Origin of the sequence: Pseudoalteromonas sp. Z1A2 (assembly GCF_011378755.1) — a bacterium.
In the GTDB taxonomy this organism is placed as follows: Bacteria; Pseudomonadota; Gammaproteobacteria; order Enterobacterales; family Alteromonadaceae; genus Pseudoalteromonas; species Pseudoalteromonas distincta.
Genome location: NZ_WTKX01000031.1, coordinates 1 through 45,283 on the forward strand (window position 1 = coordinate 1; position 45,283 = coordinate 45,283).

The window sequence follows — 45,283 nt, forward strand, 5'->3', positions numbered from 1 at the left end:
ATGAAGTAAATTTAAATCCAGAGAAAAAAGAAGCAATGCGGGCGGCATAAAATTTAATTTGATGCGACAACTAACTTGAAAAACTCCGTTGGCAACGCCAGAAGTAAGTAATTTATTCACAAAGAGGTTAAGAGGCGCTGCGCTTTTAGAGGTAGTAATAAAGCTAAGCTAAACTAATAAACCCGAGTTTATGTCTTCTCATTTACTTCTCTTTCGCTTCTCTTTGTATAATAGATCTTTAAGTGGTTCATTGACCAAGAAATTAAATAACTAGAAGCGTTTAGCTCTAAGAAGGTTAAATACGGTCTTTAAGCTTAAAATGAGAGGTGGTATTTTCAAGTAAAGCTATCCCTAATCTTTAAATCTAAACTTCGAGTTTATTTATCCGTTGTAGACGTTGAGCTTGCTCGCGTGAGAAGCGACAGCTTCTATTCCCCCCTCAAAAATATAATTTATAAGATTTTATTTGTTGGCAACGCCAGAAATAAGTAATTTATTCACAAAGAGGTTAAGAGGCGCTGCGCTTTTAGAGGTAGTAATAAAGCAAAACTAATAAACCCGGGTTTATGTCTTCTCATTTACTTCTCTTTCGCTTCTCTTTGTATAATAGATCTTTAAGTGGTTCATTGACCAAGAAACTAAATAACTAGAAGCGTTTAGCTCTAAGAAGGTTAAATACGGTCTTTAAGCTTAAAATGAGAGGTGGTATTTTCAAGTAAAACTAGCTCTAATTTTTAAATCTAAACTCCGAGCTTATTTATCCGTTGTAGACGCTGAGCTTGCTCGCGTGAAAAGCGCCAGCTTCTGATGGCTATATCTAATCACTATATCTAATCACTATATCTAAGCCCACTTAACCCTTTTCTAAAGCTGCTCTTTATTATTACCTATGTTATTTTAAACACCTTGTTTAAAAGGATATTGCAGTATGTTTAAAACCCTATTTATTACGTTGTTTTTTATTTTTAGCGCCATTTTTATTGCAAGTGTGCAAGCCAACGAAGCTAATAACTCACTTGTAGTAGGTGCGCAGCAATATGCTAAATATTTACCGCAGTTAAAAAATAAACGTGTAGGGCTAGTAGTCAATCAAACATCAAGCGTAGGGGAAACTCACTTAGTAGATACTCTACTGACTAAAAACATAAACATAACTAAAATTTTTGCACCTGAGCATGGCTTTCGTGGCGATCACGATGCGGGCGCCCATGTGAAAAATGCTGTTGATGGTAAAACTGGTATTCCGCTTATTTCTATTTACGGTAAAAATAAAAAACCAAGCCAAGCTGCTTTAGCCGATGTTGATGTCATTATTTTTGACATTCAAGATGTGGGAGTGCGTTTTTATACCTACATAAGCTCTATGCACTACATGATGGAAGCCGCTGCAGAGCAGGGGATAGAATTTTTAGTACTCGATAGGCCCAACCCAAATATTGCCTACGTTGATGGGCCAATATTAGAGTCAGAATTTAAATCGTTTGTAGGCATGCACCCAATTCCTGTTTTACACGGCATGACCGTTGGCGAACTTGCCAAAATGATCAAGGGCGAGGGCTGGATCAATAAAGCGCCCGATTTAAAGTTGACTGTGATCCCTGTTGGTCATTACACTCGCAAAAGTACTTACAGCTTGCCTGTAAAACCCAGCCCTAACTTACCTAACGATCAAGCCATTGCGCTTTACCCATCACTTTGCTTTTTTGAAGCAACGCCTATTAGCATTGGTAGAGGCACCGACTTTGCATTTCAAGTAATTGGCTATATGCCAGTAGCATTAGGTGATTTTAATTTTACACCGCACGCAATTAAAGGCGCTGCTTTAAACCCTAAATTTAAAAACCAAACCGTGCAAGGGCTCGATTTAAGACAAGCAAATATCACAGGTTTAAATTTAACTTACTTAATAAATGCGTACACGGAGCTTAGTAAAAACAACATCTCGTTTTTTGAGCGCGCTGACTTTATGGATAAACTAGCGGGTACTAATAAATTGCGCTTAGCTATTGAAGCAGGGCAATCAGAAGCGCAAATAAAACAAAGCTGGCAGGCGGGGCTTGCGCAATTTAAAGCGCAAAGAGCGCCTTACTTGTTATATAAATAAGGGCTAAGCATGTTTATTGCTGTAAAAAATCAAAGGTGTGGTTATATCAAACAAGCTTTTATAGCGGCATTGAGCTTTATTATTCTGGGTTGTAGTACACCACCTGAGCCTATTAGCTCGGTGCTACCACTTACAAAGAGCCAACTTGTAGAGCTGCCTAATGCACAAGTGGTTGTAACGTTTCCTGAGGTAAATCCAAGTAGCCGGTTTTATGTAAATAATCGAGGGACGTTTAAAGCTTACAAAGGGCGCGGGCAATTATTAATACAAAACCACAACGCACAAAGCGCCGATATTTACATAAATAATCAAAAGCTCGACGTTAACCAACTTAGCGCCAACACCTTATACAATTACAGTTTGGCAAAAAATACTCACAATGGTGTTAATACTTTTAAAGTTGAAAATATTCTCCCTGTTGGCGCAAGCTTAACACTGCGTTTTGCATTTTCTACTTTAAGTGATGAACCAAAAAAGCATATAGATTTTACTGAAGTAGACACATTAATTGAACGCGATGTAAAAGCAGGTTTTCCTGGGGCTGTATTGGCCGTTGTTAAAAACGGCGAGCTAATAAAGTTAACCGCCTATGGCGATGCAAAACAATATCAGCAAAGTGACTTAATGCTACTTCGCCCAGAACCAATGCAAACTAATACCTTGTTTGATTTGGCCTCAAACACCAAATTATTTGCCACCAACTTTGCACTTATGAAACTAGTAAGCGAAGGGCTATTAAATATTAATAAACCCGTGCAAAGCTACCTAAGCGAGTATAAAGGTGAAGGGCGAGCAAAGCGCACAGTAAAAGACTTACTTACACACAGCGCCGGATACCCGCCAGTATTTGACTTCCATCGTAAAGATGGCAGCTATGGCGACGCGTTTTATTCGCAAAACAGTAAAACCACTAAGCAGCTATTACTTACCAGCGTGCCTTTTAGTAGTAAATCATCTGGGCAGCATGTTTACTCAGATATTGATTACATGATTTTAGGCGTACTCATTGAGCGCATTACAGGGCAATCCCTTGACGAATACCTAGAGCAGCAAGTGTATGCGCCACTAAAATTAACTAACACGTTATTTAATCCACTTAAAAAAGGCTTTAAGCCGCAGCAATTTGCAGCCACTGAGCTTAGCGGCAACACACGAGACGGGCGTATTAAGTTTGATAATGTTCGCACCGATGTTTTACAAGGACAAGTGCATGACGAGCGCGCTTACTATTCACTTGATGGCGTAGCAGGGCATGCGGGGCTATTTAGTAACGCTCACGACTTAGTCGTGCTTTGCCAGCTATTATTAAATAATGGTGGCTACGGCGACCAACAATTATTTAGTGCAAGCGCTTTAGCGCAATTTTTAACGCCGCAATCAAGCGATGAAACCTATGGGCTTGGCTTTAGGCTTGCCGGTAATAACCAAACAAGGCGTTGGCACTTTGGTCCTTATGCAAGCGCGCAGGCTTATGGCCACACAGGTTGGACGGGGACAGTAACCGTAATAGATCCCGCTTACGACTTGGCTATTGTTTTACTTACTAATGCTCGCCATAGCGCAATTAAAGGCTCGCTAAAACGTTACGAATTTACAGGCAAACAATTTGAAACCGCGCAGTACGGATCGGTGGTGTCGCTTATTTACGAAGCGTTACTAAATCAATAAGCTATCGTATAGGTTAAAACGTACTAACTGTGCCACCTTAAGTGATTTATTTACAGGTGACTTGAGTAAGCCAATCCATTAAGCTAAGCGGTCTATAAAACTAAGCCGGTTTATGTTGTTAGGCTTAACAAAGAAGCGTTAAAACGCGTACAAAGCGAGGTTTACTCGCTAATAACTAAGGTTAACTTTTTATGCATTGGTATTCTATTTTACCGCCGCTAATTGCGATTGCTATCGTGTTTTGGCGAAAAGAAGTGATTATGGCACTACTTGTTGCCGTTGCTTCTTCTGAGTTTTTACTCGCCTTTCAGGGCGAAGGTAATAGCCTGTTTGACACTTTTTTAAATACCATTGAACGTATTATTTCGGTTGCCAGCTCGCCAGGTAATACACGCATACTAATATTTAGTATTTTAATTGGTGCATTGCTTGCCTACATTCGCGAATCTGGCGGCGTTGCAGCAACTGTTAATATGCTAATGAACAAAGGCATTGCAAAAAGTAAGCGCCAAGTGGGCTTTTTAACCATGTTTACCGGTATTGCGGTGTTTATAGAATCTAACTTGAGCGTACTTACCTCGGGTATTTTATCGCGTGGCTTGTTCGACAAATTTAAAATGAGCCGAGCGCGTCTAGCGTATATTATTGACAGCACCAGTGCGCCAGTGTGTATTTTAATACTACTTAACGGCTGGGGTGCATTTGTACTTGGTTTGTTAGGTAACTACGAGCTAGGTGAGTCGGCTGTATCGGTATTGTGGGGCAGCGTAGGGTATAACTTTTACGCCATAATTACCCTTGCCATTGTTTTTTATACAATCGCGTTCGATAAAGTGCACGGCCCAATGAAAGAAGCCGAAGAAAAACTAGAGCTTCAAACAACCGACGTAAAAGATGAAATAAAAGCCTCTAAAGCGCGTTACATGTTAATCCCGCTTATTACGCTAATTACCAGCATGGTTGGCTTTATGTATTACACCGGTAATGGTGTACTTGCCGAGGGCAGCGGTTCTAAATCAGTATTATACGCAACGGTTTTAGCCATTGTTGTGGCTTACTTTTTAATGATTGGTTCGCGTAAATTTACGCACCATCAATTAGTTGATACAGGCTTTAAAGGTATGGGCGAATTAATGCCATTGGTCGCCATTGTACTGCTTTCGCTTACACTTGGCGCAAGCTTAAAAGAGTTGGGTACTGGTGTATTTGTAGCATCGCTTGTTGGCGACTACCTACCTATTTACTTAATAGTACCGGTGCTGTTTTTAACCGGCGCAGTTATGTCGTTTACTACGGGTACATCGTGGGGCACGTTTGCCATATTAATCCCAATTGGCGTGCCACTTATTCAAGCGCTAGGTTTACCGCCATCGCTTGTGGTAGGTGCTATTTTAGGTGGTGGTATATTTGGCGATCACTGCTCGCCTATATCCGACACCAGCGCTGTATCGGCTATTGCATCGGGGTGTGACTTACTCACCCACGTTAAAACGCAGCTACCATATGCCTTATTTGGTGGCGGCCTTACGTTTATAGCGTACTTAATAACAAGCATTATTGTTTTATAAAATACGATTGCTTAAATAGTCAAAAGCCTGCTTATTGCAGGCTTTTTTGTTTTTAAATTAAGACCGAGCCGAGTAATACCAAGCTTAACGACGCTCTAGATATTAAATAAACTATTTAAATATAGACTTAAGTACCCGTATTTATATTTTTTAGGTTATTGTATAGCATGAGCTTTAAGCTTTTTGGTAGCTATAAATTCTTACTTTTTAACTCATATAAGGCTGTAAATCCACACTATGTTTGCAATTGATAATATCATTCTCGTTAGTGCCATTTTAATTTTACTAGGAGTGATCTCGAGCAAGTTATCTGCACGCGTTGGCTTACCGGTGCTGGTGCTATTTTTACTTGTAGGTATGCTCGCAGGTGAAGACGGTATTGCAGGTATTTCATTCGACAACGCAGAGGCCGCACATGCTCTGGGTACCCTCGCGCTTGCCATCATTCTATTTGATGGCGGCTTACAAACGCCTACCAGTTCAATTAAACAAGTGTGGAAACCCGCGTCTGCTTTAGCAACCGTTGGGGTGTTATTTACTGCTGTAATTACAGGCCTTGTGGCCACTTATATTTTAGACCTGCCCATATTACAAGGTGTTTTACTGGGCGCCATTGTTGGTTCTACAGATGCTGCAGCAGTGTTTGCACTTTTACGAAGTGCAGGTATTCACTTAAATAAAAAGCTTAAATCTACCCTTGAAATAGAAAGCGCATCGAACGATCCAATGGCTATTTTTCTAACGGTTGGTTTGCTCGAAATGCTCGTTAATGACATGCCAGTAGGGTTGGGCTTACTGCAGTTATTTGCTCAACAAATGGGTGTTGGCGCTATTTGTGGTCTTTTAATTGGCAAAGTATCGGTTTGGTTTATTAATCGAATTAAACTAAATGCATCGGGTTTGTATTTAGTGATGGTAACAGCATTTGGACTGCTTTCTTTTGGCCTTTCTGCAACGCTTGGCGGTAGTGGATTTTTAGCTGTATTTATAACGGGTGTTATTTTAGGTAACAGCAAATTTGTATATAAACGCGGTATTTTTCTGTTTCATGACGGCTTAGCATGGCTTGGGCAAATAACCATGTTTGTTGTGTTAGGGCTCCTTATTAACCCATCGTCGTTGGTTGATGTATGGTTAGAAGGGTTGCTTATTGCACTGGCACTTATTTTTGTTGCTCGCCCATTAGCGGTAGCGCCTATTTTAAAACTGTTTGGTTTTAACAATCGCGAAACTTTGTTTGTATCTTGGGTTGGCCTTAGAGGCTCAGTACCCATTATTTTAGCTATATTCCCATTACTATTTGGTCTTTCAGGGGCTGAGCTTATTTTTAATGTTGTTTTTTTCGTAGTGTTAATTTCAGCCACGTTACAGGGCTCAACAATGCCGTGGATGGCTAAAAAACTAAATTTAGTAGAGCCGCCACCTGATTTGGCTGCTGCAACGCTCGAAATCACAGCACTAAACGATATTGATATAGAAATTGTAGAGTACACTTTAAGTGACGTTTCTCGGGTTTCTGGGCGCAGCTTGTCACATGCTGCACTTCCTGAAAGTGTGGTTGTTGCTATGATCACACGGGGTCCGTCAATCATCCCGCCTCGAGGCTCAACTAAGTTAAAACCAAACGATCACTTATTTGTTGTTTTAAAACCAGATAACAGACCTTTTGTTGATTTAGTTTTTACAGCAACCGATAAAACAAACCATCAAGATAACCACTTAGCCCACAACGAACTTAAAGTGAAAGGGGTAACGTTGGTAGGCGATATATTTTACTCTTACCATATGCACATAGACGCTCCAGAGGGCATAAGCTTGGAAGAAGTGATTAACCAAAAGCTTTCAGGAGAAGTCAGTAAAGGGGCTATTGTTGTTATTGGTAATGTGCAAATACGCGTTATAACAATGGTACATACACGCATAGTCACCATTGGCTTAAAGTATTTAAACAATCCAGAAAAGCGACTTTTAAAGCAGTAATCATTAACAGTGATTTGTTTAGCTGTACTAGCTCAGACTTGATCTGACAGTTACCCATTTTTCTAATGGTGACTGTTAGTTTAGATTTGAGCTAATACAATCTACATCAAAGATGAATACAACAAAATTACTAAAGAGCAATATCGTGATTTTATAGAGCTTTCCTCACTATTAGATTACATGGGCGATAGTTAACTATCTCTGTGCAGCGCGTAGCGCCTCTGTGTTCTCGGTGGTAATATTTATCTAAATTACCACCAACCTTAACTGAGCCAAACCAACCTAAGCCCCACATTGCCTAACCCCAGCACCCGCATGTTTAAGCGCAATAATTTGCCCTTTGCCGTTATGCGCCATGGCGAGCATATCACCGGTATTTATATTACTTTCTACCGCGTGTTTACCTTTTAAATCTCTCAATAATGACTGCTTAATTTGTACTAGTACCTCGTCATTACAGCTGGCTATGTACCAGTCGTTATCTACCTTTACGAGCGTGCCGTATTCTATGTGGCGTTGTTGGTGGCGGCGTAAATCGTTAGCTAATTGGCTATCGAGTGCGTGTTTTTGCTCTGTAAAGGTGCTTGCGTAGCTACCTGCTTGATTTATTTCGTGTGTTTTAATAATTGAATAGTCGTGAATGTCTATAGTGTTAAATACGCTATTAAGCACGGTTTTAGGCTCAGTATTTATTACGTTGTTATTATCAAACACAATAAAGGCGAACACACCGAGTGCGCAGGCAAGGCTGGTTAGCTGTAGCGTAAAACTAAACCTTGTGGGCTTTTTAGGCTTTGTGTGCGTGGCTGTATTAAGTAGCGCTTTTTGTTGATCGCTTGTAAGTGTTATGCGCTCTTTTCGCTCTTTGTAGTGTTGTGTGAGCTTTTGATCAAACGGCTCATCAGGCTTGTTCATTGTTTGCTCCTAATAAACGTTTAAGGTGTTGCTTGGCGTAGCGCAGCCTTGTTTTAATGGTCTCAAGGCTGCTTTGCGTTATAAGTTCTATGTCGGCAAGCGAAAAGCCTTCTTGTTGCAAGGTTACGGCTTCGCGCTGTACAAAGCTAAGTTGTTTTAGGGCGGCGTCGAACGCGTCGTAACTTATGTTTGAGCTGCCTATAGTTAAGCCACTTTCGCTTTTATCATTTTGTGCTGCTAAATGCGTGTTTTCGTCAAGCTCTACAAAGTGCTTTTGCCTGCGGTATTCGTCAATGAGTGTGTTGCGGGCAAGTTTAAATAACCACGCTTTGGGTGTGGTTTGTCCTTGGTAAAGGTGGCGTTTTTCGATTACTTTTAGCCATGTTTGTTGGCTTACGTCGTATGCTAAATGCGTATTAGATTGCGTAACAAGGTAGTGGTATAAGTCGTTACTGTAGAGGGCTATAAGCTGCTCTAAGTAACGATTGTCGCCACTTTTTGCGTAACTTGCCATGCAGTCCTTGCTTGGCGTTTCAAATAACCATGACTTAATACTTAGTAGCATAGGCGTTTAGTCCGTTAAATAGAGTTATCTAATTTAAAATCGAGCTGTACAGTTTGACCTGTTTGTAATTGTGCCACACCTTCAATTACTTTGGGGCGATATTTCCAGCGTTTAATGGCTCTTATTGCTTCGCGGTCAAAGGTACGTTTTGGCTCGGCGTTAATAACTACTGGGTCGATTACTTCACCGGTGGGCGAAATACTAAAGCTTAGTTGTACCCAACCTTCAATACCATCGCGCGCGGCTGTAGTTGGGTATTTAGGGTTTATGCGCACTATGGGTGTTGCATCCCCTGTAGGGCGATTAATGGTATTGTTAATGTCGCCACCAAAATCGTCAATTGTAACTGGCGTAAGGTCGCTAATTGCCAACACAGGATCGGCTGATGTATTAAGCGGTGGAGCTTTTTGCGGCACTTTAGGCATTGGCGGTGGCGGCTGTATTTTTTGTATATGCCTGACTTTTGAATCCTCAGGTGCCTGAAAAATCTCTACTATAATATCGCCCCCTGGTTTAACCGGTGCGCGTTGCTCGCCACTTATTAAATATTGCATAAACGCAAAAGCTGCAAAGGTCATTGCGGCGCCGCCGATAACGGCAGTCGATGTTTTAATAAATACTGGGTTGTTAGGTACTTCAAGTGTGTGCATAAGCCGCTCCAAATTTTATTGACCACTACTATTAGGGTGTTTTCAAAGCTATAACGGGTGGCAAATCAAAAAGGGGTGAAATAATTTTATAAAAAATGTGGGGTTTAGTTACAATAGCCATTCGCATTCTTTTACTTATTAACTTTTTAGGCTGTTATGCAACTCATTGAAATAAATAAAGCGCGTTACCGTAAACATTTAAACCGTGTTATTGCAGGATGCGGTATTGGTTTGGCTGTAGGCAGCTTGGCTATATCGCAAACGCTGATTGCTTTATTTCCTGATGAAAGTGGTAGCCACTTTCATTGGAACTTAATAGGCGTTGCTATTACAAGCGTTGGGCTTGCGTGGTTACTTAATAAATACCGTACACATAGCTTTATGACTGAAGTTGTTTATGTGTGGGAGCTTAAAAAAGCACTTAATAAAATAACCCGTAAAATGGCTAAGTTAAAAGCCGCTGGCCGTGAAGGTAATGCCGATGCGTTATTAGCGATTCATTATAGCTACGCGGGCTCTCGGTTATTGTGGCAACTAGACGATAACCTAATCACCATGGACGATTTAGCCATTAAACAAGCTGAGCTCGAATCTGTTGCAGCGCAACATAACGTAACGCTTAACGTTGAAGATTACGATGAAAGCATTTTAAAACAGTTTTAAAGCTTAGGTTTTTAAATTAGTTAGAGGAGCCTCAATGAAAAAAGTACTCATAGTGTGTTTAGGTAATATTTGCCGCTCGCCAACCGCAGAGGCGGTATTAAAAGCCCGTGCTAAAAAACTAGGTGTTAACGTTAAAGTAGATTCGGCAGGGACTATTGGTTACCACGAAGGTAAAACGCCTGATAGTCGCTCAATGGCAGCAGGGGAGAAGCGTGGTTACAGCTTTAAAGGTATTTATTCACGTAAAGTGCGTACAAGCGACTTTACTGAGTTTGATTTAATTTTAGCGGCCGATACGCAAAATTTAGCTGATTTAAAAGCCCAGTGCCCTGAGCATCTACAGTACAAATTAGCGCTTTTTTTAGAATATGGCGAGCAAGCCCAAAGCGCTATTCCCGATCCCTATTACGGCGGCGATGATGGCTTTGAAAATGTGCTCAATTTAATAGAAGCGGCTAGCGATAAAATACTCGCTAAAATTTAATCCCTATTTTATTACTAAAGCTAAATTTAACGAGCTTTTAGTCGTATTGCATGGCGTCCCTAAAGTAAGTACATTTTATACTTACTCAAAGGGAACTTTATGAAAATAAAAATATTACTACTCACTTTATCTATCGCTTCTTGTTCTACTTTTGCTAATGATGTTAGTTTTTCGATTGGGGGTGGCTATCCTTACTTAGTTATTCCTGAGGTATCTTTATCGGCTAACGACGACACACAACGCTGGTATGCAAACTATAAACTAGGCCTTGATGATGGATTTTCTGCCGGTTTTGAACAAGCGGTTAGCGATAATAAAAAACATGCTTTTGGCGTACTTGTGGGCGCTATTGGTGCAAGAGATACAGACCAAGAGTGTGAAAGTTCAACTAATGATGTAGCAACTGACTTTGCTAATACGCTAGGTTGTGTAATTGGCGGTATTTTTGATGAAGAAACAACAAACGGCATAGGGCTTACGTACAACTACAACTTTAATGGATTGAACAGCGCTGGTTTTAGATTAGAGCTAGATGTGGGCTACGGTAAAGCAAGCGATAGCAATGAAAAAAGAGCCGATGGCGGAATTAGCGTAAGTTATGAATTTTAACTACGTAGAATTTGTATTAGTTGGTATTAAAAAAGACGCTTAAAGCGCCTTTTTTAATGAGCCGCTTTTAGTGGCGGTTAATTTTAAAGTCGAGTTGTACCTGAGAAATAGCGCTAACAGGTTTGCCATTTTCAAACTTTGGCGCGTAACGCCATTGCTCAAGCGCTGCTTTGGCTGATTTTTCAAATGCGCTGCCGCCTTCTGAGCTAAGTACTTTTGGGTTTTTTACAAAGCCAGCTGCGTCTACCTCAAACTCCATAACAACGCTACCATCGGTACTAAACCTGGCTTTGTTAACTGGGTATTTAGGATTAACACGATAGAGTGGTGTTTGCTCTTGCGATTCTTTCCATGGCACCATTTGAGCGATAGCTAGGCAATGTTTAGTTGCTTCTTCGCTTTTACCTTGCTTTTCGTACAGGCCTACAAGCTTTGAATGAGCTGTTAGCTCTGCACTGTGATCAAAGTTTAAGTTACTATCGAATACAGTAACTATACGGTTTAGCCTTTCAATCGCTTGATTGTATCTTTTACGACCCTCTGCGAATGAGGCCATTAAAAAATCGGCTTTTATGCGCTCTAGTGAGTTTTCAGGTAAGTTTTCTTGGTAGTATTCGTCGGCTTCTTCTAGGTAGTTTTTAGCCTCACGATATTTTTTAGAACTAAACTTTTTAGCCAGTAGCGTTGCAGCTTCAAGTTTCATGTCGGCTACAAACTTAGGGTTATTTTGTGTTTTAGCTATACCTATTACTTGTTCTAAAAAGTTAGCTGCTTTGTAAGCTGATGTTGTGTAGTTAGCTTTTCCGAGCAGTGCATCAACTGTTTCTATTGATTGTTTGCCGTGGTTTGCAGCTAAAATAGTATGTGCTTCATCATAAAGTGCAAAACGTTGTTCGTTTAGCTCATCGCCGTAGCCTTTAATAGCTTTAGCGTAGTTAATAGCTAAGTTAGCAGTATTGTCGTCGCTTTTACCGTAAACGGCTTTACCTGATGTGTAAGCAAGTTTGGCAGTTTGTTGTACGTTTTCGTCTGCTTTAACTGCTGCTAAATAGCTTTGGTATGCTTGGTTAAATACCGTTTGAGGATCGCTTGCTTGGCTGGCGAATGCTGTAGTGCTTAAAGTTGTTGCGCTTAAAGTAGATAAACTTAAACCGATAAATAAAGCGAGTTGCTGACGTTTCATAATAATCCCTATTAACTTTTAAATTGAAACTAGGTTGACGTAATTACAACAGTTTCTTATTAATATAATTTTTGACTGAATGGTAAAACTACTTAAAGGCGTTCAAAATACAGTTCAGCTTGTGTTGTTGCATTTACAGGTTTTCCATTTTTAAACTTTGGAGCGTAACGCCATTGTTTAACAGCGGCTATCGCTGATTTTTCAAATGCTTTAGAACCCTCAGAACTAATAACCTTAGGACTTTGCACAAAGCCATGGGTATCAACTGTAATCTCTAATATAACTATTACATGACTTTTAGTTTCACCGCGAGGGTATATAGGCTCGGTTATGTAGAGTGGATTTTGCTCTGAGGTATTTTTCCAGTGCGTATTTTTAGCAAAGGCTAAGGCGTGTTTAGTCGCTTTATCGCTTTCATCTTGTTTTTCATATAGCTGAACTAAGCCAACATGCGCATTAAGCTCAAAGCTTTGATCTAAATTTTTATATTTATCAAATAAGCCAACTATACGGTTTAGCCTTTTAGTTGCTTTGTCGTAATCTTTACGGCCACTCTCAAATGAAACCATTAAAAGGTCAGACTTTATACGCTCTACTGCATTATCAGGTAGCTGGGCTTGGTAATATTTATCTGCATCTTGAGCGTATATTTTCGCTAAAGAGTATTCGCTATGGCTAAACCTATAAAGTAATGTTTCTGCAGCTTCAAATTGCATATTGGCGACAAGGCCTGGGATATTTTGTAATTCAGCGATTTTAATGAGTTGCTCAAAGTTTTTGACTGCGATATATGATTTATTGGTATGAGTGGCTTTGGCTAGTAGCGTATCCATAGTCTCTATTGAGTTTTCACCATAGTTTTTAACTAAAATACGGTGGGCCTGTGAATACAAATCAAACCGTTTCTTTTCATTGCCATTCCCTATAACCATAATGTTCTTTGCAGTATAATTATTGATGGCTTTGGCGTAGTTAATAGCAAGGTTCGCGGTTTCATTGCTATTTTCTCCATATAGAGCGAGCCCTTTTTGATAGGCAAGTTGTGCTTCTTTTTCAGCTTGTTCTTTGGCTGCAACAAATGCTGAGTCAGTTTCTTCGGCGTTTGCAGATACAACTTGAATGCTATTTACTTGGTTTGCGAAAGTGCAGTTAGCAAAGGCTAATAAGCTTAATCCTATTGATATGGCGAGCTGTTGGTGCTTCATAATAATCCCTATTATTTATCAGCCCATAAAATTACCAAAACTATCAAGGCCTGTCATTATTTTAGGTAAATTAAAGTAAACAAGCGAGGTTGTAATATTCGGGTTATTAATTGCTTAACAATCATTGAAAATAACGCCTGTCGTCGCCATATAATTGCCATAAACAGTCTTGTACTACGGTGTATTTATCCTATTTTGTGATACTATCACTTTATTGTCGTGTCGTAGTTATTTAAATATTTGGATTTGTCGTGGCGCAAGTAAGAGCAAGAGTCCAGCTTAAAGTTGGCAGAAATAGTGATATCCCTGCAGAAATAATCTCATTTACTGATTTAAAAGATGGTAAAGAACATATTGCTATGGTGTTTAATAACGCCGATACAGAGCAAGATGTACCGCTAATTCGTATGCATTCAGAATGCCTAACGGGCGATGTATTTTACTCATCGCGTTGTGATTGTGGTGAGCAGCTAAATGAATGTATTGAAATGATGCACGAGCAAGGCGGTATTTTATTGTATTTACGCCAAGAAGGCCGTGGCATTGGTTTATACAACAAAATAGACGCTTACGTATTGCAATCGCAAGGTATGAACACCTACGAAGCTAATAATCATTTAGGCTTTGCTGATGATTTACGTGACTTTTCGGATGCGGTATTAATGCTCAATGCGCTTAATTTAAGTCACGTTAAATTAATGACTAATAATCCTAAAAAGCTTAATGCATTAAAAGATGCCGGTATTAATGTTGACTCGGTTGTGGGCACACATGCGCACATTAAAGCGGGTGTTGCGGGTAATAAATCGTACCTAGAAACAAAAATTAAGCATGGCGCGCATATGTTAGATATTAAGAAAATTAAAAAACCTTAATTATTTAATTACGTTTCGTCTATTAATCCCCCCTCACGCCAAGTTATACTTGGCGTGTTTCGTTTTAAATTAAGAGCAAGTATGTCTACACAATTACGAATTTTTAAAGCCGATGCAGGGCTAAAGTGGTTAAAAGCCGGATGGCTTATTTTTAAAACCCAGCCAGCAACCTTTATTTTTATGCATTTATTTATTGGCATTGTAGGGCTGCTGTCTTTATTTTTACCGCTGCTGCAAGTAGTAGCAGCACTCGCTACGCCATTTTTAACCGCAGGGTTTTACCAAGCGGTGCTTAGTAAGCAACAGGGCGGAAAAATTATGCTAGCCGATATTCTCAAGCCATTTACGGCTAAGGGAAATCGTTTAGGGTTATTACGTTTAGCACTTTATCAAATGGGTGCGGGTATTTTAATGGCGTTACTTGCTAATGGCTTATTTGCCGATGCAGTGGCTGTTATGAGCCAACCAGGACTTGATCCAAACGTAGCACTTGAGCAAATGCTTGAGAGTATTTCGGGCGCGAATGTAATTTTATTTTTTATGGCAATGCTAATTTATTTAACGGCATTTGCGTACGCTGTGCCACTTGTTTATTTTAGTAAAGAAACACGCATTTTAACGGCGCTTAAAAAATCGTTAATGGTGTTTTATCATAACATTTTGCCACTTGGCGTTTTTGGCCTTATTTGCGCATTATTTATGGCGCTTTCGATGTTCTTATCGTTCTTACCACTGTTGATTTTAATGCCGATTTGCTACATTAGCTTTTTTGTATCTTATCAAGCTATTTTTATGCCTGTTGTACCATTAAGTGACGACATTAATGTTAAGCCACTTAGCAGTGAAACAAGCGGACGTTTTGACGCTTAATGGATGATAAATTAAAGCAAAAACTAAAAAACTATGTACTTTGGTTACTAGGGCGCCAAGAATATTCGCGTCGTGAGTTAACGCTCAAATTACAGCAAAAAGAAGCGACAGAAGAGTTTATTGAAACGCTGCTTGATTGGTGCGAAAAGCACAATTTTATTAACGAGCAGCGATACTGTGAAGGCTTTGTAAGAAAACACATATTTAAATGCCACGGGCTTAAGCGAATACAAAGCGAAGCTATGGGCAAAGGGATTGATCGTTCGCTACTTGAAATGGTAGTTGAAGAGCTTGAAATAGATTGGTTTGAGCTTGCGCAGGATGCGTACAATAAAAAATATTCGAATACACCGCCAGATCTCGATTACAAAGATAAAGCTAAGCGCGTGCGCTACTTAATGTATCGGGGTTTTAGCTACGATGAAATTAATTTTGCAATGCAAGCACAGTAAATACAGGTGAGACTTTCAAATGCAGCACATGACTACCGCACAAATTAGGCAACAGTTTTTAGACTTTTTTGCCAGCAAGCAACATCAAATAGTACCTTCTAGCTCGCTTATACCGGGTAACGATGCCACGTTGTTATTTAACAATGCCGGCATGGTGCAATTTAAAGATGTATTTTTAGGCGCAGAAAGCCGCCCTTATACACGTGCGACAAGCTCGCAGCGCTGTGTACGTGCTGGCGGTAAGCATAACGATTTAGAAAACGTAGGCTACACTGCTCGCCACCATACATTTTTTGAAATGTTAGGTAACTTCAGCTTTGGCGATTACTTTAAGCAAGACGCGATTAAGTTTGCGTGGGAGTTTTTAACTGAGGTTGTTAAATTACCTCAAGAAAAACTGCTTGTTACTATTTATCACGATGATGAAGAAGCGTTTGAGTACTGGTCAAAAGATATTGGCTTAAGTGAAGATCGTATTATTCGTATTGCGACCTCTGACAACTTTTGGTCTATGGGCGATACTGGTCCATGTGGTCCGTGTTCTGAAATATTTTATGACCATGGTGAGCATATTTGGGGCGGACCTCCGGGCACTCCAGAGGAAGACGGCGACCGTTTCATCGAAATTTGGAACCTTGTATTTATGCAATACAACCGTCAAAGCGACGGTACTATGTTGCCTCTACCTAAGCAATCTGTTGATACAGGAATGGGCCTTGAGCGTATTTCTGCAATTTTGCAGGGTGTGCATTCAAACTACGAAATCGATTTATTCCAAGGCTTAATTGCAGCAGCTGCAAGTGTAACTAACGCGCAAGATATGGACGATAAGTCACTACGCGTAGTGGCGGATCATATTCGTTCGTGTGCGTTTTTAATCTCTGACGGTGTTATGCCATCTAACGAAGGTCGTGGTTATGTACTACGTCGTATTATTCGTCGTGCTGTGCGCCACGGTAATAAGTTAGGTGCGCAAGGTTCGTTTTTCTATAAGTTAGTTGCTGCGCTAATTGAGCAAATGGGTCAAGCGTACCCAGAGCTTGCTAAGCAACAAGAAATTATCGAAAAAGTATTACGCATTGAAGAAGAACAGTTTGGTAAAACACTTGAGCGTGGCTTAGCTATTTTAGAAGAAAGCTTAAGTGACCTTAAAGGCGATATTATACCGGGCGACTTAGTATTTAAACTTTACGATACGTATGGCTTTCCAGCTGATTTAACGGCCGATGTTGCGCGTGAGCGCCAGATGACGATTGATCATCAAGGTTTTGAAGAGTGCATGGCTGTACAACGTAAAACAGCGCAACAAGCGGGTAAGTTTGGTGCTGATTACAATGAGCAATTAAAATCAGAAAAGCTTACAGAGTTTAAAGGCTACGACAGCACGCACCATAGCGCGACAGTGGTAGAAATTTTTGCCGGTGGCGAAGCTGTTCAGTTATTAGAAGATGGTCAACAAGGTATTGTAGTATTAGACCGCACACCGTTTTACGCTGAATCAGGCGGCCAAACGGGCGACACGGGTACTATTACAGTTGCTGGTGGCGAATTTAATGTTACTAATACCACTAAACTTGGTAATGCTTTTGCTCACCACGGTACTGTGCAAGGTCGCATTGGTGTTAACGATAAAGTGGATGCGACTATTGATGATGCACGCCGCGATAGCATTAAGAAAAACCACACAGCTACACATATTTTACACGAAGCACTACGCCAATTATTAGGCGACCATGTAGGCCAAAAAGGCTCACTTGTTCAGCCTGATCGTTTACGTTTTGACTTTTCGCACTTTGAAGCGGTTACTAAAGATGAGCTACGTGAAATTGAGCGTGTAGTTAATGACGAAATTCGTCGTAACTTCGCACTTAATACTGAGCTTATGGCTATTGATGATGCTAAAGCGAAAGGTGCTATGGCGTTGTTTGGCGAAAAGTATGATGACGAAGTACGTGTAGTTACTATTGGCGACTACTCTATTGAGCTTTGTGGTGGTACTCACGTTGAGCGCGCAGGCGATATTGGTTTATTCAAAATTGTATCTGAAAGTGGTATTGCCGCAGGTGTCCGCCGAATTGAAGCGGTAACCGGTGCTGATGCAGTTGCTTATGTTAGCGAGCAAGAGCAACAATTACATGATGTAGCTGCTTTAGTTAAAGGCGATAGCGCATCGGTACTTGAAAAAGTAACTGCGTTGCTTGAAAAGTCTAAAGGTCTTGAAAAGCAAATTGCGCAACTTAACGATAAGTTAGCAAGTGCAGCGGGTGCATCTTTACTTGATTCGATTGTTGAAATTAACGGCGTTAAGCTACTTGTAGCAAATGTTGAAGGTACTGAATCTAAAGCGCTTCGCGGTATGGTTGACGACCTTAAAAACAAGATTGGCTCAGGTGTTATTGCTCTTGGTGTTGCCAGTGGCGACAAAGTAAGCCTAATTGCTGGTGTAACTAAAGACTTAACAGGCAAAGTAAAAGCCGGTGAGTTAGTTAACCACATGGCAGGCAAAGTAGGTGGTAAAGGTGGCGGTCGTCCAGATATGGCACAAGCCGGTGGTAGCGAGCCACAAAACCTTGCTGCTGCACTAGATAGCGTTACAGCTTGGTTAACTGAGCGTACTTAAGCCTAAGTGGCGCTTATTGTTCAAAAATTCGGTGGCACTTCGGTCGGCTCGATAGAGAGAATTGAAGCGGTCGCCGACCTTGTTGTAAAAACCAGACAACAAGGACACCAAGTGGTTGTGGTGCTCTCGGCTATGTCGGGAGAAACCAACCGCTTAATTAATCTCGCCAAACAAATCGATACTCGCCCGAGTAGCCGTGAACTAGATGTACTTATTAGCACCGGAGAGCAGGTTTCTGTATCACTACTTGCTATGGCTATTATAAAACGTGGCCACTCTGCTGTGAGCCTATTAGCCGATCAAGTCAATATTTTAACCGATAACATGTTTGGTAAAGCTCGTATTGCAGAGGTTGCTGCTACGCGTTTGAAGCATGAGCTTGAGCATAATCGTATTGCTATTATTGCTGGGTTTCAGGGGCGTGATGTTGAGGGCAATATTACAACGCTTGGGCGCGGCGGTACCGATACATCGGCTGTGGAAATAGCTGCGGCTATAAAAGCTGACGAATGCCAGATCTATACAGACGTTGACGGCGTATATACTACAGATCCTCGTGTTGAACCTAACGCGCGCAGAATGAGCCAAGTTACCTTTGCCGAAATGCTAGAACTGGCAAGTTTAGGGGCGAAAGTTTTGCATATTCGCTCAGTAGAAGCCGCAGGAAAACATAATGTGCCACTTAGGGTGCTTTCGAGCTTTAATCCCGATGAAGGTACATTAATAAGTTTTGAGGAGAACGATATGCCAAGCAAGGTTGTATCGGGGATTGCGTTTAATCGTGACGAATGTTTAATTAAGGTACAAGGTGTGCCAACGGGCACGCAATATCTTTCAAAAATATTGAAACTTTTTGCCGAAAATGGCATCGAAATAGATATGATTAATCAAGTTAATCATAACTTTGAAAAAATAGACTATGCTTTTACTGTGCACTCGAATGATTATCTGCAAGCACTTGAATTATTGAGTGAAGATCAAGCTCAGCTCAGTGCTCAAAATATAAGCGGATTGCAAGCGGTAGCTAAAGTTTCTGCTGTTGGCATGGGTATGAAATCACATTCTGGTGTCGCTAGTTTATTTTTTGATGCATTAGCGCAGGAAAATATTAATGTGGTTTTAGTCTCGACTTCAGAGATTAAAATTTCAGTTTTAATAGATGAAAAGTACTTAGAGTTGGCTGTTCGTGCATTACACAAGGCATTTTTAACAGAAAATGGATAGATTGCGAGTTTTTACTTACTTTTCAGTCTAATTTTCATTAGTATGTTTAAGCGGAATCTTATAATTTTTATTGGAACATGGGAGCAAGAGAATGCTAATACTAACTCGTAGAGTAGGTGAAACCCTAATGATTGGTGACGAAGTAACAGTTACTGTTCTAGGTGTTAAAGGAAATCAAGTTCGAATCGGTGTTAATGCACCAAAAGACGTATCAGTGCATCGTGAAGAGATTTACATGCGCATACAAGCTGAAAAGTCGAACCCTAATCCGGGCAATGCTTAATCAACACGTATACGTAGTTGAGTAATTAACTCAACTAGACTAAAAGCCACTCACTGAGTGGCTTTTTTGTTTATAAAAGCGAGTGTTTCAGGATTAAGTATTTGTTTTGATATGTACTGCATACCACTTTTATTTTTAATAATAATACCTTGCTGGGTGTCTATTACTTCGCTTATATTTTGCCATTCTAATTGATAGCTTTTGTAATGATTAGAAGATTTAATACCTTCTTCATCAAAGGTAAGTGTTACCTCAGAGCCTGATGCTCTGCTGAGCATTTGTCTGGTTACCCACCATGGTCTGCGATAGTAAAAAGCGACGCATTCGAGTACCGCTAACATGATCATAAACGATCCTAAGTAATGATCGTCTAAAACATAAATGCCAAATAGACCAAGCGCAACTAACAACACAAGTAAAAAGTATTTAGGTTTTGCACGCTTACTATAAGGGAGTGACTCATCAAAACACTCGTAAAAGTAGGGTTTATCTAATGTGTAGGTGGTTGTGAATGCCATTTTGCCTTGCTTTAAATATCGTTTTTTTTATTTTAACAAGCTAACTGCTAAATGAGCAGCTTTATAGTCAGTGATTTTATTACTGGCACAAAAAAACGGCTCGAAAGCCGTTTTTTTAGCGGTACAAGAAGAATTAACAGTTAGTTTCTTCAGCGTTCACGCCTTCTTTAACATTTTCACATGCATCTTCAACAGAGTTTTGCACATCAGTTACTGCTTCGTCGATACGTTCGCCAGCATCTTCTGCATGGTTGTCTTCACAACCCATCATGAAAAAACCTGCAAATACTGCGATTAGTGCTGCTTTTAAAGTTGTAGAGTTCATAGTGTAATTCCTTGTAAGTATTAATTAAATTTTAGTGTTTGTTAGTTGAATGCTTTATCTACCTGGGTGATTTACCACGTAGTGCACCTGAAACTAATGAAATCACTAAAAGTACTAAAAAGATAAAAAATATAATTTTTGCTATACCAGCTGCGGCACCTGCGATGCCACCAAAACCTAACACTGCAGCGATTAAAGCAATAACTAAAAATGTAATTGTCCAGCGTAACATTGTTTTCTCCTTGGTTATCAAATTTGCTCATAATAACTAATGCCAGTTATATGCCAAAGTTTATTTGGTATAAATATCAATTGGTTATGGTTTTTCGCTGTTGTTCTAGTTATTAGTTGGTTAGTAACTTTTACGCTTTGTTATGTAAGTTATTCACACTGTTGCAAATAACTGCTAAATGTTCACTAAATAAACTTATTTTGGTAAGACCAATTAACAATTGGTGTGTGGCTTTGCACTTTATATTAAGAATTAGTGTTTATTTTTACTTAGCTTGATAGTTAATTAACAAATTCCATATAACTATTAGCTATAGTCGTTATTTCTTGTATGTATTGTAGAGCGCGTGATTGCTGAGTTATAGCATGTAAATTAATTGAGTGTTATGTTGTTTATTGTTTAATTGGTTTTACCAATTTACAAGATGTAGACAAAGCGATTAGTTTTGTTATTATCCAGTGAATAAATATTTAATTAAATCGATTTTTTATTTTCGATATGGGTTTCAAGGGGAGAAAAATGGATATAGGTGCTCTACTCACAACGGCTGGTAACTTAATGCTTACTGGCATGGTTGGGGTGTTTGTATTTCTGTCGATATTAATTGGTGCAGTAACGCTTATGTCTAATTTGGTGACGCGCTTTAGCGAACCTGACGTGGCGACACCAGTTAAATCACCATCTTTTAAATCTCAAGGTGTGCCTAATGAGCACATCGCTGCTATTAGTGCTGCCATTGCTCAGTACAAATCAAATAATAAATAAGGGGCACACACATGGCTAAATTAAAACTAACAGAATTGGTATTACGCGATGCTCACCAATCATTATTAGCAACGCGTATGCGCCTAGACGATATGCTACCGATTGCTAGCAAATTAGACGATGCGGGTTATTGGTCTATTGAATCGTGGGGCGGTGCTACATTTGACTCGTGTATTCGTTATTTAGGCGAAGATCCTTGGGAGCGTATTCGTGCACTAAAAAAAGCGATGCCTAATACTAAACAGCAAATGCTATTACGCGGTCAAAACTTATTAGGTTACCGCCATTACGCTGATGACGTAGTTGAAAAATTTGTAGAACGTGCACATAAAAATGGCGTTGACGTATTTCGTATATTTGATGCAATGAACGATGTTCGCAATCTAGAAACAGCTATTAAAGCGGCTGTAAAAGTAGGCGCTCACGCTCAAGGTACTATTTCGTACACAGTTAGCCCAGTTCATACACTTGATATGTGGCTAACTCTTGCAAAGCAGCTTGAAGATATGGGTTGTCACTCAATTTGTATTAAAGATATGGCGGGTTTATTAAAGCCGTACGATGCTGAAAAACTAATTAAAGCACTTAAAGAAACTGTATCTATTCCAATTGCTATGCAGTGCCACGCTACAACAGGTTTAAGTACTGCTACTTACCAAAAAGCAATTGATGCTGGTATTGATATGCTCGATACCGCTATTTCATCAATGAGTATGACTTATGGACATTCTGCAACTGAAACTATTGTATCGATAGTTGAAGGGACTGAGCGTGATACTGGGCTTGATTTAAACCACCTAGAAGAAATTGCTGCTTACTTTAGAGATGTACGTAAAAAATATGCGGCATTTGAAGGTAGCTTAAAAGGGGTTGATGGGCGTATTTTACTAGCTCAAGTACCTGGTGGCATGCTTACAAACATGGAAAACCAACTTAAAGAGCAAGGCGCAGCCGATAAGCTTAATGAGGTTTTACTTGAGATCCCACGTGTACGTGAAGATCTTGGCTTTTTACCTTTAGTAACACCAACGTCGCAAATTGTTGGCACTCAAGCGGTACTTAATGTGCTAACGGGTGAGCGTTATAAAACCATTACTAAAGAAACTGCTGGCGTATTAAAAGGTGAATATGGCTTAACACCAGCACCAATGAATAAAGAGCTACAAGAGCGCGTGCTTGATGGAGCGGAAGTTATTACTTGTCGCCCTGCTGATAACATTGCACCTGAGCTTGCAACGCTTGAAGCTGAGTTATTAAAAGAAGCACAAGAGCAAGGTTTAACACTTGCTGATGATCAAATTGATGACGTATTAACTTATGCATTATTCCCACAAGTTGGTTTGAAGTTTATTAAAAACCGCAACAACCCAGATGCATTTGAGCCAGTACCTTCTGTTGAAGATAAAAGCAGTAAAGCACCTTCTAAATCAGTTTCAAATAGTAACAAAGTGAAGGCTGAGCAGTACAGTGTAAAAGTAGATGGTAAAGTTTATGACGTAGTCGTAGCGCAAGGTGGTGAACTTAAAGAAGTAACATTAAAAGACTCTGAGCACATTCCTCAATCTGCTTCGGTTGCATCAGGTGAAACACTTAACGCGCCTCTAGCCGGTAATATTTTTAAGATTAAGGTAAAAGCTGGGCAAGTTGTTAACGAAGGCGATGTAGTGATTATTATGGAAGCCATGAAAATGGAAACTGAAATACGCGCTACGCATACCGGAACAATTGCTGAAGTGTTAGTTAGTGAAGGCGATGCTGTAACTACCGGCGACGCTATGATTGCATTAGCTTAGGAGTAAATAGAGGATGGAAGGTATTTTAAACCTCTGGAATGCGACAGGCATTGCTAACTTTACAATCCCATCGTTAATAATGATTGCGGTAGGGTGTTTATTACTGTTTTTAGCGATAGCTAAAGGCTTTGAACCACTATTATTACTACCTATTGGTTTTGGTGCAATTTTAACAAATGTACCAGTGGCAGGTTTGTCAGACCCAGGTGGGCTTTTGTACTACGTTTATTATGTGGGTATTGATACGGGGATTTTTCCGCTGTTGATATTTATGGGAGTAGGGGCGCTGACCGACTTTAGCGCGCTTATTGCAAACCCACGTATGTTGTTATTAGGTGCGGCTGCACAGTTTGGTATTTTTGCTACATTGTTTGGCGCTATATTACTTAACTATGTGCCAGGTTTTGAATTTACTCTACAGGACGCATCGGCTATTGCCATTATAGGTGGTGCCGATGGGCCAACAGCAATATTTTTAGCATCAAAACTGGCACCTGATTTACTAGGCGCAATAGCAGTAGCTGCGTATTCATATATGGCACTTGTGCCAATTATTCAGCCGCCAATTATGCGTGCATTAACAACCCCAGAAGAACGTAAAATAAAAATGCCAGAGCTTCGCAAAGTATCTAAAAAGGAAAAGATTATTTTTCCTCTTATGGTGCTTAGTTTAACGGCTATGTTTTTACCGGCTGCTATACCGCTGGTAGGTATGTTTTGTTTAGGTAACTTAATGCGAGAGTCGGGTGTTGTTGATAGATTAAGTAACAGTGCTCAAAACGAAATCATTAATGTTACAACTATATTTTTAGGCTTAGCTGTTGGTTCAAAGCTTGCTGCAGATAAGTTTTTAACTGTTGAGACGATTGGTATTTTAGTGCTTGGCGCACTGGCTTTTGCAATTGGTACGGCATCTGGCGTATTTATGGCAAAAGGACTTAACCGAATATCTAAAACGCCTATAAATCCATTAATTGGGGCGGCAGGTGTATCGGCTGTGCCAATGGCGGCACGAGTAGTTAATAAAGTTGGCCTTGAAAGTAACCCACATAACTTTTTACTTATGCATGCAATGGGACCCAACGTAGCGGGTGTACTTGGTAGTGCAGTTGCTGCGGGTATTTTATTAGCACTTGTTGGCTAAAAATGTAATTTAAAATAGATTAACCATTAAGCGCAGTTTACTGCGCTTTTTTTTGTTCTTAATTTGTTCACCGCTAAATGGTTTCTTGTTCAGCACTTTTTGTTTACAGTAACAGCTCTTCAACATTTTAAGGATAGTTATCATGCTTCACACGCCTTTAGCAAAGCACTTGCCTCACGTTAGTAAACTTGTATTTGGATGTATGGGTCTTGGCGGCGGTTGGAATAAAGACGCAATCACTGATGCACATGTTAAGCAAGCTCATGAGTGTATAGATAACGCCATTGAAGGCGGTATTAATTTTTTTGACCATGCTGATATTTATACTTTTGGTAAAGCAGAGCAGGTTTTTGGTAAAGCATTAAGTGAGCGGCCAGAGCTTAGAGAGCACATGTATATTCAATCTAAGTGTGGGATTCGATTTGAAGATGACTTAGGGCCAAAGCGCTATGATTTTTCCCCAAAGTGGATTGAGCAATCAGTTGAAGCATCATTAAAACGATTAAATACAGACTATTTAGACGTACTTATGCTGCATCGCCCTGATCCACTCATGGAAGTTAACGAAATTGCTCGTATATTTAGTTGCTTAAAAGAAAGCGGTAAAGTGCGCAATTTTGCAGTATCGAATATGCAGCAGCACCAAATGAACTTTTTACAGCACGCACTTGATATGCCGATTGTGGCTAACCAAATTGAGGCTAGTTTACAAAAACATCAGTTTGTTGATGAAGGTGTATATGCCGGTAACAGTGACGGTAAAGATCTTAATTTTACACCAGGTAGTATTGAGTACTGTCGACATTTTGAAATCCAAATTCAAAGCTGGGGTAGTTTATGCCAAGGCTTGTACAGCGGTAGTGATTTATCAAACGCATCTCAGGCAGATATAAACACCAGTCTTTTAGTTAATAAGCTGGCTGCACTTTATGAAACCTCTGCTGAGGCAATTGTACTTGCATGGTTGCTTCGCCATCCCGCATCTATTCAGCCAATTATTGGAACAACTAATGCTAAACGGATTAAAGCCTCTTGTGATGCTGTAAACGTAGAGCTAACTCGTGAGCATTGGTATGCACTTTATGTAAGCGCTAAAGGCCACGAATTACCATAAGTAGGGCGTTAATATGAACATATTCGTTATTTTAATTGGTTTGTTTGTTGCGCTGGCGATACTTATACCCTTGCTTGAAAAGTATCAAAGTAAAATAGGGCTTGATGGCGCAACCAAATACAGTAAATATATTTGGCCATTAGTGATGGTGTCTTTAGTTATTCAGCTCATTTATGTACTGATGTACTAATGGTTTATAGCGTATACAAAAAAGCCTTTGCAGGTTAAACCTGCAAAGGCTTTTTTAATGTTTATTGATAAACTTTATTTAAGTGCTAACTGTAGCTCGCGATTGCGCTCAAGCTGGGCAATAAAGTTATCAGCAATAGGTTTAAACTTGGCAAGTTCTGAGCGAGGTAATGGCTCTGACTTAGGAAGTTTTACAGTTTTAGGATTACGGTGAACGCCATTTACTAAAAACTCATAGTGCAAATGTGCACCAGTAACACGACCTGTAGAACCTACAGTACCAATTTGTTGGCCCTGTTTAACTTTTTGGCCCGTTTTAACTAGCTTCTTATTTAGGTGTAAGTACTTAGTTACATATTGCGTGCCATGGCTAATAAATACGTAGTTACCGTTGTACTTGCTGTAACCGGCTTTAATTACTTTACCGTTACCAGATGCAACAACAGGTGTGCCAGTGCGTGCAGCAAAGTCGATACCACGGTGGGCTCTAACTTGCCCAGTAACAGGGTGTAAGCGGCGAGGATTAAAGCTCGAACTAATATATTTAAAGCTTACAGGCGCACGTAAAAATGCTTTTTTCATGCTACGCCCTTCAGGCGTATAAAAATTGCCGTCGGTATGGCGAATAGCTGCAAAGCGCTGACCTTGGTTTACAAATTCAGCTGCAATAATTTTACCAGTACCAATAAACTCGCCATCAACATAGTGAGACTCGTAAATTAAGCCAAATACATCGCCTTTACGAATGTCGTTTGCAAAATCAACATCCCAACCAAATATGTCAGCAAAGTTCATTATTTGGCGTTCGCTTAAACCTGCTGCAATTGCTGAAGTCCAAAAATTGTTAGATATTTCGCCGCCAGCGGTTTTGGTTAGCGTTTCAATTTCTTTGCTATCAATAGCTGTATCGTAATTACCTTCTTCGTTTAAGGTAACAAATAAAGTATCGGTTTTTGAAATCACATAGCGCAGTTGAGCTAAGGAGCCATCTTCAGCTGTCGCAAAACTAAGTATTTCACCTGGGTGAATTTTAGTCAGCTTGCGAGTCTCAGCATTAGTGTTAATTAGTTTATGAAGCGTTTGAGCCGAAAAACCAGCACGCTTAAAGATAATTGCTAAATTGTCGCCATTTTTAACTTTATGATCGACAAAGTCGTATTCTGGTAACTTTTCTGCTGCTTGCTCTGAATTTAACTCAGTTAATTTTTCGTTGTTATCAACTTTAACTTGTAACTCATAGCGCTTACCAATTTCTAGTGCATTTGCACTATTGTCTTTGGATGCAGTGGCTTTTTCAGAAGGAAGAAAGGCTAAGCCAACAATAGCAGAAACCAAACCTAGAATAAGCAATTTGTGTTTTTTGGGGAGCGTGTGAACCACGTGAACCATAACGTGCCTTTTTCTGCTGTCAAGATAATAAATACATAATATTGCAGGATATACTTAATAATGTACGAATACTAGTGTTTTGTAGATTTAAACTGACCTTAAACTACGCTAAAATCGGGCTTAGAAAGCCTTTTTTAACGCTCTACCTAGCTAAGACTCAATTGATTTAGTTTAGTTGCATGAATCACTTAAAAAGTTGTTTTAATTAGGTAGAAATTTGTTATGTTAGCTACATCTATTTATTCGGTTTAAACCTTTATTAAACCGTGACTACGCAAGTAACTAGTCGCCCCTTCGTCGGCAGAATTTTGGAGTAATACACAGTGGATTTACAAACCGCTCTAGCAGAGATAAAACGCGGTGCAGAAGAAATATTAATTGAAGACGAACTAGTTGAAAAACTAAAGTCGGGCAAGAAGCTAAAAATAAAAGCAGGCTTTGATCCTACAGCGCCTGATTTACACTTAGGACACACTGTACTAATTAATAAAATGAAAACCTTTCAGGATTTAGGTCATGAGGTTATTTTCTTAATTGGTGACTTTACTGGCATGATTGGTGACCCAACGGGGAAAAACGTAACGCGTAAACCACTTACTCGTGAAGACGTACTAGCCAATGCCGAAACATATAAAGAACAAGTATTCAAAATTCTAGATCCTGCTAAAACCACTGTTGCATTTAACTCTACTTGGATGGAAAAGTTAGGCGCTGCAGGCATGATTAAACTTGCTGCAAACCAAACCGTAGCACGTATGCTTGAACGTGATGACTTTAAAAAGCGTTATGGAAGCGGCCAACCAATTGCAATTCATGAGTTTTTATATCCACTGGTACAAGGTTGGGATTCGGTTGCACTAGAGTCAGATGTTGAACTAGGTGGTACTGATCAGCGCTTTAACTTGTTAATGGGCCGTGAGCTACAAAAAGTAGAAGGTCAAAAGCCGCAAACAGTATTAATGATGCCATTACTTGAAGGTACTGACGGCGTTCAAAAAATGTCTAAGTCGCTTGGTAACTACATTGGTATTACTGATGCACCTAACGATATGTTTGGTAAAATAATGTCAATTAGTGATGTGCTAATGTGGCGTTACTACGACTTATTAAGTGCGCTTTCTATTGAAGAAATTGCAGCTCAAAAAGAACGTGTTGATCAAGGTACGAATCCGCGCGATATTAAAATTGAACTAGCTAAAGAGCTAATTGCTCGTTTTCATAGTGAAGCTGATGCACAAGGTGCACATGATGATTTTATTCAGCGTTTTCAGAAAAAAGCGTTACCAGATGAAATCCCAGAGCTAACAATCACTATTGCAGAAGATACTATTTTAATTGCTAACTTGCTTAAAGAAGCAAATTTAGTATTAAGTACATCAGAAGCAATGCGTATGATTAAGCAAGGTGCAGTTAAACTTAACGGTGAAGATAAAATCACTGATACCAAACTTGAAATAGCAAAAGGCACAACGGCTATTTACCAAGTAGGTAAACGTAAGTTTGCAAATATTACTGTAGCTTAAGCACAGTTTAAAAACTAAAAAACCAGCCTCGGCTGGTTTTTTTTGTGCTCGTATTTTGAGCCCTTTAAATCAATTTTAATATTTCAATGCTGGCTATTACTAACAACCAAAATACACGGGCCTGATTTAACCTATTAATTATTACAGGTACATCCTCGGGTGTAGGTAGTCTATCAGTGCCAATACGCATTTTATTAAAGCGAGTACCTAAATAAACTGCAGGCCCGCCCAGCTGCACGCCAAGTGATGCAGAACATGTGCTTAAGAGCCAGCCTGTATTTGTTTGATAAAAATGCCTGCCATAATGCTTTATATAATGCATGCTTTGTTTGCTTGCTCGACTTGCTGCAATAGTTAAAGCGAGTAAGCGCATCGGAATGTATTCAATAATAAACAAGAGTGTTTTAAGCGGTTTTAAAAAGTAACTATTTGGGGGGATATCACTACGCCATGCTTGTTGTATTAAGGTAAGTAACCGATAGGCAAGGGCAGCAATAGGACCAAATGCTAAAAATATAAATATGACTACGAAATAGTATCGAGCAGTGCGCAGTATTAAGCTCTCAGTTAATGCTTTGATAATACCAGCAGATGAAAGCCTATTAACTTCACGGGCAAGCAGTGGCTTTAGTAATTCGCGCGCTGTGGATTTTTGATTTTGTTTAGTTAGCTTTGCAATGCGAAGTGCTTTTTTATCAATGCTCTTACTTTCTAAGCATAAGTATAAAATAAGGCCAGCGAGTAATTCAGGATAAAAAGCAAACTCGAGTAGCAACACTACAATAATGAGAATGACACTTAAAATAAGTGAGCTTGCGAGTATAGCTGCCAAATATTGATAGCTTTTAGGTTCTTTGCTTTTGTATATACGTTTGCCAATAGCACTAAAAACAGCATTTAACGCCGTATTAGGATGATACCAGCTAATAAGGGGAATAAAGCGCTCAGCAAGGAGCGCTAGTATAAAGGCAATAAAGTCCAAGTGATTTTGAACAATATTGCTAAGCATTTACAGAGATACTGCTGTAAGCTTTTCTAAAAGTGCAACAACCATTTTAGATGAGTTGATTGATGCTGTTTCTAGGTATTCTTCAAATGATTGTGGTGACTCTTTACCAGCAATATCAGACATTGAGCGAATTACAACAAATGGTGTGTTTAGCGTAAAACACGTTTGTGCAATTGAAGCGCCTTCCATTTCAACAGCAAGCATTGTAGGAAAATCACTACGTGCTTTATCAATGCGTATAGGGTCACACATAAATGTGTCACCAGTACAAATTAAGCCAACGAGTGTTTTAACATCACTGATTTGTTCGATAGTTTGCTGTGCTGCTTCAACTAATTTAGGGTGTGCTGCAAAGCCTGCCGGCATTTGTGGTACTTGGCCAATTTCGTAGCCAAAAGCAGTTACGTCTACATCGTGGTGACGTACTTCTGACGAAATTACTACATCGCCTACACTAAGAGAAGGATCGAATCCACCGGCTGAGCCTGTGTTAATTATGCAATCAGGTTTGAAGTTATCGATCAGTAAGGTAGTTGCAATAGTTGATGCGACTTTACCAATACCAGATTGAACAAGTGTCACCGTGTTACCAGCCAACTCGCCAGTATAAAAAGTGAAACCTGCTTTAGTTAAAATTTGTGGGTTTTGCATAGCTTCACGTAAAATTTTAACTTCTGGCTCCATTGCGCCAATAATACCAACATTCATAAAGTTTAATTCCTGAGTTTGAATCACTTGATTATACGTGAAGTTAGCAATAAAAAACAAAAAAGCGAGCTTGTTTATGAGCTCGCTTTAAATACTTTTTAGGAGAGTATTTAATTCGTTTTTTAAATTTCAGCTAACGCGGTGGTTTGCGCTTTAGCCTGAGAAGGTGAAAGTACCGCTGGCTTATGTGAGCGGTTACGAACAGGGCGCTGAGTTTGTGTTGCTGCAGGCTTACCAAGTTTAAACATAATTGCATCGCGTACTTCAGAAGGGCGGTAGCCCGATTTAACTTTCATACGAATATGTGGAATGCCCGCAGACTCTAGTGCACCGTTTACAAACCAGTCGCGTTGAGCTTTGTGGCCATCTTTGTTGGCATTGTTAACTAGGTCAACAGCAGCAATGATTGTTAGTTTTTCTTTATCGATTAATACAAAGTCGAGTTGCTTATTTTTAGCTTTAGCTAAAGCAGCACGTTTAGACTTTACTGAAAGGCCTTGCTTACAGTCAATAACGTCGATTAACTTAACGCGACTAACAATTTTATATTGATCGCCAACAGCACGCTCGAGAAGATTTAAAAAAGCGCCTTCAACCTGCGTAAAAACAGTTTGCTTGCGAGTAAAAGGATACGGGTTTCCGCCATCGTCATTAAATTTTGACGCAACAACAGAGGCCCCGACAACTAATACTAGGATTAATAATAAAGCGAATTCCATACGGTAACTCCATAACAACAAATTGACACTGCTCAAACAAAGCAATTTACGTGCCTAAAAAGTATGGGTTATAAAATAATTACCGACTGGTTTACAAGCAATAGCTACACAGCGATTAAGCTTTGTAGCCTCCTTTAATACCCTTTACTGCAATAGCTACAGCATCGTGTGCATGCAGTGACTCATAGTGGTTTATTTGCAGCCAATAATCACTGTAATGGTTTGCCTCTAGCAATGCTTTAATTTTACGCGCTGCATCTTCACAAAACATAAGGTTTTGACCATTCAAACGGGCAAATTCTTGCTCATCTTCACGTTTTACTGCTGCTTGTACTGGTGTTTTAAGCTCAGCTTCAAGAGTGTTAATTAGCGTAACTACGTCAAATTCTTGAATGTTGCTATCAAGCTTTACTTTTACGTTGGCAATAGAGCGCTGCGAGTGGGGAGTCGCTACAATACCTTGTGTAGTGCCTAGCCATTCGTGCACATCTTTTTGGCTTAAGGTTTCTTGGTTAAACTTTTCGTTAAACGCGTTTTGTATAAGCTGGCGCGCAAGTGCAGCAGAGCATGGGCACGTTGAAGAATAAGTAACATCTACGGTTAGCTCGTAGCTAATAACGTTATTTTCAATTGTACTGGTAAGTACAACTGGGTAGCTTTTCCAGCCCGCTTTGCCACTTAATAGTGACTTACGGCGTAGCGGTAATTCAAATTTAAATTCAATTTGTGCTTTATTGCTCAGCCCTTCGTGGCTAGTTATAAAGGTATCGAGTGCCTGCGCTATTGTTTGCGGATTGACTTGCTGCTCGGTTGAAAGCAGATCAAGTGCCAAAAATAGACGTGACATATGAATGCCTTTGGCATCTTCTTTATGTAAATTTACAAATGCACGCGCTTTGGCGTTTACTGTAACTGGAGATAAGTCTCGGGATTCAAAAATAAATGGCAGTTCTATTTCGCCCATGCCAACCCAGTCTAATTTACCTGTTTGTAAAGCGGGTGCAGTGTCTGCTATATCTGGCATATTGGTTTGCATGTGCGCTACTCGTATTTTGGGGATAATAAAGCGGGGCATTTTACACTAAATAATTTATTGCTGAAATGATGAGTTTAATAGATGAGCTAAATCAAACATGAAAAATTCTGTTTTTATCGCACAACGTGAGTAGTGGTAGGAGAAAAATGCTAAAATCTGGGAAAATGGTATGTTTATACATACGCATTGCCTTCTTTATATTAAGTACACAGCTAAGAGATAAAATTACGTATGACCGATTATTCTTTGAGCCCTTGGGCTCGGGTACTTTCCAGCTCAATAACGCGATTTGGTGAATTTAAAACCGCTGCTATTTGTTACACTTTATTTTTAACTGTATCTCTTATTTTATCGAGCATGTTTTATTATGTGGCGATAGGCGAATTACACCTTGTTGATATTTTAGCCGTGGTATTTTTTACGGCTGTAGTGTCTCCTTTAATAATAAGTGTGTTGCTTAATTCAATTCGACAACTAGATGCCTCATATGCTTATTTAGATAGCGCCACCAAGCAAGAAAAGCTTTTAAATCAAACCCTAAAAGATAACATTAACCGTCTAAACATCGAAATTGATGAGCGTAAAATGGCATTTCATGCCAAGCACCGCGCTATTGAAGAACTACGACGAGAAATTGCTGAGCGTAAAAAAACACAACAAGAACTTGCTCAACAAAGCATGCTGCAGCGCTCAATAGTTGATTCATCTCCTGATTTATTTTATTACCGCGATAACAATGGCGTGTTTGCTGGTTGTAATAAAATGTTTGAAGAAGTAATGGGCAAATCAAGTAGCGAACTAATTGGCAAAACGGTTGAGCAAATATTCCCTAGTCAGTTTTTATCTGAAGTTTTGAAAACCGATAAAGAAGTAGAGCAAAGCCATAAAGCACTAACCATTGATGTGGGTTATGAGGTAAATGGCGAAACGCGTTGGTTTGAGCTGCGTAAATTACCTTTTATAAATGATGAAGGTGATTACATTGGTCTACTGGGCTTTGGTCGTGATATCACAAGTCGTAAGGAGGCCGCTCAAGCGCTCGAAACGGCCTATAAAGACAAAGGTAAGTTTATTGCCACATTAAGCCATGAACTACGTACACCGCTCAATGGTATTGTTGGTTTAACACGAATGCTGCTTGATACTGACTTAAACAAACAGCAGCGTAGTTGGGGTAATACTATATTTTCGAGTGCTGAAACGCTTGGCAATATTTTTAACGATATTATTGATTTAGACAAAATAGATAGAGATCAGCTCGATATAGTGACCAACTCTATTAACGTATCAGACTTTATAAATGACGTTGTTAACTTTGCGGGCTTAATCGCGGAGCAAAAAGAGCTAGAGTTTGATATTAAGCGCAATGGGGTGCTGGATATTTACGCACAGCTCGACCCAACTCGCTTACGCCAAGTTGTTTGGAACTTAATTAATAATGCCGTTAAGTTTACACAGCAAGGAAAGGTAACACTTGAATGTAGCCGAGAAAACAGAGTTGAAGGCCCATGGTTAGTTATGAAAGTATCGGATACCGGCCAAGGTATTCCGCCAGAGCAGCTTGCTCATATATTTGATATGTATTACAAAGCGCCAGATTTAAAAGGGACTAACGCAATAGGTTCCGGTATTGGTTTGGCTGTAACTAAGGCACTTGTAAGTGCGATGAAAGGGATAATTACAGTAAATAGTACTGAGGGCGAAGGAAGTTGCTTTACAGTTCAAATACCGCTTAGTCTATGTGTAGCACCAACAGAGCAAAGTTATGTTGGTCGTGGTTTGTATATTTTACTAGTAGAAGATGTACCTCTTAACGCCGAAATTGCTACAAACTTATTAGAGCAACGCGGGCATGAGGTGTTGTGGGCTGAAACCGGTGAAGATGCACTCTCGTTTGTCGAAACTGAAGATGACTTAGATTTAGTATTACTTGATATGCAATTGCCTGATATAAATGGTGACGTAGTTGCCAAGCAAATACGCTCAGATAGTCACTTTGATAAATTACCTATCGTGGCACTTACGGCCAATGTTCGTAGTGCTGAGGAAGAGCTTGAAGGCATATCAATACAAGGGGCGCTTGCTAAACCAATTAACACGGTGAAGCTTGATAAAATGCTGGCTGATTTATTTGGAATTAAGCAAAGTGAATGCACAGAGCCGCTGTTAAAAGTAAGTGAAGAAGCCCTTAAAGGCATTGATGCACACTTATTAGATATGGAAACAATAGAAGACTTTGTCAATTCGATGGGCTTAGTTGTGTTTAGACGCAGTAGTCAGCTATTCGAAAAGCTAAGTCCACAATATCAGCAAGAGTTACTTACTTCATTAAATACTGGTGATAGAGAAGAGTATGAATCAGTAGCGCATAAACTCAAAGGTGCGGCTGGCTCAGTAGGTCTTAATGATGTGCAGCTTCATGCCAAAATAATGGAACATGGTGCGATTGATGAATCTAATGAGGTGTTAAAGCAGTGGTTAGATATTCTGGCAGATAAAATAAATGAAGGACAAAAAGCCCTTCATTTATTTTTACAGCAATTAGAGTGAAACTAATTAGCTCTAATTAAGCGTCAATTTTACCAATGAAACGGTAACCTTCACCATGGATGGTGCTGATTAACTCAGACGTTGAGTTATCACTTTCAAAATGCTTACGAATGCGACGAATAGTAACGTCAACAGTACGGTCATTTGCGCGAAGCTCACGGCCTGTCATGTGCTTAATTAATTGCTCACGGCTGAAAATGCGACCTGGAGAATCAAGCATTAAACGAAGTGCTCTGTACTCACCTTTAGGTAAACGCTTAGCGTCGCCATTTGGAGAAGTAAGACAACGGCTGTTTTCATCAAGTTCCCAACCATTAAACGTAATAACACCATTTGTTTCTAGTGCTGACTCTTCACCACCTAAGGCAGTACGAGTAATAAGGTTGCGAGCTCTGATAGTTAATTCACGCGGGTTGAACGGTTTAGTAACGTAGTCATCTGCGCCAATTTCAAGACCTAAAATACGGTCAACATCGTTATCACGACCAGTTAGGAATATAAGACCTACTTTACGCTTTTGGCGTAATTCACGGGCTAAAATAAGACCGTTTTTACCAGGAAGGTTGATATCCATAACTACAAGATTAACGTCATCGTTATTTGTAAGCTTGTCATGCATATCATCGCCATCAATGGCTTCAATAACTTTGTACCCTTCAGCTTCAAATAAACTAACTAGGTTCAGTCGAGTTACGTCTTCATCTTCTACGATTAGAATGACTGGCGTTTGCATTATTAATTAACCTTTTGGAATATATTATTTATAAAAAATCGGTGACTAATTTATAACCGATTACTAGAGATTATAGGATTATACCCATTTGTTAACAAGGAAAAAACAAATTGGATAAAAATAAAACAGTAGGGTGTCCAAAGTCTACTAAAAAAGGGCAGTGCAAAAACTACTGTTTAATTGATATATACATGGATGTAGCTATTTGAATCATAAAGTCGAAGCCATTTTCCTTTGATAATTGACATATCATTCAATTAAACAAGGTACTTAAAATAATCAGACTAATTCAAAGCAAAACTATATCACTTTTTAACCTTTTAACCTTTCATCAATGTATGTGATACAGCAAAGATAAAAAAGTTCATAAATCGCTTGGTAATATTTATTTAAAGCAATTAAATAATGTTACGCACTTATCACATGCCTCATTAATGAGGTCATTAAATGCTAATTCAAGGATAAATTTTAAATATATGCACTTTTTAATGATCTTTATTTAAGGAATAGTAATTATAAAGCGAGCACCGCGTTTTTCTTCAAGATCAAACATCACTCTTCCGCCAAGTGCTTGTGTTACTAGGTTATAAACTAAGTGCATGCCTAAGCCACTTGCGCCTTGCCCGCGCTTTGAAGTTACGAATGGGTCAAAAATTCTATTTTTAATGTTTTTGTCAACGCCCTGACCATTGTCAGAATAAACGATTGTTAATTTTTTCCCGACGAGTTCTACGTCAAAGCGAATTTCATTGTTTTCTTTACCTATAAATCCATGAATTACAGAGTTCATAAGTAACTGCTGAAAAACTTGTTGTAGAGGTTCAGACTTACTATGAATAGCCAAGTCGGTCGGACAGTTGATAGTTACAACAGGCTTTTTGGGCAATAATTCAGATTGAATCGATGTTAAAACATCACTTATTAATTTGTGCACATTAATATAGGTATTTACACCGTCATCTTGAATAACCGCTACTTTTTTAAAGTTAGATATAAGGTCAGCTGCACGATTTAAGTTGCGGTAAATTAAATCTAAGTTTTCAATACCTTCATCTATAAAGCGTTTTAGATGGCTTGAGGTAAGTTTTTTGTCATCAAAGCTTTGCTGTATGTCTGCTAGTTTATCTCTAAGTAACGTAGAACCGGTAATACCTAGCCCTATTGGTGTGTTAACTTCATGGGCAACACCTGCAACCATTTGCCCTAAAGATGCCATTTTTTCGTTTTCAACAATTTGTGTTTGGTATTGATGCATCCGCTCAAGAGTTGATAAAAGCTCTTGATTTGCCTCTCTAAGGGCGATTGTTCGTTGGTTTACTTTTTCTTCAAGGCTTAGGTTTAGTTGTTTGATTTCTTGCTTATCTTTTTCGTGGCGTTCAAGTTGTTTTTTTGTACGCGTAAGCATGATATTTAAACTATTTGAAAGAGCACTTATTTCTTTTACATCAGTTACTGGTGCGCGTGCATCGTAGTTATGATTTTTAGACACATCCTGCAATAACATGCTTAATTGCTCTATTGGCTTAGCTATACGTCGTTGAACTTTAATAGCAATAAAGTAAACAAGCGCCAGAATTAATAATGTTAATAACACGTCTATTAATATTTTTCTCTCAATATAAACCTCTAAACTCTCGAGGCTTCCTCGCATATACACATAACCTACTACTTGTTCGTTATCGTAAATAGGGCGGGTTAGCTCAATATGGTCACTCGTAATTCGTGGTGTTTTTAGCTCTTCTACACTGTCTATTCTCAGTGGCACAGGAGGTGTTTTTTTAGCATTAAAGCTAATAAAGAAAACAGGCTTTTGGGATGCTTTTTCTATTGAGTAAATATGTATGTTTTTTACAAGAGGGATCTTTTCAAATGACTTGAGGCGTTTTTCTTCTGTTTTACGATCATCTTCAATTACCGATTGCCCAGCATCAAAAGCTACAATTTCAGAAAGAATAACAAGCTTATTAACTATTAATTGCTTTTGTTCTTTCACGCTTAAATACGTAGAGATAGAAATAGATAACGATAAGCAAATAGCTGTAATAAGCATGATCAAATTAATGAGTGCTTTTCGAATGCTACTTTGATGAACTTTTTTAGGCATTATTTCATTATCGCCTGAGTTAATTTTAATTATTTAGAGTTTTAGTTTAGCAAAGACGTGGAAAAATGAAGGAAAAAAACTAAATTAATTCTTATATTTATTCGAAAGTTAGCTTGAGCACGTTTGTGCTCAATCATTTTACAAATTTAAATTAGCTGCTATATACAGCAAATTTATTGTTCTTAAATACAGTTTGATAGCTTTCAAACTGAGTTTCTAAAATAGGCGGGTACTTTAAAAAGCTGTTAGCAACAATATTTAGCTTCCCTAATTTAGTTAAATGCTGTTTTGCATTAGCTAAAAATGTTTCTGCTACTGTGTAGTCGGTTGCAATACCAGTATGAAAAGGTGGATTGCTAATAATTAAATCAAACTTGCCATTAATGCTTTTAAGGCCGTCACTTAATATAGCCTCACCATTGATGTTGTTAAGCTTTAGGGTTTGCTGTGTTGCATAAGTTGCCAGCGCACTTACATCACTACACACAAACTCAAGTGCTGGATTATGAAGCCCTAAAAAAGTTGCTATTAAACCTGCGCCACAACCAAAGTCGAGAACTTTGCCTTGCTTAATTGTCGGTGCGTTTTCCAGTAGAACTTTCGTTCCTATATCTAAGCTACCGTGATTAAACACTCCAGGAACACTAATAGCTGTAAATTCAGTGTCGGCAACATTAACAACAAACTTTTTATGGTAAGTCGTAATATCAAAGTGATGGTGCTTAGAAATTTCAGCAAATGAGTAAAGAACGCAGTGCTTAGCTGAATCAATCTTGTTACTAAACTCAGCTTTACCAGCTAATTGCTTTTCAATTGACTTAACACCACTTTTGTTTTCACCTACTACTAATAGTTCGGCATCATCAGTAATAGCAGACCGAATATTATCAAGTGCCATTAATAACTCTGGTTTTGATTTAGGGTAGTAAAGAATAACTAAATCGTAGTCGTTACCAGGTATTGTGTGGCTTACATGAACATCAACATCTTTGGTGTTCTTAGCAAACTCTCCGTTAGCATGGTTGTAGCTAAACGCAGTTACTTTGCTTTGCGGATTAAGTTTTTTAAGCTCTGTTAAAAAGCCATCTTGAACAAAGTTGACCACCAAGATAGATTTGCCCGTTAGTGCCTCGCTATTACGAAGTAACAGTAAACTTGGGTTGGTTAGTACGCTCATAAATGGCTTTGCCTTACAGTATATTTAGTTTTATAAAAGTAAAAGTGAGTAATTAAATTTAATTATTCTGTGCGCTCAAACATTAAATCCCACACGCCATGACCTAGGCGATGTCCGCGTTGCTCAAACTTAGTAAGCGGGCGCAAATCTGGACGAGGAACATAATCATTTGTTTCTGATTGGTTTTTAAAACCAGGAGCTACATTCATTACTTCGAGCATGTGCTCTGCGTAGTTTTCCCAGTCTGTTGCCATATGAAAAACGCCACCCATTTTAAGTTGGGCTCTTAGCTTTTCAACAAACTCAGTTTGTACAATACGGCGTTTGTGGTGACGCTTTTTATGCCAAGGGTCAGGGAAAAATAGTTGTAGTGTTGTTAAGCTTTCATTAGGTATGCAATCTGCAAGTACTTCAACTGCATCGTGTTCAAAAATACGTAAGTTGGTAATGCCTGCTTCATCGGCATCCATTAAACAAGCACCAACGCCTGGGCGGTGTACTTCAATACCGATAAAGTTTAGGTGAGGGGCATTTGTTGCCATTTCGACAAGCGACTTACCCATACCAAAACCAATTTCTACTACTACTACATCGTTGTTGTTGCCAAAAACTTCGCTTAAATCAAGCATACCGTTTTTATGCTCTAGGCCCATTGTTGGCCAGCATTTTTCGATTGCAGCGGCTTGGCCTTTGGTTAATCGACCTTCGCGTTTTACAAAACTGCGAATGGTGCGGATGTATTTACCTTCTTGCTTAGCTTGCTCAAGGTTAGTGTTGCTTGATTCACTCATATTATTGGCCTGACAAAAACAATGTGTTTAAAATTGGTTGCATATTATCCCTGACCGAGGCCGCAATCACAAGTATTAGCTGGTTTTACACCCCGTATAGCTTGATCTTTTTGTTAACTGCAATAGACTGAGCCGCCATTGGGCATCAGTAAAAGTTAAAAATGTTGGATTTAAATAAAGAACAGTCACACTGCTTTTCTAATCAAGTTGTTGATTGGTATCACCTTCATGGGCGTAAAACACTCCCGTGGCAGCTAGGTAAAACACCTTATAAAGTGTGGGTGTCTGAAGTAATGCTGCAGCAAACCCAAGTTATTACTGTTATTCCATACTTTGAAAAGTTTATGCAAAGCTTTCCAGATATTATCGCTTTAGCTGATGCGGATGAAGACTTAGTACTGCATCACTGGACCGGCTTAGGGTATTACGCTCGTGCGCGTAACCTACACAAAACAGCTAAAATAGTGCGTGACAAATACCAAGGTGAGTTTCCGAAAACACTTGAGGAAGTAATGGATTTACCTGGAATAGGGCGCTCTACTGCAGGGGCTGTTTTATCATTGTCGCTTGGACAGCATCACCCTATTTTAGATGGGAACGTGAAGCGAGTTTTAGCGCGCTATTTTATGATTGAGGGCTGGTACGGCGTTAAAAAAGTCGAAAACCAGCTTTGGCATTTATCAGAGCAGTTAACGCCTAAAGATAATGTTACTGAGTTTAATCAAGCTATGATGGATTTAGGGTCTAGCGTTTGCTCACGCAGCCGGTTTGATTGCGAGGCTTGCCCATTAAACTCAGGCTGTGGTGCTTTTAATGCAGGTAAAGTAAAAGAGTTTCCACATTCTAAACCTAAAAAAGCAGTTCCTAAAAAGAGTTGCCATCAGTTAATTATTCAGTGTGGTGATAAAGTGCTTATGGAAAAACGCCCTAACAGCGGTATTTGGGGCGGATTGTTTGGTTTTTTTGAATTTAATGAGTACGAAGAGCTTCAAATATTTTTAGCTCAGCAAGGCCTAGAGGCTAGTTTAGTAGAGCTTGAAGCGTTTATTCATGTGTTTTCACATTTTGAATTGAGGATTAACCCGCATGTGCTCAATGTTAAGAAAACTCCTGATGTGGTAAACGATAAGCAATTAATCTGGTATCCGCTTGATCAATCAATAGAGGTTGGCCTAGCAGCGCCAACTAAAAAGTTGGTTAAACAAATTACAGCAATAGTATAGAATAGCCCCATATTTAGCGTTAGAGAGAATCAATCATGGCACGTACAGTATTTTGTCAAAAGTTACAAAAAGAAGCCGAAGGGCTTGGCTTTCAGTTATACCCTGGTGAAATTGGTGAAAAGATTTTTAATAACATCTCTAAAGAAGCGTGGGCTCAGTGGCAACATAAACAAACAATGCTTATTAACGAAAAGCATTTAAATATGATGGACCCAGAACACCGCACATTTTTAGAAGAGCAAATGGTTGGCTTTTTGTTTGAAAATAAAGATGTAGAAATTGAAGGTTATCGACCGCCTGAAAAGTAATGTTTTAAACATAAAAAAAGGGCTATTAAGCCCTTTTTTTATGTTTATTTATTCATTTAACTCATCTTCTTGCTCAGATATTTTAATTTGTTCCTTTAAAAATTGAGCAGCTTTAGAGTATTCAATTTCCAGCTTATCTCTTAACTCTATTAATTCATCGGTTGTGAGTTCACCTTCTTTACATTTATCTTCAAATGCACTTGAAAGTTCTGCCACCGTTTGGGCACCAATTGTCTTGGAGATCGATTTTAATTGATGACACCCCTCAATAATCTCATTTAAATCGTTAACCATAACGCCGGAATTAATACTCTTAATTAAGCCTTGGCTTTGTTCTAAATACATTTTGAAAAAACGAATTTGCTTAGCGTCATCACCGTTTACATATTTGGCAACAGCTTCCATATCAATAGGTAGTGCCATAGTTTGATGAATAACTACATTTGGGTTTTGGCTTTGTTTATCGCTCCAACGTTTTAGAGTTTCTTCTAACGCGTTTAGCTCTATAGGTTTGGTAATGAAGTCGTTAATACCTACTGCTAAACAGCGCTCTTTTTCGCCTTTAAGTGCGTTTGCTGTTACTGCAATAATGTAAGGCTGTGCATCAATCGATTCTAATAACTCTGCTTCATTACGGATTTTTTCGACCATATCGTAACCCGACATTTTAGGCATGTGTAAGTCGGTTAAAATAAGTGAGTAATCACCTTTTCTCCACATATCTAGACCTTCTTCACCGTTGTTAGCTATTTCAACGCCAAAGCCCAGTATATGTAGTTGATCGGTGAGGACTTGTTGGTTTAGAAGGTTATCTTCAACAAGTAGAACCAATTTGTTTGAATTACGTGCCTGCTCAACATTTAAATAGTTATTAAGTGTTTTGGTTTTTTTAATTTGCTTAGGTGTATGTAACCCTGCAGCCACCAATATAGAAAGCATAAAGTTAGATTTACATAGAGGAGAGGCATTAATATAAAAAATGTTTTTATGATTTATAGCTGCTTCATCAAGCTTACTTAGTACAACAACTTGTTGGTTATAATCCTCTAATGAATAAAATAAACGTCTTAGCAGCGCATTAGTTTTATCCATATTGTCTATGCCATCAGCTACCCAAATAATATCTTGTGAATGCTGGTGCTCTTCAATTTCTTCTTCTGTGTGTGCATAAATTATTTTAGCGCCCATGAACGATAAATAACGGTACATTGTTTTTTCACGTTCTAGGTGATTACTAACTACAACAATTTGCTTACCATTTAATGCACCTTTATGTGCGTACTTAATTTTACCCGATGTGCTAAACGGCAGCTCTACTGTAAACTCACTGCCAATTCCGGTATGACTAGTTACATGAATAGTACCTAGCATAAGCTCAGTTAAGCTTTTACAAATAGAAAGACCTAAACCGGTGCCACCATATTCTCGGGTAATTGAGTTTTCGGCCTGAATAAATGGATTAAATATTTCGCGAAGTTGCGTCTGCGACATGCCTTTACCGTTATCAGTTACGCAAAAGCGTAAGGTAAAGTGATCAGTCGTATTATGAACCACCTCTACTGATATTTTTACATGGCCTTGGGTTTTTTCATCAGTGCTAGTGAATTTAATTGCGTTGCTACATAGGTTATAAAGCACCTGACGTACACGCACACTATCACCGGTAAGGTTGACTGGAATATCTGGTGCTATTGCTAGTTCTAAATCAAGCTCACGTTTTTTAGCAACTGATGAGAGCACTCGAGCAACTTCTTCAATGGTATCGGTTACCGAAAATGGGATCGGGTCAATATTTAGCTTTCCAGCCTCAATTTTAGAAAAATCTAAGATATCATCTAAAATGCTCAATAAAGAAAATGCTGATTCACGAATAATTGTACTTAAACGATGTTGAGCGCCATCAAGTTCGGTCTGGCGCAGTAAATCAATAGTGCCTATAACACCATTCATCGGTGTTCTTATTTCGTGGCTCATTGTGGCTAAAAAGGTCGTTTTGGTTTCGCTTGCTCGCTCTGCTTTTAATGTGGCTTGCTCAAGCGCTATAGTACGATTTTGCACTTCGGCTTCTAGGCCATTTTGTAATTTATAAAGCTCTTTTTGTGCGGCGTCATTCTCACTCATCGCAGTCTGTACTTTTTGTAGCAGTAAGTTAATGTTTTTTGCCACTACACCTAAACCAATATCAAGCTGCTCATCAACACTACTATTGTAATTAGCATTTTCGGTGATTGCCTGCAGCTCTTGTGTAAGAGTGTCAGTACTTTTTCGTAAGCGACTATTAATGTACATATTAAACATTAAAGTAAATATAAATAATGCAGCTACGCTTGCTATCGCAATAATGTAGGCAATAACTTGAGAGTTTTGAGCGCTTAAAGGAGCGGTTGGTAGGTTTTGCTTAATAATAAGCTCGCCAATAGGTTGATCGTTTAACAGCAGTAAGTGGTGTAGGATGCCTTCTTCTACTAGATGCTTTTCAGTTTTAATTGAAGCGATAGCAGGTTTACTGCTGCTATATACCAACTGAGTATCTGATGTAGCATTGAAGCGATATAGAGTATATTCAAAGTCATCATCTAATAACGACGTTAAATCAAGTAACTGCCTTACTTTACCTTGACCATACATAGTTAATGCATCAACCATAGGTAAGTCTAATCTATCGGCAAGCGTTACAATATTAACAGATGATGCAGGTTGGGCTGTCTTAACTTCAGTTTGTGAATAAAATGAGTGGGCAATAATAGCAAGCGCTGTTACTGCAATATTTATGATTAAAAAAAGAGGTAATAAGCCTTTGACTGGCGATGAAAATTTACTCTGCATTGATTGTTTCCAATTGATGTGATTTTACTACGATAAGTCCCTATCGTACGTATCTAAGCTAATCGTAACATTTACAAAAAATAATTCACTACGGTTTTAGTCTGATTTATTTATATTTATAGTTCGATTTGTGGTAAAAATGAACGTTATTAATAAAAAATACACTGAGTTGTCTGAAAACCGTTCAAACAGTTATAAAGAATAAAAAAAAAGTTGACTTGTAAGGGCAAAACTCGTTTAATACGCCGCACGCCCAGATAGCTCAGTCGGTAGAGATGAGTGGGAATTGCATTAAAAATACTTTAAGATTTTTAATTAGCACTGTTTAAGTGCCTCGATAGCTCAGTTGGTAGAGCAGAGGATTGAAAATCCTCGTGTCCCTGGTTCGATTCCGGGTCGAGGCACCATTTATTAAAGTAGTGGTGTTTAATCAACAGTTTAAACATTATTACGCGTGCCTTAGCACACAGTTTTGTGTGCCGACTTAGCTCAGCTGGTAGAGCAACTGACTTGTAATCAGTAGGTCAACCGTTCGACTCGGTTAGTCGGCACCATTTATATAAAGTTAATTGTAAAGTATAACAATTAATTAGCACAGTTTATGTGCCTCGATAGCTCAGTCGGTAGAGCAGAGGATTGAAAATCCTCGTGTCCGTGGTTCGATTCCGCGTCGAGGCACCATTTACTTTAAGTTCTCAATCTTTAAAATTGAACGTGCCTTAGCACACAGCTTTGTGTGCCGACTTAGCTCAGCTGGTAGAGCAACTGACTTGTAATCAGTAGGTCAACCGTTCGACTCGGTTAGTCGGCACCATTTATTTAAAGTAGTTTGAAAAGAAAAACTGTAATCAGTAGTCTGTTCAAATTACCCGTCGACTCGGTTAGTCGGCACCATTTATTAAGTTAAAGGTTAATTTCGTTAATCTGTAACTAGCACAGTTTATGTGCCTCGATAGCTCAGTCGGTAGAGCAGAGGATTGAAAATCCTCGTGTCCGTGGTTCGATTCCGCGTCGAGGCACCATTTATTGAAAAGCCTTGCTTATGCAAGGTTTTTTTTATTTTAAGTGCTTTATAAAAGTTCTCAATCTTTAAAATTGAACGTGCCTTAGCACACAGTTTTGTGTGCCGACTTAGCTCAGCTGGTAGAGCAACTGACTTGTAATCAGTAGGTCAACCGTTCGACTCGGT

Annotated in this window: 40 protein-coding genes and 5 tRNA genes; 27 read left to right on the top strand and 18 right to left on the bottom strand. The window is 39.1% G+C overall.

Annotated elements, in window-relative coordinates; all coding sequences use genetic code 11:
• The first annotated feature begins 928 nt into the window (after positions 1-928).
• The 4 genes from GQR47_RS17430 to GQR47_RS17445 all read left to right on the top strand — a co-directional run bounded on the left by GQR47_RS17430 (position 929) and on the right by GQR47_RS17445 (position 7,320).
• The gene (locus tag GQR47_RS17430; RefSeq protein ID WP_165724211.1) at positions 929-2,104 is read left to right on the top strand and encodes a DUF1343 domain-containing protein; all 1,176 of its coding nucleotides are present in this window, start codon (positions 929-931) and stop codon (positions 2,102-2,104) included.
• A 9-nt stretch (positions 2,105-2,113) separates the two neighbouring features.
• Complete coding sequence (gene pbp4b, locus GQR47_RS17435; RefSeq protein WP_165724212.1) at positions 2,114-3,772, top strand: penicillin binding protein PBP4B; 1,659 nt, start codon at positions 2,114-2,116, stop codon at positions 3,770-3,772.
• A gap of 191 nt (positions 3,773-3,963) precedes the next feature.
• The gene (locus GQR47_RS17440; RefSeq protein ID WP_165724214.1) at positions 3,964-5,340 is read left to right on the top strand and encodes a Na+/H+ antiporter NhaC family protein; all 1,377 of its coding nucleotides are present in this window, start codon (positions 3,964-3,966) and stop codon (positions 5,338-5,340) included.
• A 237-nt stretch (positions 5,341-5,577) separates the two neighbouring features.
• On the top strand, positions 5,578-7,320 hold the full coding sequence (locus GQR47_RS17445) for a potassium/proton antiporter (protein ID WP_024594793.1): 1,743 nt from the start codon (positions 5,578-5,580) through the stop codon (positions 7,318-7,320).
• A gap of 282 nt (positions 7,321-7,602) precedes the next feature.
• Here GQR47_RS17445 and GQR47_RS17450 read toward each other — a convergent pair whose 3' ends face one another.
• Genes GQR47_RS17450 through GQR47_RS17460 form a run of 3 tightly spaced genes read right to left on the bottom strand, consistent with a single transcriptional unit; the run spans position 7,603 to position 9,450 of the window.
• Positions 7,603-8,235, bottom strand: a complete 633-nt coding sequence (locus GQR47_RS17450; RefSeq protein WP_024594792.1) for a hypothetical protein — start codon at positions 8,233-8,235, stop codon at positions 7,603-7,605.
• On the bottom strand, positions 8,222-8,800 hold the full coding sequence (locus tag GQR47_RS17455) for a sigma-70 family RNA polymerase sigma factor (protein ID WP_024594791.1): 579 nt from the start codon (positions 8,798-8,800) through the stop codon (positions 8,222-8,224). Before GQR47_RS17455 ends, GQR47_RS17450 begins: the two co-directional genes overlap by 14 nt.
• Positions 8,801-8,814: 14 nt before the next feature.
• Positions 8,815-9,450 carry an energy transducer TonB gene (locus GQR47_RS17460; protein WP_165724215.1) on the bottom strand — a complete coding sequence of 212 codons (636 nt, stop codon included), beginning with the start codon at positions 9,448-9,450 and terminating at the stop codon, positions 8,815-8,817.
• Positions 9,451-9,606: 156 nt separating this feature from the next.
• Between GQR47_RS17460 and GQR47_RS17465 the strand changes: the two genes are divergently transcribed.
• From GQR47_RS17465 to GQR47_RS17475, 3 genes are all read left to right on the top strand, one after another.
• The gene (locus GQR47_RS17465; protein WP_024606258.1) at positions 9,607-10,113 is read left to right on the top strand and encodes a DUF3087 domain-containing protein; all 507 of its coding nucleotides are present in this window, start codon (positions 9,607-9,609) and stop codon (positions 10,111-10,113) included.
• A 34-nt stretch (positions 10,114-10,147) separates the two neighbouring features.
• Positions 10,148-10,597 (top strand): low molecular weight protein-tyrosine-phosphatase, encoded by a 450-nt coding sequence (locus GQR47_RS17470; RefSeq protein ID WP_002961928.1) that lies wholly within the window; start codon positions 10,148-10,150, stop codon positions 10,595-10,597.
• Between the two features lie 99 nt (positions 10,598-10,696).
• The gene (locus GQR47_RS17475) at positions 10,697-11,206 is read left to right on the top strand and encodes a hypothetical protein (protein ID WP_024595744.1); all 510 of its coding nucleotides are present in this window, start codon (positions 10,697-10,699) and stop codon (positions 11,204-11,206) included.
• A gap of 67 nt (positions 11,207-11,273) precedes the next feature.
• Here the strand turns inward: GQR47_RS17475 and GQR47_RS17480 are convergent, their stop codons facing one another.
• Positions 11,274-12,389, bottom strand: a complete 1,116-nt coding sequence (locus GQR47_RS17480; RefSeq protein ID WP_024595743.1) for an energy transducer TonB — start codon at positions 12,387-12,389, stop codon at positions 11,274-11,276.
• A gap of 92 nt (positions 12,390-12,481) precedes the next feature.
• Positions 12,482-13,594 (bottom strand): energy transducer TonB, encoded by a 1,113-nt coding sequence (locus tag GQR47_RS17485; RefSeq protein ID WP_024595742.1) that lies wholly within the window; start codon positions 13,592-13,594, stop codon positions 12,482-12,484.
• 251 nt (positions 13,595-13,845) lie between these two features.
• Between GQR47_RS17485 and ribA the strand changes: the two genes are divergently transcribed.
• The 6 genes from ribA to csrA all read left to right on the top strand — a co-directional run bounded on the left by ribA (position 13,846) and on the right by csrA (position 19,918).
• The gene (gene ribA / locus GQR47_RS17490; RefSeq protein WP_002961931.1) at positions 13,846-14,469 is read left to right on the top strand and encodes a GTP cyclohydrolase II; all 624 of its coding nucleotides are present in this window, start codon (positions 13,846-13,848) and stop codon (positions 14,467-14,469) included.
• An 81-nt stretch (positions 14,470-14,550) separates the two neighbouring features.
• Positions 14,551-15,339, top strand: coding sequence for a BPSS1780 family membrane protein (locus tag GQR47_RS17495; protein ID WP_024595741.1), 789 nt, complete (start codon positions 14,551-14,553; stop codon positions 15,337-15,339).
• Entirely contained in the window at positions 15,339-15,791 is a 453-nt protein-coding gene (locus GQR47_RS17500; protein WP_002961933.1) for a regulatory protein RecX, read from the top strand. The genes GQR47_RS17495 and GQR47_RS17500 overlap by 1 nt, the downstream gene beginning before the upstream one ends.
• Positions 15,792-15,810: 19 nt before the next feature.
• The gene (gene alaS, locus GQR47_RS17505; protein WP_165724217.1) at positions 15,811-18,411 is read left to right on the top strand and encodes an alanine--tRNA ligase; all 2,601 of its coding nucleotides are present in this window, start codon (positions 15,811-15,813) and stop codon (positions 18,409-18,411) included.
• A gap of 6 nt (positions 18,412-18,417) precedes the next feature.
• Entirely contained in the window at positions 18,418-19,635 is a 1,218-nt protein-coding gene (locus GQR47_RS17510; RefSeq protein WP_024597680.1) for an aspartate kinase, read from the top strand.
• 91 nt (positions 19,636-19,726) lie between these two features.
• Positions 19,727-19,918, top strand: a complete 192-nt coding sequence (gene csrA / locus GQR47_RS17515; protein WP_004587515.1) for a carbon storage regulator CsrA — start codon at positions 19,727-19,729, stop codon at positions 19,916-19,918.
• Positions 19,919-19,968: 50 nt separating this feature from the next.
• On the opposite strand, the gene GQR47_RS17520 is transcribed toward csrA, so the two are convergent.
• The 3 genes from GQR47_RS17520 to GQR47_RS17530 form a co-directional block, all read right to left on the bottom strand.
• Positions 19,969-20,436, bottom strand: a complete 468-nt coding sequence (locus GQR47_RS17520) for a YcxB family protein (protein WP_024597681.1) — start codon at positions 20,434-20,436, stop codon at positions 19,969-19,971.
• 133 nt (positions 20,437-20,569) lie between these two features.
• Positions 20,570-20,761 carry a hypothetical protein gene (locus GQR47_RS17525; RefSeq protein ID WP_002961938.1) on the bottom strand — a complete coding sequence of 64 codons (192 nt, stop codon included), beginning with the start codon at positions 20,759-20,761 and terminating at the stop codon, positions 20,570-20,572.
• A 58-nt stretch (positions 20,762-20,819) separates the two neighbouring features.
• A complete protein-coding gene (locus GQR47_RS17530) occupies positions 20,820-20,993 on the bottom strand; it encodes a DUF1328 family protein (protein WP_002961939.1) in 174 nt (57 codons plus the stop codon).
• A gap of 519 nt (positions 20,994-21,512) precedes the next feature.
• Here GQR47_RS17530 and GQR47_RS17535 point away from each other — a divergent pair.
• From GQR47_RS17535 to GQR47_RS17555, 5 genes are all read left to right on the top strand, one after another.
• Positions 21,513-21,758 (top strand): OadG family transporter subunit, encoded by a 246-nt coding sequence (locus GQR47_RS17535; protein WP_002961940.1) that lies wholly within the window; start codon positions 21,513-21,515, stop codon positions 21,756-21,758.
• Positions 21,759-21,769: 11 nt separating this feature from the next.
• Positions 21,770-23,551 carry a sodium-extruding oxaloacetate decarboxylase subunit alpha gene (gene oadA / locus GQR47_RS17540; protein ID WP_024597682.1) on the top strand — a complete coding sequence of 594 codons (1,782 nt, stop codon included), beginning with the start codon at positions 21,770-21,772 and terminating at the stop codon, positions 23,549-23,551.
• A 13-nt stretch (positions 23,552-23,564) separates the two neighbouring features.
• The gene (locus GQR47_RS17545; RefSeq protein ID WP_002961942.1) at positions 23,565-24,695 is read left to right on the top strand and encodes a sodium ion-translocating decarboxylase subunit beta; all 1,131 of its coding nucleotides are present in this window, start codon (positions 23,565-23,567) and stop codon (positions 24,693-24,695) included.
• 142 nt (positions 24,696-24,837) lie between these two features.
• Entirely contained in the window at positions 24,838-25,809 is a 972-nt protein-coding gene (locus GQR47_RS17550) for an aldo/keto reductase (RefSeq protein WP_024597683.1), read from the top strand.
• Positions 25,810-25,822: 13 nt separating this feature from the next.
• Positions 25,823-25,999, top strand: a complete 177-nt coding sequence (locus tag GQR47_RS17555) for a hypothetical protein (RefSeq protein WP_164487640.1) — start codon at positions 25,823-25,825, stop codon at positions 25,997-25,999.
• Positions 26,000-26,073: 74 nt separating this feature from the next.
• Here GQR47_RS17555 and GQR47_RS17560 read toward each other — a convergent pair whose 3' ends face one another.
• Positions 26,074-27,387: a peptidoglycan DD-metalloendopeptidase family protein gene (locus tag GQR47_RS17560; RefSeq protein ID WP_024597684.1), complete on the bottom strand. Its 1,314-nt coding sequence runs from the start codon at positions 27,385-27,387 to the stop codon at positions 26,074-26,076.
• Between the two features lie 323 nt (positions 27,388-27,710).
• On the opposite strand from GQR47_RS17560, the gene tyrS reads away from it, so the two are divergent.
• Positions 27,711-28,910 carry a tyrosine--tRNA ligase gene (gene tyrS, locus GQR47_RS17565; protein WP_024597685.1) on the top strand — a complete coding sequence of 400 codons (1,200 nt, stop codon included), beginning with the start codon at positions 27,711-27,713 and terminating at the stop codon, positions 28,908-28,910.
• Between the two features lie 64 nt (positions 28,911-28,974).
• Here tyrS and ampE read toward each other — a convergent pair whose 3' ends face one another.
• From ampE to folE2, 4 genes are all read right to left on the bottom strand, one after another.
• Positions 28,975-29,919 carry a regulatory signaling modulator protein AmpE gene (ampE, locus tag GQR47_RS17570; RefSeq protein WP_024597686.1) on the bottom strand — a complete coding sequence of 315 codons (945 nt, stop codon included), beginning with the start codon at positions 29,917-29,919 and terminating at the stop codon, positions 28,975-28,977.
• A complete protein-coding gene (gene mtnN, locus GQR47_RS17575; protein ID WP_024597687.1) occupies positions 29,920-30,627 on the bottom strand; it encodes a 5'-methylthioadenosine/S-adenosylhomocysteine nucleosidase in 708 nt (235 codons plus the stop codon).
• 122 nt (positions 30,628-30,749) lie between these two features.
• Positions 30,750-31,346, bottom strand: a complete 597-nt coding sequence (locus GQR47_RS17580) for a DUF2726 domain-containing protein (RefSeq protein ID WP_002962552.1) — start codon at positions 31,344-31,346, stop codon at positions 30,750-30,752.
• 115 nt (positions 31,347-31,461) lie between these two features.
• Entirely contained in the window at positions 31,462-32,382 is a 921-nt protein-coding gene (gene folE2, locus GQR47_RS17585; RefSeq protein WP_024597688.1) for a GTP cyclohydrolase FolE2, read from the bottom strand.
• Between the two features lie 231 nt (positions 32,383-32,613).
• Between folE2 and arcB the strand changes: the two genes are divergently transcribed.
• Positions 32,614-34,932 carry an aerobic respiration two-component sensor histidine kinase ArcB gene (gene arcB, locus GQR47_RS17590; protein WP_024597689.1) on the top strand — a complete coding sequence of 773 codons (2,319 nt, stop codon included), beginning with the start codon at positions 32,614-32,616 and terminating at the stop codon, positions 34,930-34,932.
• Positions 34,933-34,948: 16 nt separating this feature from the next.
• Here the strand turns inward: arcB and arcA are convergent, their stop codons facing one another.
• The 4 genes from arcA to trmB all read right to left on the bottom strand — a co-directional run bounded on the left by arcA (position 34,949) and on the right by trmB (position 39,737).
• Positions 34,949-35,665, bottom strand: coding sequence for a two-component system response regulator ArcA (arcA, locus tag GQR47_RS17595; RefSeq protein WP_002962549.1), 717 nt, complete (start codon positions 35,663-35,665; stop codon positions 34,949-34,951).
• Positions 35,666-36,164: 499 nt separating this feature from the next.
• Positions 36,165-37,769, bottom strand: coding sequence for a HAMP domain-containing sensor histidine kinase (locus tag GQR47_RS17600; RefSeq protein WP_024597690.1), 1,605 nt, complete (start codon positions 37,767-37,769; stop codon positions 36,165-36,167).
• A gap of 151 nt (positions 37,770-37,920) precedes the next feature.
• Positions 37,921-38,946, bottom strand: a complete 1,026-nt coding sequence (locus GQR47_RS17605; RefSeq protein WP_024597691.1) for a methyltransferase — start codon at positions 38,944-38,946, stop codon at positions 37,921-37,923.
• A gap of 62 nt (positions 38,947-39,008) precedes the next feature.
• The gene (gene trmB, locus GQR47_RS17610; protein WP_165724219.1) at positions 39,009-39,737 is read right to left on the bottom strand and encodes a tRNA (guanosine(46)-N7)-methyltransferase TrmB; all 729 of its coding nucleotides are present in this window, start codon (positions 39,735-39,737) and stop codon (positions 39,009-39,011) included.
• 161 nt (positions 39,738-39,898) lie between these two features.
• Here trmB and mutY point away from each other — a divergent pair, with 161 nt between their 5' ends.
• A complete protein-coding gene (gene mutY / locus GQR47_RS17615; RefSeq protein ID WP_024597692.1) occupies positions 39,899-40,960 on the top strand; it encodes an A/G-specific adenine glycosylase in 1,062 nt (353 codons plus the stop codon).
• Between the two features lie 35 nt (positions 40,961-40,995).
• Positions 40,996-41,268: an oxidative damage protection protein gene (locus GQR47_RS17620; protein ID WP_002962543.1), complete on the top strand. Its 273-nt coding sequence runs from the start codon at positions 40,996-40,998 to the stop codon at positions 41,266-41,268.
• 48 nt (positions 41,269-41,316) lie between these two features.
• On the opposite strand, the gene GQR47_RS17625 is transcribed toward GQR47_RS17620, so the two are convergent.
• Positions 41,317-44,094, bottom strand: coding sequence for an ATP-binding protein (locus tag GQR47_RS17625; protein WP_024597693.1), 2,778 nt, complete (start codon positions 44,092-44,094; stop codon positions 41,317-41,319).
• Positions 44,095-44,425: 331 nt separating this feature from the next.
• On the opposite strand from GQR47_RS17625, the gene GQR47_RS17630 reads away from it, so the two are divergent.
• The 5 genes from GQR47_RS17630 (at position 44,426) to GQR47_RS17650 (ending at position 45,116) form a co-directional block, all read left to right on the top strand.
• Positions 44,426-44,501: transfer RNA gene (locus GQR47_RS17630), tRNA-Phe, on the top strand.
• Between the two features lie 71 nt (positions 44,502-44,572).
• Positions 44,573-44,648 (top strand) — tRNA-Thr (locus tag GQR47_RS17635).
• Positions 44,649-44,699: 51 nt separating this feature from the next.
• A tRNA-Phe gene (locus tag GQR47_RS17640) sits at positions 44,700-44,775 on the top strand.
• A 57-nt stretch (positions 44,776-44,832) separates the two neighbouring features.
• Positions 44,833-44,908 (top strand) — tRNA-Thr (locus GQR47_RS17645).
• 132 nt (positions 44,909-45,040) lie between these two features.
• Positions 45,041-45,116: transfer RNA gene (locus tag GQR47_RS17650), tRNA-Phe, on the top strand.
• Positions 45,117-45,283 lie beyond the last annotated feature (167 nt).

Coding starts and splice junctions, on each gene's coding strand:
- GQR47_RS17430 (WP_165724211.1), top strand. CDS start 929: ATGTTTAAAACCCTATTTATTACGTTGTTTTTTATTTTTAGCGCCATT.
- pbp4b (WP_165724212.1), top strand. CDS start 2,114: ATGTTTATTGCTGTAAAAAATCAAAGGTGTGGTTATATCAAACAAGCT.
- GQR47_RS17440 (WP_165724214.1), top strand. CDS start 3,964: ATGCATTGGTATTCTATTTTACCGCCGCTAATTGCGATTGCTATCGTG.
- GQR47_RS17445 (WP_024594793.1), top strand. CDS start 5,578: ATGTTTGCAATTGATAATATCATTCTCGTTAGTGCCATTTTAATTTTA.
- GQR47_RS17450 (WP_024594792.1), bottom strand. CDS start 8,235: ATGAACAAGCCTGATGAGCCGTTTGATCAAAAGCTCACACAACACTAC.
- GQR47_RS17455 (WP_024594791.1), bottom strand. CDS start 8,800: ATGCTACTAAGTATTAAGTCATGGTTATTTGAAACGCCAAGCAAGGAC.
- GQR47_RS17460 (WP_165724215.1), bottom strand. CDS start 9,450: ATGCACACACTTGAAGTACCTAACAACCCAGTATTTATTAAAACATCG.
- GQR47_RS17465 (WP_024606258.1), top strand. CDS start 9,607: ATGCAACTCATTGAAATAAATAAAGCGCGTTACCGTAAACATTTAAAC.
- GQR47_RS17470 (WP_002961928.1), top strand. CDS start 10,148: ATGAAAAAAGTACTCATAGTGTGTTTAGGTAATATTTGCCGCTCGCCA.
- GQR47_RS17475 (WP_024595744.1), top strand. CDS start 10,697: ATGAAAATAAAAATATTACTACTCACTTTATCTATCGCTTCTTGTTCT.
- GQR47_RS17480 (WP_024595743.1), bottom strand. CDS start 12,389: ATGAAACGTCAGCAACTCGCTTTATTTATCGGTTTAAGTTTATCTACT.
- GQR47_RS17485 (WP_024595742.1), bottom strand. CDS start 13,594: ATGAAGCACCAACAGCTCGCCATATCAATAGGATTAAGCTTATTAGCC.
- GQR47_RS17495 (WP_024595741.1), top strand. CDS start 14,551: ATGTCTACACAATTACGAATTTTTAAAGCCGATGCAGGGCTAAAGTGG.
- GQR47_RS17500 (WP_002961933.1), top strand. CDS start 15,339: ATGGATGATAAATTAAAGCAAAAACTAAAAAACTATGTACTTTGGTTA.
- alaS (WP_165724217.1), top strand. CDS start 15,811: ATGCAGCACATGACTACCGCACAAATTAGGCAACAGTTTTTAGACTTT.
- csrA (WP_004587515.1), top strand. CDS start 19,727: ATGCTAATACTAACTCGTAGAGTAGGTGAAACCCTAATGATTGGTGAC.
- GQR47_RS17520 (WP_024597681.1), bottom strand. CDS start 20,436: ATGGCATTCACAACCACCTACACATTAGATAAACCCTACTTTTACGAG.
- GQR47_RS17525 (WP_002961938.1), bottom strand. CDS start 20,761: ATGAACTCTACAACTTTAAAAGCAGCACTAATCGCAGTATTTGCAGGT.
- GQR47_RS17530 (WP_002961939.1), bottom strand. CDS start 20,993: ATGTTACGCTGGACAATTACATTTTTAGTTATTGCTTTAATCGCTGCA.
- GQR47_RS17535 (WP_002961940.1), top strand. CDS start 21,513: ATGGATATAGGTGCTCTACTCACAACGGCTGGTAACTTAATGCTTACT.
- oadA (WP_024597682.1), top strand. CDS start 21,770: ATGGCTAAATTAAAACTAACAGAATTGGTATTACGCGATGCTCACCAA.
- GQR47_RS17545 (WP_002961942.1), top strand. CDS start 23,565: ATGGAAGGTATTTTAAACCTCTGGAATGCGACAGGCATTGCTAACTTT.
- GQR47_RS17550 (WP_024597683.1), top strand. CDS start 24,838: ATGCTTCACACGCCTTTAGCAAAGCACTTGCCTCACGTTAGTAAACTT.
- GQR47_RS17555 (WP_164487640.1), top strand. CDS start 25,823: ATGAACATATTCGTTATTTTAATTGGTTTGTTTGTTGCGCTGGCGATA.
- GQR47_RS17560 (WP_024597684.1), bottom strand. CDS start 27,387: ATGGTTCACGTGGTTCACACGCTCCCCAAAAAACACAAATTGCTTATT.
- ampE (WP_024597686.1), bottom strand. CDS start 29,919: ATGCTTAGCAATATTGTTCAAAATCACTTGGACTTTATTGCCTTTATA.
- mtnN (WP_024597687.1), bottom strand. CDS start 30,627: ATGAATGTTGGTATTATTGGCGCAATGGAGCCAGAAGTTAAAATTTTA.
- GQR47_RS17580 (WP_002962552.1), bottom strand. CDS start 31,346: ATGGAATTCGCTTTATTATTAATCCTAGTATTAGTTGTCGGGGCCTCT.
- folE2 (WP_024597688.1), bottom strand. CDS start 32,382: ATGCAAACCAATATGCCAGATATAGCAGACACTGCACCCGCTTTACAA.
- arcB (WP_024597689.1), top strand. CDS start 32,614: ATGACCGATTATTCTTTGAGCCCTTGGGCTCGGGTACTTTCCAGCTCA.
- arcA (WP_002962549.1), bottom strand. CDS start 35,665: ATGCAAACGCCAGTCATTCTAATCGTAGAAGATGAAGACGTAACTCGA.
- GQR47_RS17600 (WP_024597690.1), bottom strand. CDS start 37,769: ATGCCTAAAAAAGTTCATCAAAGTAGCATTCGAAAAGCACTCATTAAT.
- GQR47_RS17605 (WP_024597691.1), bottom strand. CDS start 38,946: ATGAGCGTACTAACCAACCCAAGTTTACTGTTACTTCGTAATAGCGAG.
- trmB (WP_165724219.1), bottom strand. CDS start 39,737: ATGAGTGAATCAAGCAACACTAACCTTGAGCAAGCTAAGCAAGAAGGT.
- mutY (WP_024597692.1), top strand. CDS start 39,899: ATGTTGGATTTAAATAAAGAACAGTCACACTGCTTTTCTAATCAAGTT.
- GQR47_RS17620 (WP_002962543.1), top strand. CDS start 40,996: ATGGCACGTACAGTATTTTGTCAAAAGTTACAAAAAGAAGCCGAAGGG.
- GQR47_RS17625 (WP_024597693.1), bottom strand. CDS start 44,094: ATGCAGAGTAAATTTTCATCGCCAGTCAAAGGCTTATTACCTCTTTTT.